At 70.3% G+C, this 41,974-nt stretch carries 41 protein-coding genes and 2 pseudogenes (1 of these 43 only partly in view); 22 read left to right on the forward strand and 21 right to left on the reverse strand.

Annotation, left to right across the window (positions count from 1 at the left end):
• The 7 genes from H4N64_RS27470 to H4N64_RS27500 all read left to right on the forward strand — a co-directional run.
• Positions 1-55, forward strand: partial view of a nitrilase-related carbon-nitrogen hydrolase gene (locus H4N64_RS27470; protein ID WP_186285111.1) — the 3' portion only. 788 nt of this gene lie to the left of the window's left edge; only the last 55 of its 843 coding nucleotides appear in the window; the start codon falls outside the window, past its left edge; the stop codon is at positions 53-55.
• Positions 55-1,341, forward strand: a complete 1,287-nt coding sequence (locus H4N64_RS27475; protein ID WP_186285112.1) for an aspartate aminotransferase family protein — start codon at positions 55-57, stop codon at positions 1,339-1,341. Before H4N64_RS27470 ends, H4N64_RS27475 begins: the two co-directional genes overlap by 1 nt.
• Positions 1,342-1,353: 12 nt before the next feature.
• On the forward strand, positions 1,354-2,904 hold the full coding sequence (locus H4N64_RS27480; protein ID WP_186285113.1) for a PucR family transcriptional regulator: 1,551 nt from the start codon (positions 1,354-1,356) through the stop codon (positions 2,902-2,904).
• A gap of 155 nt (positions 2,905-3,059) precedes the next feature.
• Positions 3,060-3,902 carry a nitrilase-related carbon-nitrogen hydrolase gene (locus tag H4N64_RS27485; protein ID WP_186285114.1) on the forward strand — a complete coding sequence of 281 codons (843 nt, stop codon included), beginning with the start codon at positions 3,060-3,062 and terminating at the stop codon, positions 3,900-3,902.
• A 40-nt stretch (positions 3,903-3,942) separates the two neighbouring features.
• Positions 3,943-5,337, forward strand: a complete 1,395-nt coding sequence (gene hydA / locus H4N64_RS27490) for a dihydropyrimidinase (protein WP_186285115.1) — start codon at positions 3,943-3,945, stop codon at positions 5,335-5,337.
• An 11-nt stretch (positions 5,338-5,348) separates the two neighbouring features.
• Positions 5,349-6,368, forward strand: coding sequence for a TIGR03842 family LLM class F420-dependent oxidoreductase (locus H4N64_RS27495; protein WP_186285116.1), 1,020 nt, complete (start codon positions 5,349-5,351; stop codon positions 6,366-6,368).
• 153 nt (positions 6,369-6,521) lie between these two features.
• Positions 6,522-8,048, forward strand: a complete 1,527-nt coding sequence (locus tag H4N64_RS27500) for an NCS1 family nucleobase:cation symporter-1 (protein WP_186285117.1) — start codon at positions 6,522-6,524, stop codon at positions 8,046-8,048.
• A 19-nt stretch (positions 8,049-8,067) separates the two neighbouring features.
• Here H4N64_RS27500 and H4N64_RS27505 read toward each other — a convergent pair whose 3' ends face one another.
• A complete protein-coding gene (locus H4N64_RS27505) occupies positions 8,068-8,736 on the reverse strand; it encodes a hypothetical protein (RefSeq protein ID WP_186285118.1) in 669 nt (222 codons plus the stop codon).
• A 148-nt stretch (positions 8,737-8,884) separates the two neighbouring features.
• Positions 8,885-9,886 carry a carboxymuconolactone decarboxylase family protein gene (locus tag H4N64_RS27510; protein WP_186285119.1) on the reverse strand — a complete coding sequence of 334 codons (1,002 nt, stop codon included), beginning with the start codon at positions 9,884-9,886 and terminating at the stop codon, positions 8,885-8,887.
• A gap of 167 nt (positions 9,887-10,053) precedes the next feature.
• Between H4N64_RS27510 and H4N64_RS27515 the strand changes: the two genes are divergently transcribed.
• Together H4N64_RS27515 and H4N64_RS27520 are read left to right on the forward strand one after the other, a co-directional pair.
• Positions 10,054-11,148 carry a sensor histidine kinase gene (locus tag H4N64_RS27515; protein WP_186285120.1) on the forward strand — a complete coding sequence of 365 codons (1,095 nt, stop codon included), beginning with the start codon at positions 10,054-10,056 and terminating at the stop codon, positions 11,146-11,148.
• Positions 11,145-11,810, forward strand: coding sequence for a response regulator (locus H4N64_RS27520; protein ID WP_186285121.1), 666 nt, complete (start codon positions 11,145-11,147; stop codon positions 11,808-11,810). The genes H4N64_RS27515 and H4N64_RS27520 overlap by 4 nt, the downstream gene beginning before the upstream one ends.
• A 34-nt stretch (positions 11,811-11,844) precedes the next feature.
• On the opposite strand, the gene H4N64_RS27525 is transcribed toward H4N64_RS27520, so the two are convergent.
• The 4 genes from H4N64_RS27525 to H4N64_RS27540 all read right to left on the reverse strand — a co-directional run bounded on the left by H4N64_RS27525 (position 11,845) and on the right by H4N64_RS27540 (position 14,480).
• Positions 11,845-12,654, reverse strand: a complete 810-nt coding sequence (locus H4N64_RS27525) for an SAM-dependent methyltransferase (protein WP_186285122.1) — start codon at positions 12,652-12,654, stop codon at positions 11,845-11,847.
• Between the two features lie 35 nt (positions 12,655-12,689).
• Entirely contained in the window at positions 12,690-13,211 is a 522-nt protein-coding gene (locus H4N64_RS27530; RefSeq protein WP_186285123.1) for a hypothetical protein, read from the reverse strand.
• Positions 13,212-13,365: 154 nt separating this feature from the next.
• Positions 13,366-13,611, reverse strand: a complete 246-nt coding sequence (locus H4N64_RS27535; protein WP_186285124.1) for a DUF397 domain-containing protein — start codon at positions 13,609-13,611, stop codon at positions 13,366-13,368.
• Between the two features lie 2 nt (positions 13,612-13,613).
• Entirely contained in the window at positions 13,614-14,480 is an 867-nt protein-coding gene (locus H4N64_RS27540) for a helix-turn-helix domain-containing protein (protein WP_336246811.1), read from the reverse strand.
• Between the two features lie 241 nt (positions 14,481-14,721).
• Here H4N64_RS27540 and H4N64_RS27545 point away from each other — a divergent pair, with 241 nt between their 5' ends.
• The 3 genes from H4N64_RS27545 (at position 14,722) to H4N64_RS27555 (ending at position 17,558) form a co-directional block, all read left to right on the forward strand.
• Positions 14,722-16,134, forward strand: coding sequence for a tetratricopeptide repeat protein (locus H4N64_RS27545; protein ID WP_186285125.1), 1,413 nt, complete (start codon positions 14,722-14,724; stop codon positions 16,132-16,134).
• 312 nt (positions 16,135-16,446) lie between these two features.
• Positions 16,447-16,860 (forward strand): ATP-binding protein, encoded by a 414-nt coding sequence (locus tag H4N64_RS27550; RefSeq protein ID WP_260860000.1) that lies wholly within the window; start codon positions 16,447-16,449, stop codon positions 16,858-16,860.
• Positions 16,857-17,558, forward strand: coding sequence for a DUF6624 domain-containing protein (locus H4N64_RS27555; protein WP_336246812.1), 702 nt, complete (start codon positions 16,857-16,859; stop codon positions 17,556-17,558). Before H4N64_RS27550 ends, H4N64_RS27555 begins: the two co-directional genes overlap by 4 nt.
• On the opposite strand, the gene H4N64_RS27560 is transcribed toward H4N64_RS27555, so the two are convergent.
• The 3 genes from H4N64_RS27560 to H4N64_RS27570 form a co-directional block, all read right to left on the reverse strand.
• Positions 17,520-18,017, reverse strand: coding sequence for a hypothetical protein (locus H4N64_RS27560; protein WP_186285127.1), 498 nt, complete (start codon positions 18,015-18,017; stop codon positions 17,520-17,522). The genes H4N64_RS27555 and H4N64_RS27560 overlap by 39 nt on opposite strands.
• A 91-nt stretch (positions 18,018-18,108) precedes the next feature.
• Positions 18,109-19,146, reverse strand: coding sequence for a helix-turn-helix domain-containing protein (locus tag H4N64_RS27565; protein ID WP_186285128.1), 1,038 nt, complete (start codon positions 19,144-19,146; stop codon positions 18,109-18,111).
• Between the two features lie 170 nt (positions 19,147-19,316).
• Entirely contained in the window at positions 19,317-19,589 is a 273-nt protein-coding gene (locus H4N64_RS27570) for a hypothetical protein (RefSeq protein ID WP_186285129.1), read from the reverse strand.
• A gap of 510 nt (positions 19,590-20,099) precedes the next feature.
• Between H4N64_RS27570 and H4N64_RS27575 the strand changes: the two genes are divergently transcribed.
• From H4N64_RS27575 to H4N64_RS27595, 5 genes are all read left to right on the forward strand, one after another.
• Positions 20,100-21,923, forward strand: coding sequence for a gamma-glutamyltransferase family protein (locus H4N64_RS27575; RefSeq protein ID WP_186285130.1), 1,824 nt, complete (start codon positions 20,100-20,102; stop codon positions 21,921-21,923).
• Between the two features lie 123 nt (positions 21,924-22,046).
• Complete coding sequence (locus H4N64_RS27580) at positions 22,047-22,895, forward strand: inositol monophosphatase family protein (RefSeq protein ID WP_186285131.1); 849 nt, start codon at positions 22,047-22,049, stop codon at positions 22,893-22,895.
• A 172-nt stretch (positions 22,896-23,067) separates the two neighbouring features.
• Entirely contained in the window at positions 23,068-24,477 is a 1,410-nt protein-coding gene (locus H4N64_RS27585) for a phytoene desaturase family protein (protein WP_186285132.1), read from the forward strand.
• Positions 24,474-24,983 carry an O-acetyl-ADP-ribose deacetylase gene (locus H4N64_RS27590; protein ID WP_186285133.1) on the forward strand — a complete coding sequence of 170 codons (510 nt, stop codon included), beginning with the start codon at positions 24,474-24,476 and terminating at the stop codon, positions 24,981-24,983. The genes H4N64_RS27585 and H4N64_RS27590 overlap by 4 nt, the downstream gene beginning before the upstream one ends.
• Positions 24,984-25,081: 98 nt before the next feature.
• Positions 25,082-26,365: a hypothetical protein gene (locus H4N64_RS27595; RefSeq protein WP_186285134.1), complete on the forward strand. Its 1,284-nt coding sequence runs from the start codon at positions 25,082-25,084 to the stop codon at positions 26,363-26,365.
• A 3-nt stretch (positions 26,366-26,368) separates the two neighbouring features.
• Here H4N64_RS27595 and H4N64_RS27600 read toward each other — a convergent pair whose 3' ends face one another.
• Positions 26,369-26,725 (reverse strand): ArsR/SmtB family transcription factor, encoded by a 357-nt coding sequence (locus tag H4N64_RS27600; protein ID WP_186285135.1) that lies wholly within the window; start codon positions 26,723-26,725, stop codon positions 26,369-26,371.
• A gap of 56 nt (positions 26,726-26,781) precedes the next feature.
• Here H4N64_RS27600 and H4N64_RS27605 point away from each other — a divergent pair, with 56 nt between their 5' ends.
• The 3 genes from H4N64_RS27605 to H4N64_RS27615 are packed head-to-tail and all read left to right on the forward strand — an operon-like array spanning position 26,782 to position 30,715.
• Positions 26,782-28,698 (forward strand): heavy metal translocating P-type ATPase, encoded by a 1,917-nt coding sequence (locus H4N64_RS27605; RefSeq protein WP_186285136.1) that lies wholly within the window; start codon positions 26,782-26,784, stop codon positions 28,696-28,698.
• Positions 28,699-28,747: 49 nt separating this feature from the next.
• Entirely contained in the window at positions 28,748-30,223 is a 1,476-nt protein-coding gene (locus H4N64_RS27610) for an AlkA N-terminal domain-containing protein (RefSeq protein WP_272491822.1), read from the forward strand.
• Between the two features lie 9 nt (positions 30,224-30,232).
• On the forward strand, positions 30,233-30,715 hold the full coding sequence (locus tag H4N64_RS27615; protein WP_186285137.1) for a methylated-DNA--[protein]-cysteine S-methyltransferase: 483 nt from the start codon (positions 30,233-30,235) through the stop codon (positions 30,713-30,715).
• A gap of 242 nt (positions 30,716-30,957) precedes the next feature.
• On the opposite strand, the pseudogene H4N64_RS27625 reads toward H4N64_RS27615, so the two are convergent.
• Together H4N64_RS27625 and H4N64_RS27630 are read right to left on the reverse strand one after the other, a co-directional pair.
• Positions 30,958-31,224: pseudogene (locus tag H4N64_RS27625) on the reverse strand (VOC family protein); the annotation flags it as partial.
• Between the two features lie 14 nt (positions 31,225-31,238).
• The gene (locus tag H4N64_RS27630) at positions 31,239-31,964 is read right to left on the reverse strand and encodes an SIR2 family NAD-dependent protein deacylase (protein WP_186285138.1); all 726 of its coding nucleotides are present in this window, start codon (positions 31,962-31,964) and stop codon (positions 31,239-31,241) included.
• Between the two features lie 82 nt (positions 31,965-32,046).
• Here H4N64_RS27630 and H4N64_RS27635 point away from each other — a divergent pair, with 82 nt between their 5' ends.
• The gene (locus H4N64_RS27635) at positions 32,047-32,247 is read left to right on the forward strand and encodes a type II toxin-antitoxin system VapB family antitoxin (protein WP_186285139.1); all 201 of its coding nucleotides are present in this window, start codon (positions 32,047-32,049) and stop codon (positions 32,245-32,247) included.
• 16 nt (positions 32,248-32,263) lie between these two features.
• Here the strand turns inward: H4N64_RS27635 and H4N64_RS27640 are convergent, their stop codons facing one another.
• Positions 32,264-32,755, reverse strand: coding sequence for an NUDIX domain-containing protein (locus H4N64_RS27640; protein WP_186285140.1), 492 nt, complete (start codon positions 32,753-32,755; stop codon positions 32,264-32,266).
• A 21-nt stretch (positions 32,756-32,776) separates the two neighbouring features.
• Entirely contained in the window at positions 32,777-33,850 is a 1,074-nt protein-coding gene (locus H4N64_RS27645) for an ADP-ribosylglycohydrolase family protein (RefSeq protein ID WP_186285141.1), read from the reverse strand.
• A 171-nt stretch (positions 33,851-34,021) separates the two neighbouring features.
• On the opposite strand from H4N64_RS27645, the gene H4N64_RS27650 reads away from it, so the two are divergent.
• Entirely contained in the window at positions 34,022-35,140 is a 1,119-nt protein-coding gene (locus H4N64_RS27650; RefSeq protein WP_186285153.1) for a glycerate kinase, read from the forward strand.
• Between the two features lie 114 nt (positions 35,141-35,254).
• Here the strand turns inward: H4N64_RS27650 and pssA are convergent, their stop codons facing one another.
• The 7 genes and pseudogenes from pssA to H4N64_RS27685 all read right to left on the reverse strand — a co-directional run.
• Positions 35,255-36,073: a CDP-diacylglycerol--serine O-phosphatidyltransferase gene (gene pssA / locus H4N64_RS27655; RefSeq protein ID WP_186285154.1), complete on the reverse strand. Its 819-nt coding sequence runs from the start codon at positions 36,071-36,073 to the stop codon at positions 35,255-35,257.
• A 22-nt stretch (positions 36,074-36,095) separates the two neighbouring features.
• Positions 36,096-36,752: a phosphatidylserine decarboxylase gene (locus H4N64_RS27660; RefSeq protein ID WP_186285142.1), complete on the reverse strand. Its 657-nt coding sequence runs from the start codon at positions 36,750-36,752 to the stop codon at positions 36,096-36,098.
• A gap of 170 nt (positions 36,753-36,922) precedes the next feature.
• On the reverse strand, positions 36,923-38,128 hold the full coding sequence (locus tag H4N64_RS27665; protein ID WP_186285143.1) for an acyl-CoA dehydrogenase family protein: 1,206 nt from the start codon (positions 38,126-38,128) through the stop codon (positions 36,923-36,925).
• 2 nt (positions 38,129-38,130) lie between these two features.
• Positions 38,131-38,643, reverse strand: coding sequence for a MaoC family dehydratase (locus H4N64_RS27670; RefSeq protein WP_186285144.1), 513 nt, complete (start codon positions 38,641-38,643; stop codon positions 38,131-38,133).
• A 4-nt stretch (positions 38,644-38,647) separates the two neighbouring features.
• On the reverse strand, positions 38,648-39,610 hold the full coding sequence (locus tag H4N64_RS27675) for an HpcH/HpaI aldolase/citrate lyase family protein (RefSeq protein ID WP_186285145.1): 963 nt from the start codon (positions 39,608-39,610) through the stop codon (positions 38,648-38,650).
• Positions 39,607-41,634 carry a protein meaA gene (locus H4N64_RS27680; RefSeq protein ID WP_186285146.1) on the reverse strand — a complete coding sequence of 676 codons (2,028 nt, stop codon included), beginning with the start codon at positions 41,632-41,634 and terminating at the stop codon, positions 39,607-39,609. The genes H4N64_RS27675 and H4N64_RS27680 overlap by 4 nt, the downstream gene beginning before the upstream one ends.
• A 10-nt stretch (positions 41,635-41,644) precedes the next feature.
• Positions 41,645-41,974, reverse strand: a pseudogene (locus H4N64_RS27685) (crotonyl-CoA carboxylase/reductase); the annotation flags it as partial.

Consider the following 41,974-nt stretch of genomic DNA (forward strand, 5'->3'; position numbering starts at 1 on the left):
GGCCTTCTACCGCGACCGCCGCCCCGACGCCTACGAAGGGCTGGTGCAGCCGTGATGGCCGACGATCTGCTGGGACGCCACCGCCGGGTGCTGCCGGACTGGCTCGCCCTCTACTACGAGGACCCGCTGGAGCTCACCCATGGCGAGGGCCGCCATGTCTGGGACTCCGAGGGCAACAAGTACCTCGACTTCTTCGGCGGCATCCTCACCACGATGACGGCGCACGCGCTGCCCGAGGTGACCAAGGCGGTCAGCGAACAGGCCGGGCGTATCATCCACTCCTCGACCTTGTATCTGAACCGCCCCATGGTCGAACTCGCCGAGCGGATCGCCCAGTTGTCCGGCATCCCGGACGCCCGCGTCTTCTTCACCACCTCCGGCACCGAGGCCAACGACACGGCCCTGCTGCTCGCGACGGCATACCGGCAGAGCAACACGATCCTCGCGATGCGCAACAGCTACCACGGCCGTTCCTTCAGCGCGGTCGGCATCACCGGCAACCGCGGCTGGTCCCCGACCTCCCTGTCCCCGCTCCAGACGCTGTACGTCCACGGCGGGGTGCGGACGCGGGGTCCGTACGCGGCGCTCAGCGACGAGGACTTCATCGCGGCCTGCGTCGAGGACCTCAAGGACCTGCTCGGCCACACCCGGGCGCCCGCGGCCCTGATCGCCGAGCCCGTCCAGGGCGTCGGCGGGTTCACCTCCCCGCCGGACGGCCTGTACGCGGCCTTCCGCGAGGTGCTCGCCGAGCGCGGCATCCTCTGGATCGCCGACGAGGTGCAGACCGGCTGGGGCCGCACCGGCGACCACTTCTGGGGCTGGCAGGCGCATGGACGCAGCGGCCCGCCGGACATCGTCACCTTCGCCAAGGGCATCGGCAACGGCATGTCCATCGGCGGGGTGATCGCCCGCGCCGAGATCATGAACTGCCTGGACGCCAACAGCATCTCGACGTTCGGCGGCACCCAGATCACCATGGCGGCCGGGCTCGCCAACCTGACGTACCTCGTGGAACACGACCTCCAGGGCAACGCCCGGCGGGTCGGCGGGCTGCTCATCGAACGGCTGCGGGCGGTCGCCGCGCACGTGCCGTACGTACGGGAGGTGCGTGGGCGCGGGCTGATGATCGGCATCGAGCTGGCCGAACCCGGGACGGACCGGGCGGCACCCGAAGCGGCGGCGGCCGTGCTGGAGGCGGCCCGCGCGGAGGGACTCCTCATCGGCAAGGGCGGCGGCCATGACACCAGCGCGCTGCGGATCGCCCCGCCGCTGTCGCTGTCCGTCGCGGAGGCCGAGGAAGGTGCCGCGATCCTCGAACGCGCTCTGAGGAGCCTTCAGTAAGGGAACACCGCCATGACCACCACCCTGGAACCCGCCCTGTCGGTCCGCCAGGTCCTCACCCTGGAGCGGGTGCTGGCCGGGGAGCCCGAGGTGGTGGCCGGCGCGGGCCAGCTCGACCGGCCGGTGCGCTGGGTGCATGTGGCCGAGGCCGCCGACGTCGGCGTGATGCTCAGCGGCGGCGAGATGGTGCTGACCACCGGGGTGCTGCTGGCCGGTGATGAGAGCGCCCAGGCCGAGTACATCCAGTCCCTGCACCGCGCGGAGGCCGCGGCCGTCGTCCTCGGACTCGGCCGCGCCTTCCCGGCCGCGCCGGATGTGATGCGCCGGGCGGCCGAGCGGTGCGGGCTGCCCATGGTGGTCCTGCACCGGCCCTTCCCCTTCGCCGAGTTGACCGAGGAGGTGCAGTCCCGGCTGGTACGGCGGAAGTTCGCCGCGGTCAGCCTCTCGGAGTCCGTGCGGACCGCCCTCACCGGCCTGATCACCGCGGGCGCCCCGCTCCAGCGCCTGCTCGACGAGATCGCCCAGCACAGCGCCTGCCCGGTCGTCGTCACCAACCTCGCCCACCGGGTGCTGGCCACCGCGGGGGAGCGCTCGGCCGTGGACGACGTGCTGCGCGACTGGGAACGCATCGCCCGGCAGGCCGGCGGCAGCGAGGGCGACGGCTGGATCCGTGCCGAACTCGGTGGCAGGGGCGAGCGCTGGGGCCGGATCGTCCTGTGCGGCCACCGCGGCGACACCGCCACCGGACGGCTGCTCGCCGACCGAGCCGCCGAGGCCCTGGTCCTGCACCGCATGCTCGGCGGCAACTCCGCCCACACCTGGGAGGAACAGTCCGCGCAGAGCCTGCTGACCGACCTGGTCAGCGGGGTCGTACCGGCCAGGCAGTTGCTGCCACGGGCGCGGGCGGCCGGACTGCCCGTCAACCGGCGCACCTTCGTGCCGCTGGTCGTGCGGGGCGGCGAACCTGCCCAACTGGACCGGGTGCTGCGGATGGTGGGCCTCCCGGGAATCGTCGCCGAGCTCGCCGACTCGGTCACCGCCGTCCTGCTGAGCCTCGCCCGGGACCAGGACGCGAGCGTGCTCGCCGCCAACTTCGCGACCCGGCTGCGCTCGGAGGCGCCCCGCACGGTCGTGGCCGCCGCCGACCCCCGCGCCGCCTGGGACGACGTACCCGCGGGCCTGCGCGAGGCGCAGCATGTCGCCGACGCCGTGGCCGATTCCGCGGCCGCCCTGGACCTGCCGGTCGTGGTGCGGCTCAGGGACGTCCATCTACGCGGACTGGTCCGGCTGTTGCGGGACGACCCGCATGTGCAGTCCTTCGCGGAACGGGAGTTGGACGGGCTGCTGTGCGGCCCGGAGGAGGATCTGCTGGCGGTGCTGCGCACCTACCTCGCCACCGGCCGCAACAAGTCCCGCACCGCCCAGCTCCACCATGTCTCCCGGCCCGCCCTCTACCGCCGCCTTGAGGCCATACAAGGCCGCCTCGGAGTGGACCTCGACGACTTCGAGCAGGCCGCCTCGGTGCACATCGCCCTGCTCGCACACGACGCGCAACAGGGTTGAAACATGCGACGACCTGGGAAAACGGCGGTGAAACATGGGCCCACGAGGGGGTGACACCGTGGCACGCCGGATGCCCGCAGACGTGACACCGTGCAACTCAAAGACCTTTTTCGGACTTCCTAGTCTTCTCGCACACCGAGCGACCGGAGGTCCCGATGAGCAGAGTGATCCGTGCCGCCCTCTTCCAGACCGCGTGGACGGGCGACAAGGAGTCGATGATCCAGGTACACGAGCAGGCGGCCCGCGACGCGGCCGCGCAGGGTGCTCAAGTCCTGTGCTTCCAGGAGCTGTTCTACGGACCGTACTTCTGCCAGGTGCAGGACAAGGCGTTCTACGAGTACGCCGAACAGATCCCCGAGGGCCCGACCGTACGCCGCTTCCAGTCGCTGGCGAAGGAGCTGGGCCTCGTCCTGGTGCTGCCGATGTACGAGGAGGAGCAGCCCGGGGTCCTCTACAACACCGCCGCCGTGATCGACGCCGACGGCTCCTACCTGGGCAAGTACCGCAAGACCCACATCCCCCAAGTGCAGGGATTCTGGGAGAAGTTCTACTTCCGCCCCGGGAACAGCGGCTGGCCCGTCTTCGAGACGGCCGTCGGCAGGATCGGCGTCTACATCTGCTACGACCGCCACTTCCCCGAGGGCTGGCGGGCACTAGGCCTCGCCGGTGCCGAGATCGTCTTCAACCCCTCGGCGACCTCGCGCGGACTGTCCCGCTATCTGTGGCAGCTGGAGCAGCCGGCGGCGGCCGTCGCCAACGAGTACTTCGTGGGCGCGATCAACCGGGTCGGCGTGGAGGACCTCGGCGACAACGACTTCTACGGCACCACGTACTTCGTGGACCCGGAGGCCCAGTTCGTCGGCGAGGTGGCGAGCGACAAGGAGACCGAACTCGTCGTCCGCGACCTGGACCTGGCCAAGCTCCGCGAGGTCCGCGACCGCTGGCAGTTCTACCGCGACCGGGAGCCGGGAGCGTACACGCCGCTGACAGCACCCTGATCGCACCGACCGCCCCGTCCACCCTGGGAGGAGAGGGACCATGAGCAGTCGTACCGTCATCCGTGGCGGTCTCGTCATCACCGCGTCCGACGAGGTCCACGCCGACGTCCTGATCGAGGACGGCCGCGTCGCCGCCCTCGCCGTGCCCGGTACGCAGAACTGGAGCGCGGACCGCACGATCGACGCCACCGGGAAGTACGTCATCCCGGGCGGCGTCGACGCCCACACCCACATGGAGCTGCCCTTCGGCGGCACCTTCGCCTCCGACACCTTCGAGACCGGCACCCGGGCCGCCGCCTGGGGCGGTACGACCACCATCGTGGACTTCGCCGTGCAGAGCGTCGGGCACAGTCTGCGCGAGGGCCTGGACGCCTGGCACGCCAAGGCCGAGGGCAACTGCGCGATCGACTACGCCTTCCACATGATCGTCTCCGATGTGAACCAGGACACGCTCAAGGAGATGGATCTTCTCGTGGAGGAAGGGGTGACCAGCTTCAAACAGTTCATGGCCTACCCCGGGGTCTTCTACAGCGACGACGGCCAGATCCTGCGCGCCATGCAGCGCTCCGCCGAGAACGGCGGCCTGATCATGATGCACGCCGAGAACGGCATCGCGATCGACGTCCTGGTGGAGCAGGCGCTGGCACGCGGGGAGACCGATCCCCGCTACCACGGCGAAGTCCGCAAGGCCCTGCTGGAGGCCGAGGCAACCCACCGCGCCATCAAGCTCGCCCAGGTCGCCGGCGCCCCGCTGTACGTCGTGCACGTCTCGGCGACGGAGGCAGTCGCCGAGCTGGCCAAGGCACGTGACGAGGGGCTGAACGTCTTCGGCGAGACCTGCCCGCAGTATCTGTTCCTGTCCACCGACAACCTCGCCGAACCCGACTTCGAGGGCGCCAAGTACGTCTGCTCCACGCCCCTGCGCCCCAAGGAGCACCAGGCCAAGCTCTGGCAGGGCCTGAGGACCAACGACCTCCAGGTCGTCTCCACCGACCACTGCCCGTTCTGCTTCGTGGGCCAGAAGGAACTCGGCCGGGGCGACTTCTCCAAGATCCCCAACGGTCTGCCGGGCGTGGAGAACCGGATGGACCTCCTCCACCAGGCCGTCGTCGACGGGCACATCTCGCGCCGCCGCTGGATCGAGATCGCCTGCGCGACCCCGGCCCGGATGTTCGGCATGTACCCGAAGAAGGGCACCATCGCGCCCGGCGCCGACGCCGACATCGTCATCTACGACCCGGGCGCCGAACAGATCATGTCGGCCGACACCCACCACATGAACGTCGACTACTCGGCCTACGAGGGCAAGCGCACCACCGGCCGGGTCGAGACGGTCCTCTCGCGCGGCGAAGTCGTCATCAGCGAGCGGGAGTACACCGGCCGCGCCGGGCACGGGGTCTACACCCCCCGCTCCACCTGTCAGTACCTCAACTAGGAGTGGCGCACATGGACTTCGGACTCGTCCTGCAGACCGACCCGCCGGCCTCGAAGGTCGTCAGCCTGATGAAGCGGGCCGAGCGCAACGGCTTCACCCACGGCTGGACCTTCGACTCCGCCGTGCTGTGGCAGGAACCGTTCGTGATCTACAGTCAGATCCTCGCCAACACCACCAGGTTGACGGTCGGGCCCATGGTCACCAACCCGGGCACCCGCACCTGGGAGGTCACCGCCTCCACCTTCGCCACCCTCAACGACATGTTCGGCAACCGCACGATCTGCGGCATCGGCCGCGGTGACTCCGCGATGCGGGTCGCCGGGCGCACCCCCAACACCCTGGCCCGCATCAGCGGGGCCATGAAGGTCATCCGCGCCCTCGGCCGCGGCGACGAGGCCGACCTCGGCGGCACGGTGATCAAGTTCCCGTGGATCAGGCCGGGCGCCGAACTCCCCGTCTGGATGGCCGCGTACGGCCCGAAGGCGCTGAAGATGACCGGCGAGGAGGCGGACGGATTCATCCTCCAGCTCGCCGATCTGTATCTCACCGAGTACATGGTCAAGGCGGTCAAGGACGCGGCCGTCGCCGCCGGACGCGACCCTGCCGAGGTGAAGATCTGCGTCGCCGCCCCGGCGTATGTCACCGAGGACGACTCGCCCGAGGCCCTCGCCCACGCGCGCGAGCAGTGCCGTTGGTTCGGCGGGATGGTCGGCAACCATGTGGCCGACCTGGTGTCCAAGTACGGCGAGCACTCCGCCGCCGTACCCGATGAACTCACCGACTACATCAAGGCGCGTGAGGGGTACGACTACTCCCACCACGGGCGCGCCGACAACCCCGACACCGCCTTCGTGCCCGACGAGATCGTCGACCGCTTCTGCATCATCGGGCCGGTGGAGAAGCACATCGAGAAGCTGAACGCGTTGCGCAAGCTGGGCGTCGACCAGTTCGCCGTCTACGACATGCACGACGCACAGGAAGCCGTCATCGACGCGTACGGGGCGCAGGTCATCCCCGCCGTCAACGGCTGAAGTCGGTAGCGGACGAAGTCCGTCACCCCTCCCGATAACTCCCCCTTCCCGCCGTCCCGGGCAGGGGGCCCAGGGCGCTCTTCCCTCAGCGCACCCCCCATCGGCGCCACCCGCACGGCCTTTCCCTTCCCACCGTCCCTGATTGGCCTGCCCATGACTGACACCGCTCCCACGGCGATACCGCCGTCCTCCCAAGTCACCCTCGCCGACGGCCGCGTGGAGCTCGCCCCGGGGTCCCCGCCGCCCAGCGGTCCGTACGCCAACGACGACCTGCTCCCGGTCCCGGTGGAGAAGCGGACCTGGACCACGTACAACTTCTCCGCGCTGTGGGTCGGCATGGCCCACAACACGGCCTCCTGGACCCTTGCCTCCGGGCTCATCGCCGTCGGCATGGACTGGAAGCAGGCGGTGCTCACCATCGCGCTGGCCAATGTGATCGTGCTGGTGCCGATGCTGCTCACCGGGCACGCGGGGCCGAAGTACGGCATCCCCTTCCCGGTGTTCGCGCGCGCCTCCTTCGGTATTCGCGGCGCCAACCTCCCCGCTGTCGTACGCGCGTTGGTGGCATGCGGCTGGTTCGGGATCCAGACCTGGATCGGCGGTGAGGCGATCTTCTTCCTGGCCGGGAAGCTGATCGGCGACGGCTGGGCGGACGCCGGCAGGATCGGCGGATACGCCTGGACCATGTGGCTGTCGTTCGCGATCTTCTGGGCGATCCAGGTCGCGATCATCTACCGCGGTATGGAGACGATCCGCCGGTTCGAGAACTGGGCGGCGCCCTTCGTACTGGTCGGCGCCTTCGTGATGCTGTGGTGGATGAGCGACAAGGCGGGCGGCTTCGGCCCGCTGCTCGACCAGCCCTCCAAGCTCGGCTGGGGCGGCGACTTCTGGAAGCTGTTCTGGCCGTCCCTCATGGGCATGATCGGCTTCTGGTCCACGCTGTCCCTGAACATCCCGGACTTCACCCGGTACGGGAAGAGCCAGAAGGCCCAGACCTGGGGTCAGGCCCTCGGTCTGCCGACGACGATGACGCTGTTCGCGTTTCTGTCGGTGATGGTCACCTCCGGTTCGGCGGCGGTGTACGGCGAGCCGATCTGGGACCCGGTGCAACTGGCCGCGAAGACGGACAACGTGGTCGGGCTGCTCTTCGCCCTGGTGACCGTGCTGGTGGCGACCCTGTCGGTGAACATCGCGGCCAACCTGGTCTCACCGGCCTTCGACTTCTCCAACATCGCGCCCCGGAAGATCAGTTTCCGTACCGGCGCCCTCGCCACCTGTGTGCTCGGCGTGCTGATCTTCCCGTGGAAGCTGTACTCCGACCCGCAGGGCTACATCTTCACCTGGCTGGGCCTGGTCGGCGGTCTGCTCGGCACGGTCGCCGGCATCCTCATCGCCGACTACTGGATCCTGCGCCGGGGCCGGCTCGACCTGACCGACCTGTACCGCACCGGAGGGCGTTACTGGTACGAGGGCGGCTGGAACTGGCGGGCCGTGGTGGCCTTCCTGGCCGGTGGGGTGCTGGCCATCGGCGGCGCGAGCTTCGATCCGCTGATCGACGGCACCCCGATTCCCGCGCTGTCGTCGCTGGCCGACTACGGCTGGGCGGTGGGCCTCGGCACCTCGATGGTGCTGTATCTCGCGCTGATGCTGCTGCGCGGCCGGGAGGAGCGAACCGTCTGACGCGCTGTCCGGAGGACGGTCAGCCCTTCTGGCCGTCCTCCAGTGCCGCGACCGCCTCCTTGGCGGCCTTGATGGCGCCCTTGTTGATCTCGTCCGAGCTGGGCGCCCCCTTCGTCTCGAAGTCGCTGCCGTTGTAGGTGACGACGATCAGCGCGTTGGAGACCTGGGCCAGCACCACGCCCTCGCGGGTCTCCTGATTGTCCTCGGTGGTCAGGTTCACCACCGAATAGCCCGCGTCACCGAGGCCCGGAACATCCCCTCCGCCGCTCTTGTCCTCCATGCGCTCTTTGTGCGACTTCTGTGCCGCTTCGTCCGAGTCCGTGATCTCGAAGGAGACGTCGAGCCAGCGGTAGTCGTACCCCTTGAGCGCGTTCCAGGAGCAGGTGCGGCGCAGCTCCGTGTCCGTTGACGGGATCTCCTTGCCGGCCGTCTTGGCGCCCGGGACAAGCGATTTGACCGTGGCCGAGGAGATGCTGTCGCAGGGCGCGGGGGCCCCGGCGTACGTCTTCGACGCGGCCGAGGTGGAGGGCGCCGAGGCGGACTTGTTCTCCGTCTTCTCCTGCGCCTGGGGTGCGGCGTCCGGTTCCGCGGCCATCGGGCCGGACGTCAGCGCCCAGCCCGCCACGGCGAGCACTACGACGGGGGACAGGCGGGCGGTGAGGGCGAGCGGCAGGGGGAAGGAACGCACGGCGCACTTTTCGTGGGGGACGGTGCGGAGGGAGTCCGCACTGCGGACGTGACGGCAGTTTCGCACGACTCCCTGTGGGGTGGAAGTGTCAACTCGCTCCGTGCATGGGCGGTGACGGAGGCCCACCGCCCATGGGTCCTATGCCCTGTTATGTCCGTGCGGTGGGTCGGCTCAGCGCGGACTCGATCCTGTCGACCGCCGTGAACGCCCCGTACGCCACGAGGTGCACCAGACAGTGGTCGGTGTGCTCGGGCCGCCGCCAGGCCGCCACGTCCTCGTCCGTGATCCGGTACGGCGCGAGGGCCGCCAGCAGCGCCAGACGCGCCCCCGGCCTCTCCCGACGGTCCGGGAACCCCTCAAGCCCGAGTCCCGGGTGCCGCCCGTCCCAGTGCCACAGCTTCTCCAGTACGACGGCCTGGTCGTCGGCGTCGAGCAGATCGGCGCCCGCCATGGCCGCCCGGAGCAGCGCCGCGTACGCGGGTCCCACGGCGGTGCCGCCCGCCCACGCGGGGGCCTCGCCGGGCTCGGCGTGGTCGAGCAGGGCGAGTGCCGTGCCCGGCCTGGCGGGGCGGCGCACGGTCCGGGAGAGCGAACGGCCGGCCAGGCTGCGTACCACCCTCAGTCGCTGGGCGTTCGCGGGCATCAGGTTCTCGGTCAGCAGCGCCGACACAATCCGGTTGATGAAGTGGAAGGCGAGCGCGGTGCCGATGTAGCCGGGGGCGTGCTCGCGCGGGAAGGGGTACGGCTTCGACGCCGGGCTCGGCACGCAGGTGCGCCTGCCCCACTCCAGCACGCGTGCGTGCCCTTCGTTCTCCGGGCGCTCTCCCCGCGCGAGGCGCTCGGCGAGGGCGTGGTCGCCGGTGGCGTGCAGCAGCACGGTGTGGGCGTCCACGCAGAACGGGCACTGGTTGGCCTGGGACACCCCGAACGCCGCGAGCTCCTTGCCGGTACGGCTGCCGGGTCCCGCGATCAGTGACTCGCGCATCAACGCCCAGGTGGCGGCGAGGAGTTCCGGCGCGGAGGAGAGCACCACGAAGGTGGGTGGTTCGTCGATGCCGAAGTCGAGGGCGAGCTGGTTGTAGACCTCGGCGACACGTCCGGTGGCCGCCTTGCGCGGCAGGGGCTGGGTGTAGCGGAAGGGTGTGGTCATGGGCAGCAGCGTGCGGTGCCTGGGGGTTCCGGGTCGTCGTACGGCCGAAGGGAGTTGACGCTGCGTCGGCCGGGTGGCCCGGGACCGGAAACTACTGCGTGGGGAGTAGTGCCGGAGTTGTCCACAGGGCTGACGTCGCTGTCCGTGCGGGCGTCTACTGTGCCGTCATGAGCGGGATCCCGGTCTCACGCAGACACCTCGCCGACGCGGCCCTGGCGGTCGTGGTCGGCGCCCTTGTGCTGACCACGACCGCCGGCGCGACCTTGGTGGACTACGCGCTCATGGTGGTGGGCTGTGTGGCGCTCGGGTTCCACCGGGCGGCGCCGCGGGCGGTGCTGGCGGTGGCGACCGTGAGCGGCGCCGCCTACGTGCTGCACGCCGAGCCGGGAACCCTGGCCGCCCTGCCCGTCATCGGCGCCGTGCACACGGCGGCCCGGGTCGGACACCGGGCGCTGGCGGGGGCGGCGGCCGGAGCGTTCCTGGCGGCGTACATCGCGACCGGGCCCGGCACCCAGGAGGTGCTGGAGAAGTCCGCGCTGCTCGCGGGCTGGTTCCTGTGCGCGGTGGTGACCGGGCTCGCCGACCGCAACTGGCAGGCCTATCTGCGCCAGACCGAGCAGCGTGCCCTGGAGGCGGAGCGCACCCGGGAGGAGGCCGCCCTGCGCCGGGCCGGTGAGGAACGTCTGCGCATAGCCCGGGAGTTGCACGACTCGCTCACCCACAGCATCTCCATCGTGAAGCTCCAGGCGGGCGTCGCCGTCCATCTCGCCCGCAAGCGGGGCGAGGAGGTGCCGCCCGCGCTGCTCGCCATCCAGGAGGCGAGCGGGGAGGCGATGCGCGAACTGCGGGCCACGCTGGAGGTGCTGCGCACCGACGAGCCGAGCGGCACCCCGGCGCTGCTGGTGGAGCGGGCGCGGGCGGCGGGCCTCGCGGCCGAGCTGGCGGTGACCGGGGACGAACGCCCGCTGCCCGCCACCGTGGACCGGGCCGTGTACCGCATCGTCCAGGAGGCGCTCACGAACGCGGCACGGCATGCGGGGCAGGCGAAGGTCAGCGTGGAACTCGCCTACGGTCATGAGGAGTTGACGATCCGGGTGGACGACGACGGAAACGCAGCCCCGGACCGCCCGCCCGTGCCCGGCATCGGGCTCACCGGCATGCGGGAACGCGTCACGGCCCTCGGCGGCACCCTGCACGCGGGCCCGCGCACGGAGGGCGGCTTCTCGGTGCGGGCGCAACTGCCGCTGGGGGAGGCGGGATGATCAGGGTGGCGCTGGTCGACGACCAGGCCCTGATGCGAGCCGGGTTCCGGGCCCTGCTGGACGCCGAGGACGGCATCGAGGTGGTCGGTGAGGCGGCCGACGGGGAGCGGGGCGTGGCGCTCGTGCGCGCCGAGGTGCCGGACATCGCGCTGATCGACGTACAGATGCCGGTGATGACGGGCATCGAGGCGACCCGCCGGATCGCCGCCGACCCCGCGCTCGCGGACGTCCGCGTGGTGATCCTCACCAACTACGGCCACGACGAGTATGTCTTCGAGGCGCTGCGCGCGGGCGCGAGCGGCTTTCTGCTGAAGGACACCGAACCGGCCGACCTGCTCCAGGCGATCGAGGTCGTGGCCCGCGGCGAGGCACTGCTGTCCCCGTCGGTCACCCGCACGCTCATCGGCGAGTTCGTCGCCCGCCCTCCGGACCGGGCCACCGCCCCCGGCCTGGAGTGCCTCACCCGCCGCGAACGCGAGGTGACGGCCCTGGCCGCCCGTGGCCTGAGCAACGAGGAGATCGCCGAGCACATGGTCATCAGCCCCTTCACGGCCAAGACCCACATCAGCCGCGCCATGACCAAGCTGGGCGCCCGGGACCGCGCCCAACTGGTGGTGTTCGCCTACGAGTCGGGTCTGGTGACGGCGCGCGGCGGGAGCTGACCCGCGTACGATCGCACGACCCGACGGCCGCGTCTCAGGGCTTGCGCGCCACGCCGCCGTAGACGTCCGTGGGCTCGGGTGTGGTACCGGGTTCGGGGCGCCACAGGGGGCAGGAGACGATGCCTGGTTCGAGCAGCTCCAGGTCCTCGTAATAGGCAGCAAGCTGTTGCGGGCTGCGCAGGACGTACGGGACGGCACCGGTGTCGTCGTAGCCTTGCTGGGCGCGCTTGAGTTCCTGGTCGGTGTCGGTGCTGTCGTAGTGGACGAAGTAGCTGCCGGACGGCAGCACGGCCTGGAGGCGACGGACGATGGATGTGGCCTCTTCGTAGTCCTGGATGTGGCCGAGGATGCCCATGAGCATCAGGGCGACCGGCTTGTCGAAGTCCAGGATCCGGCGTGCCGCCTCGATGATCTTCTCTGGGTCGTGCAGATCGGCGTCGATGTACTCGGTGACGCCCTCGGTGGTGCTGGTGAGCAGGGCCTCGGCGTGGCGCAACACCAGGGGGTCGTTGTCGACGTAGACGATGCGGGACTCGGGTGCCACGCGCTGGGCGACCTGGTGGGTGTTGTCGTAGGTGGGCAGGCCGGTGCCGATGTCGAGGAACTGGCGGATGCCGAGTTCGCCGGCCACGAAGGACACGGTGCGGATCAGGTACTGCCGGGAGGCACGGGCCATGGTCTCGATGTTCGGCGCGATCTCGCGGTAGGCGTCGCCCGCGTCCCGGTCGACGTCGTAGTTGTCCTTGCCCCCCATCCAGTAGTTCCAGATGCGGGCCGAGTGGGGCACCGTGGTGTCGATCTTGGACAGGGCTTCCTGGTCGGGGGAGGGCTGGCCGTCTGCCATGGGAATTCTCCTGCCATGCGTCACGCGGTCGGTCACTAACCTACCGTCAACTTCGTCTTGTTCCCCGCGACTTCGCGATGAGCGGGGCCATGCGCGGGGGATGGGCGGTCGAGGTCTCCCGCGTCGAGAGTGACGACGGGTACATGCTGAGAGAGAGAACGGAACACCCGTGTGTAGGCGTCGGTCGCCTCGCTGAAGGCCGTGGGGGCGATCCGAGGAGGATGCCGGGGCGCCGTCAGGTGGATGAGAGCCCCGTCGCGTTCAGCCACGGACTCGGCGAAGTCGAGCGCCTGGATCCAGGACACGCGGGACTCGCCGCGCAGCAGCGGTCCGTACACGAGTTCGTGGATGATGCTGCCGCTGAGCACCAACCGGCCCGGTTCGGCGAAGAGTTCGCGATACGGCCGGGTCGGGTCCACATGGTGCAGGCGATCCGCATCGCATCTGATCAGGAAGCCGTGTTCGGCCAGTTCGGTGATCAGATCGCTCCTGCCGATGCCGTCGGCGCTCTCGATGACGAGAGTGCTGCATCGGGTGAGGGCCTCCTGCAGGTTCATGCAGTGTGGCCGGGTCGAGGCGACGTGTGCATACCACTTCCTTCAGGACACCGGGCTTGCTCAGTGTGAACGGGGAACCCGCACAGCAGGAGGGCGCGTGCGGGTTGTCCGGTGGTGCGGGCGTAGTGGTGTACCGGGTGGAGTGGGGCGGTGCTCAGGCGACCAGGAAGTCTGCCTGGCCTGCCTTGGCCGCTTCGAGGAACACGATCATCTCGTCGCGGGAGTAGACCAGCGCGGGACCATCGGGGTCCGTGGACTGGCGGAAGGCGACGCTCCCGTCGGGCAGCTGCTTTGCCTCGACGCAGCTGCCGCCGTTGGTGCCGCTCCACGGCTTGTGCCAGCCCTCGGTTCCCAGATCGGTCGCCGGCATGCCGCTGTAGATCGGGTCCATGGATGCCATGGTCACAACTCCTTACGCAGTTCAGCCAGGATTGCCCTGGTTCGTGCGACCGGCTCCGCCTGGACGGACATCCGGTCCAGTACCTCGAGATAGTTGACGACGTCCGCGGGCCGGTCGACGTAGACCGCGCCGGCCAGGCTCTCCGTGTAGATGACGTCAGGGAGTTCGGAGAATCCGAAGCGGAAGTGGTGGAAGGGGCCGAAGGCGCCCGGGTGGGCGCCGGCCGAGAATCGCATGATCTGGATCCGGACCTTGGGCAGGTCCAACGCTTCGTTGATCCGGTCGATCTGAGCCCGCATCACTTCGGGACCGCCGACCGGCCGGCGCAGCACCGTCTCGTCCAGGACGGCCCAGACGGCTGGTGCCTCCGGCTTGGTGAGCAGGTCCTGGCGCTTGAGCCGCAGATCGACGCGGCGGGATATGTCCTCCTTCGACTCGTTGGGAAAGCCGATACGCATGAGCGCGGTGACGTAGTCGGGTATCTGCAACAGGCCGGGGACGTAGTGAGGTTCGTAGAGACGGATGACGGTGGCTTCGCTTTCCAGGCTCACGTATGCCTGGAACCACTCCGGGAGTACGTCGCGGTACTGGTACCACCACCCGGGTTCGTTTGCCTTCCTGGCCAGGTCGAGGAACCCCTCGGTCTCCGCTGCCGGGACCCCGTAGGTGCGCAGCAGTTCCTTCACGTACGGGATGCGGAGCTTGACCTCGGCCTTCTCGATCCGGCGGACCGTGAGAGGAGTGACCTCGATGGCCCGCGCGGCGTCCTCGAAGGACACACCGGCCTGCACCCGCAGCTGCTTCAGCCGCTTGCCGAGGACCATCCGCAGGACAGTGGGTGCGCTGCCGCCCGAGCGGTTCTCGCTCACGTTCCACCTCCCTAAGCGGCCGTCACAGCGTGAAGTGTGCCACGCAGCCGACGACAGAGACAGAGCGATGAGGATCGATTCGAAATTATCAGAACGCCAGTTGCGAATCGAGTGTGTAGACAACCATAGTGACCGTGGGACCTGTCGCACAGGTCGGCGCGCCGAAGTCAACTGGGCGCGGTCTGGGCCGACTTGAGGTACCGGCAAGGGTGTATCCGCACACGAGCGAGGCGAGACCTGGATGGCCACCGTGACCGAGGGACACGCAAGGAGCCAGGGCAAGGGGGCCGCCGGAGCCAACAAGGCTCTGGCGTCCGCGCTGAAGGAGTCCGGCTGCTCCTATGCCTCTCTCGCCCTCCGGGTCAACGACCTCGGACACCGGCAGGGCATTGACTCCAACTACGACAAGACGTCGGTCACCCGCTGGCTCCAGGGACAGCAACCGCGCGGCGAGACACCGGGGTTGATCGCCACGGTGCTGTCCGAGCGGCTCGGCCGCGCCGTGTCACCCGCGGACCTCGGCTTCCAACGTGATCAGCAACGCCCGGTCGAGGGCCGTGCGTTGGTCTACGACGAAGACGTGGCCGAAGCCCTCCACACGCTCGCCGAACTGGGATCGACCGACATCTCCCGCCGCAGCCTGCTCGGACCCGCCCCCTTCGTCGCCGGCGCCCTGGCCAATCCTCAGCGCGAGTGGCTGCTGTGGCTGCTGGAGAACCAGAACAGCGACCGTCCCATGCGGGTGTCCGACGGGGGACCGGTCGAGCAGGTGCACGCGATGATCGCCCTGTTCGACCAGATGGACAACCACTACGGGGGCGCCGGTGTCCGCACCAGCATCGTGCACTACCTGGCCACCGAAGTCGTCCCCATGCTCCAGCGGCGCAGCACACCCCCGCCCGAGCAGCGCCTGCTGTACGCGGCCGCGGCCAGGCTCGCCGCGATGGCCGGCTGGAGTTCGTACGACGCAGCGGAGTACGGGCTGGCCCAGCGCTACATGACCCAGGCACTGAGGCTGTGCGCCGAGAGCCGCGACCGGGTGCTGGGCGGGCAGATCCTCGCCGGCCTGTCCCATCTGGCCACCAACCTCGGCCGCCCGGACGAGGGAGTGTCCCTGGCCCGGGCGGGCATTGCCACCGCCAAGGGAGCGGGCAGCCCGTTGGGGTTGATGCGCCTGCACGCCATGTCGGCCCGGGGGCACGCGGCCCAGGGCAACGCCGCCCGGGCGAGCGAGGCCCTGCGTCAGGCCGAGCGGCAACTGGACGCCAGCCGGGGGGCTGACCAGGAATCGCCCTGGGTGCGTTTCCTCGACGACCACTATCTGCAAGCCGAGGCCGCGCTCTGTTTTCGCGATCTGGGGCTCGCCGCCCAGGCTGAGCGCACGGCGAGCGACTCGGTGAAAGCCAACGCCGACCGGCGCAGGCGCCAGGCCATCAGCCGCTCCGTGCTGGCCACGGCCCACCTTCAGCAGAACCGGCTGGACGAGGCCATCGGCACCGCGACCGAGGCACTCGACACACTCGCCACCGTGCACAGCGAACGATCCGTCCAGGCCCTGCGCGATTTCCGCAGGCGCCTGGACTCCCGCCGCCACGAGCCCCTTGTGCATGAGTTCGTGCGCCGGTCCCAGGCGGTACTGGGAGCCGTAGCGTGATCCGGCTGCCGCGATGAAGCGGGCGAACACCTCGGGAACCTTCCCGCGCATGTTCCGCACGCGTTCGAACGCACCGGCCGGACCACTACGCGCCCGCAACCGGACAACCCGCACACCCCCTGGTCCGATTCAGTCACGGGGCGGTTGGCTGCATATGCAGCCCTTGCCCTTCCGACCGCGCTGCAGCCATCAGGAGGACCAATGACGGCATCCGGAGCACAGCGCCGCACGCCGTTACCCTCGCGAGCGACCGGACCCCATGCACCGGGCGATCGTGCCACCATTCGCCAGGCGGGGCATGCCGTGATCTCCATGAGCAGACCTCCACGCCTGCACGCCGCGATCCCTGCCAGCCCCTCTCAGGCCGCACGCGTGCGGCGCCTGGTCACCGAGCACCTCCGCCGTGTCACGCCGGCGACCAGTCACCTGGACGATGTCGTACTGGCCACGGACGAGTTGTTCACGAACGCGGTCCGGCACGCGAGCACCAGCCCCGATGACACGATCACCCTCACCATCGACTGCAGCGGCTCCGAGCTGCGGGTGACGATCGCCGACCGCTCATCCGCCCTGCCGCGGCTGCATGCGTCGGACGGAGCCGCAGAGTCGGGACGTGGACTGGCCATCGTGGCCGCGCTGACCGACGAATGGGGCATCGCACCCTCGGATCCCGGCAGCCCGGGCAAGCGAGTGTGGTTCGCGCTACAGCTTGGAGCAGCGCCGTGAAGCCCACGTCGGGCAGCCTGTCGAAGAGCGCGCATGGGACAACGGACGGCGGGGAAGAGGGCCGCCCCGTCCTGACGTCCGTACGCACCGGTCACGGCAGGGACAGCACCGGCGCCGACCCCACTCGTCCGGAGCCCGCGGCTGCATGGATGCTCCCGGCTCTGGCAGCCGCCCTCGCCACCGAGTTGCGGCGCCGCGCGGACCAGGAGCAGGACCTGATGCGACGGGCCCAGGCCGAACCCACCCCACAGCGCCGACACGACATCGCCGCGTGCCGCCACGCCAACACCGAAGCGCTCAAGACCATCGTCCGCAACCATGGCTGGCCGACCACCGACCAGGTGGGCGACCCCGCCTCGACCGCAGCGCTGATGATCCTGCTGCACGCCTCGGATCTGGACTTCCAACTCGTCTGCCGCGACCTGATCGCCGAGGCCGTCCTGGAGGGACGCTGCTCCGCCGTCCACCTCGCGTACATCGCCGACCACTGCGCCGTCGAACAAGGCCAACCCCAGTTCTACGGCACGCGAGTCAGCCCCGAGACTCTTCGCCCCTATCCGATCCGGCAACCGCAAACCCTTGACGAGCGCAGACACGATGTGGGCCTGAAGCCGCTTGCCGAGCAGACGAAGGCGCTGCGCCTGGTGGCTGGAACAAGGTCATGTTCGGTCGGACCACGCGAGTGCGGCGGCGCGTGACCGCGCCTCCAGCAGCTGTTCGTGGGGGTGTTCTGCGTGCTGCGTGAACGGCTGCGGGCGGGCCTTCCGGTTGTTCCAGGCGTGCAGCAGGTAGCGGATCTTGCTGGGGTGCTGACCGGTGGTGTCGGCGGTGACGGGGATGGAGCAACCGGCGATGAGGTGCAGGACGACGGCTTGATACTCAAGGGTGCGGTTGGTGTTCAGGGGCAGAGGTGGAGTGCGGGCGTCGATACAGCGGGTGAAGTGCTCCCAGGCGCGGGCCGTGGGGTTGGGGTGGCTGACTATGGCGGACCAGTGGGCGACGACATGGCCGAAGGCTTCGCGGACAGCGGCATGTGCATCCTCGGGTTGCAGGTGGGCGCCGGCGTAGGCGAGGTAGTGGGGGTGGTGGAGGGCGTGGAATGCAAGGAAGGCAGGGGGCAGGTCGACTGCGGGGGGCTCGGGATGGGTGAGGCGCACGGGTTCCTCCCCGATGGCGGCAGCGGGTTGACGGGTGGTGGTCGGCGCGTGGGTGTGATCCGGTGGTTGTCCGTTTCGCGCTCGGAGACCGTCACCGGGAGTGCGCGGTGGCGGCTTGCCACAGGCGCTCGGTGTCGGCGAGATCGCCGTTCAGGGCGAACACGATGCGGCCGGTGGTGTCCCAGTCGGGGACATACGGGTCGGTGAGGCTGTGGGCCATGGTGCCCACACTCGGAGCGCCGGCGGTCGCGTCCCGGAGGCTCCACGGATCAGGCGGGCTCGCAGACAGGTACAGCGAGCGCAGGACGCTGTTCAGGCGCAAGGCCGCTGATTCCGGATCGGTGGCGGGCGGGGGATCCGGCTCGGGCCGTACGGATGCCTCCCACACGGGGCGCAGATACCCGGGGTCGACCTGGTATGCCTCAGCGAGGCGCTCGGTGACGTGCCAGGACGGGCGCCGCGTCCCTGCGGCGATTTTCGAGAGGTAGGACGGGGAGATCAGAGCGTAGTCGGCGATCTCCCGCATCGTCTGTCCGCTGTGGCGCTGCAGTTGCGAAATCATGATGGCCAACCGATTGCCGGTGGCGCCCGCTTGCGGCACGGGACCCGGCGGCGCTTCGCTGGTTCCCGGCGCGGTATCGGTGGACCACAGGGCGGCGTGCGGTTTCGCCATGTGGGCATGCGTGGCCACCGCCGCGCGTGCGTCTCGGTTCTTTTCCCAGCGCTTGAGCGCTTCAGCAGTCCACCGCTTGCGCAGCCGGGAAGAGCTGATCTTCAGGGCGTCCCCCATGGCCTCCCAGGTTTCGCCACGGGCCCGGCCGCGACGCACCAGCGCCGCCTCAAGGTCTTCGATCTGGCGCACGAGGCCGGAGTGCTTGTGCAGCAGGTGTGCGGAGGAGGATTCCTCACCGGCGTCGGAGATCAGGTCTCTGGCCTGGGCCCGCAGTGCGTGCGCGATCTCGACGACAGCGGCGTCGAGGGAGGGATCGGGGGGCGGTGCCGGTTTCCGGCGTAGTGCGGCACCGCAGGCGGCGCTGCAGTACTTGGAGGGGCGGCCACGGCTCACCTTCTTCTTGAACTTCCTGCCGCAGTTGGCGCAGACCCTGGTGCGCGTGGCGGATGCTGTCATCGTCCTTGATGACCCTTTCGGGGATGAACGGGCACGTATTTTGGGGAATCAGCGGGCCGTTGGCGGCCCTTTTCGCGGCAAAGCGCGGTGCCCGTGCGGTGAATGAGGGGTGAAGTGGCGGTGGCGGCCAGCACGGGACACACCACCGCCGCACGGATGCTCGCGACCTCTCAGATGGCGCGAACTCGCCGGTAGACGGCTTGAGTTCCCCTGGCGACAGCAGCCACGGAGATGACCAGCGCCGTCACCTGCCACCCCCCGGTCGTCCCCGCGATCGCGATGAGGGGCCCCACCACCAGCGCGATGAAGAAGCTTCCCCGCACGGTGACAGCCAAGTCATCGGCCTGCCTGCAACCTGGGAGCGAAAACGGAGACATGATAATTTCAAGCTTCGTCGCCGCCGGTCCCTCAGGGTCGGGGAGGCGATAGCGATTCAAGGGCATCGAACTTCCTTTCGCGGAATGGTGCTGCGGGTCGTGAATCTGATGTGACCGGCAGGCCCTGGCTCGGATTGGACCCCCGCCAGGGCCTGCGGCTTTTCCCGGATTCAAACGCCGGTTCCCGGACACTACTTCGACGCCGGACTGTCGCGCCATCGCCACGGAAAGTTATGGCCAGAGACAGCCATAGCGAGTCGACAAATCCCCGCAGCCCTCCGTGATACTGCTGCATAACGCACCTATAACCACTTGCTCCAATTACGAAGGAAATCAATCAGCAAGCGAACAGCAGTGATCAGTGGATCGACTAATGCCACGGATCGTGGCGATCGGCCACGGTCCTGATGGCCAGGACGGCCCGCGCAAGCCCAGGAGCCAGGTCGCACCTGATCTCCGTGTGCCAGTCAACTCCCCCATCTCCGGAAGCGGGGGAGAAGAGACGCGGGGCGATCGATAGCCTGCTCGGTGATCAGGGTCGGACCGATGTGCGCGAACAGCGAGGTGAGAGGCCGTATGTTCACCACCCGCCCCATGCTCCAGGGCACCTTCGGCATGGTGTCGTCGACCCACTGGCTGGCCTCCCAGTCGGCGATGGCCGTCCTGGAGGACGGCGGCAACGCCTACGACGCGGCAGTCGCGGGGGCGTTCGTGCTGCATGTCGTCGAGCCGCACCTCAACGGACCGGCCGGTGAGGTCCCGATCCTGCTCGCCCCGGCGGGCGGTGAGGTGCAAGTGCTGTGCGGACAGGGCGTCACCCCGGCCGGCGCGACCGTCGCGCACTACCGAGGGCTCGGCCTGGAGCTGGTCCCCGGCACCGGACCCCTCGCCGCCGCCGTACCCGGAGCCTTCGACGCCTGGATGCTGCTGCTCCGGGACCACGGCACCAAGTCCCTCGCCGACGTGCTCAAGTACGCCGTCGGGTACGCGGAACACGGGCACGCGCCCGTGGAGAACGTCGGCGCCACCGTCGAGGCCGTACGCGAGCTGTTCGAGACGGAGTGGACGTCTTCGGCGCAGGTGTATCTGCCGGACGGTCGGGCGCCGCGCCCTGGACGGCTCTTGCGCAACCCCGCCCTCGCCGCCACCTGGAAGCGGCTGCTGGCAGAGGTGGCCGGGGCGGGTGACCGGGAGGCGCAGATCGAGGCGGCCCGGGAGGTGTGGCGCACCGGGTTCATCGCCGAGGCGCTCGTCCGGCAGGCCGAGCGGCCCACGCTGGACACCAGCGGCGAGCACCACACCGGCACCCTCACCGCCGACGACCTCGCCGGCTGGTCCGCGACGTACGAGGCGCCGGTGACGTACGACTGGAACGGCTGGACCCTGTGCAAGCCCGGCCCCTGGAGCCAGGGCCCGGTGCTGCTCCAGCAGCTCGCACTGCTCCCCGCCGAGCTGCCGCGCTACGGCTCCGCCGCATACGTCCACCTGCTGGTCGAGGGCTGCAAGCTCGCCATGGCCGACCGCGAGGCCTGGTACGGGGACGCGGCCGAGGTCCCGGTCGCGGACCTTCTGTCCGCCCAGTACAACGCGGGGCGGCGGGCGCTCGTGGGCGACAAGGCCTCCCATGAGCTGCGGCCCGGCAGCCCCGGGGGCCGCAGTGCCCGTCTGAGCGCGCACGCGCGCGTGGTGGTCGACGACGCGTCCTTCCGGGCGCCGGGCGCCGGTGAGCCCACGGTCGCGCGGCACTCCGCCGCACCCGTGCCCGGCGAGCCGGAGGTGGGCGGTGACGGGGCCACCCGCGGCGACACCTGCCACCTGGACGTCGTCGACCGCTGGGGCAACATGATCTCGGCCACGCCCAGCGGCGGCTGGCTCCAGTCCAACCCGGTCGCGCCCGAGCTGGGCTTCCCGCTCGGCACCCGGCTCCAGATGACCTGGCTGGAGGAGGGACTGCCGGCCTCACTGACGCCCGGGCGCCGCCCCCGCACCACGCTCACGCCCTCGCTCGCCCTGCGCGACGGGGAGCCGGTCCTGGCGTTCGGCACGCCCGGCGGCGACCAGCAGGACCAGTGGCAACTGCACTTCTTCCTGGCCGTGGCGCTGCGCGAGCCGGTGCGCGGCGGCCTCGACCTCCAGGGCGCGATCGACGCCCCGAACTGGCACAACGACAGCTTCCCCGCCTCCTTCCACCCGCGCGGAACGCGGCCGGGGAGCGTGACGGTGGAATCCCGCATGGGCGCCGAGGTGATCGAGGAGCTGGTCAGGCGGGGGCACCGGGTGACGGTCGGCGAGCCCTGGTCGGAAGGGCGGCTGTGCGCGGTCGCACGGGATCCGCGGACCGGGGTGCTGTCGGCGGGGGCCAATCCGCGGGGGATGCAGGGGTACGCGGTGGGACGGTGAGGGGCGGGGGCGCTTGTCGAGGGCCGTGGGGGCGCCCGTCGCGAACCCGCCTGTTCACGCCGATTCCACCCGGCATACACCGGACGGGCGGGGATTGTCAGTGCGGCGTGCTCTCATGGAGACATGATCGTAGACACGGAAACCATCGACGAGTTTCTCGCTCGGCACGCCTCAGACGTGGAGGAAGCCGTCCGCCAGGCCGCCGCTCAGGAGATCATGCCGCGCTGGCGCACGCTCGCCGCGCACGAGGTCGACCAGAAGAACGGACCGCACGACCTGGTGACGGACGCGGACCGCAGGGCCGAGCAGTACCTCACCGAAGTGCTCGGCGCGCTCCTGCCCGGCTCCGTCGTGGTCGGCGAGGAGGCGGTGCACGCCGACCCCGCGACCTACGGGGCGATCCAGGGCACGGCACCCGTCTGGATCGTCGACCCCGTCGACGGCACCCGCCAGTTCGTGCACGGCGTCCCCGGGTTCTGCACCCTGGTCGCGCTGGTGCAGGGCGGCGAACTGCTCGCCTCCTGGACCTACGCCCCGGCCCGCGACCAACTCGCCACCGCGATACGCGGCCAGGGCGCCTACCTCGACGGCGAGCGGCTGCACACCGGCGTGCCGGAACCCGGCCGGGACCTCCGCGTGGCCACCTCCCACCCGGACTACACCACCGACGAGCAGAAGCACGCCCTGCGCGGCGTGTGGGCGGACGGCGTCGCGCCGCGCGCCTGTGGCTCGGCGGGCCTGGAGTATCTCGCCATCGCCCGGGGCGAGTTGGACGCCGTCGCGTTCAGCTGGGAGGCGGCATGGGATCACGCGGCGGGCCTGCTGCTGGTCGAGGAGGCGGGCGGCGCCCACCTGACCCTGACCGGCGAGCCGTTCCGCGTGACCGGCGGCAACGCCCTGCCGTTCACGGCGGCCCGCGACGCGGCCACCGCGAGTCGGGTTCGGGAACTTCTGCGGCGAGGGCCGGCCTGAACCGACCCGGGGGCGCGGGGCTGTATCGATATGCGGCTCCGCCGCGTGGGCGCGATCAACCCCCACCCTCCCGCGCCCGCGAACAACTGATCGGCCCGAGCTCTCAGGCGTACCCGTCATATGCTGACAGTGAGTGGCCATCGGCTGACGAAGGGGTCCGAAGGTGCCGTCGATGCTCGATGCGGTCGTGGTGGGTGCGGGGCCGAACGGACTGACCGCTGCCGTGGAGCTGGCCCGGCGCGGCTTCTCCGTGGCCCTGTTCGAGGCGCGTGACACCGTCGGCGGGGGAGCCCGTACCGAGGAGCTCACCCTCCCCGGGTTCCGCCACGACCCGTGTTCGGCGGCGCATCCGCTCGGCGTCAACTCCCCGGCGTTCCGCGCCCTCCCGCTGGAGCGGTACGGCCTGGAGTGGCTGCACGCCGAACTGCCCATGGCACACCCGTTCCCCGACGGCACCGCCGCCGTGCTCTCCCGCTCGGTCGGTGAGACGGCCGCCTCGTTCGGGGCACGGGACGCGGGGGCGTACCGCAGGCTGGTCCAGCCCTTCCTGCCCCACTGGGACAACCTGGCCCGGGACTTCATGTCCCTGCCGCTGACCGCGCTGCCCCGCGACCCGGTCACCCTCGCCCGCTTCGGCCTGGTCGGACTGCCTCCGTCGACCTGGCTGACGCGCCGCTTCCAGGGGGAGCGCGCCAAGACCCTGTTCGCCGGTCTCGTGGCCCATGTGATGGCCCCGCTGAACGGCTTCGCCACCGGCGCCGTCGGACTGGTCTTCGCCCTGGCCGCGCACGCCCGGGGCTGGCCGGTGGCCCGGGGCGGCTCCCAGTCGATCTCGGACGCGCTCGCCGCGTATCTGAAGGACCTCGGCGGCTCGATCCACACCGACTACGAAGTCAAACGCCTCGACGACCTGCCACCCGCGCGCGCGTACGTCTTCGACACCTCACCCACGGCCCTGGCCCGGATCGCCGACCTCGGCCGCTACTACGAGCGGTACCGGTACGGCGCGGGCGTCTTCAAGATCGACTACGCGCTGGACGGGCCGGTCCCATGGACCGCGCCGGAGGCCCGCCGTGCGGGGACGGTGCAGATCGGCGCCGACAGCGCGGAGATCGGCACCGCCCTGCGCGCCGCGTCCCGGGAGGGCCGGGCGCCCGACCGGCCGTTCATGATCACGGTCCAGCCCAGTGTCGTCGACCCGGGCCGGGCCCCCGCCGGCAAACACGTCTTCTGGGCGTACGCCCATGTGCCCAACGGCTGGACCGGCGACCTCACCGACGCGATCGAACGCCAACTGGAGCGCTACGCCCCGGGTTTCCGCGACCGTGTCCTCGCCCGTGCCACGGCGGGCCCGCCCGAACTCGCCGCCCGCAACGCCAACTACGTCGGCGGCGACATCGGCTCCGGCGCGGCCTCCGGACTCCAGCTCCTGCTCCGCCCCAGACTGTCCCTGTTCCCGTACAGCACCCCGCATCCGGCGGTCTTCATCTGCTCCTCCGCCACCCCGCCCGGACCCGGCGTGCACGGGATGTCGGGGCACAACGCGGCGAAGGCCGTCTGGAGAAGACTGAGGCAGACATGACCACCATCACGCTCGTCCAGGGCGACATCACACGGCAGACCGCCGACGCCATCGTCAACGCCGCCAACTCCTCGCTGCTCGGCGGAGGCGGTGTGGACGGCGCCATCCACCGCCGGGGCGGTCCCGCGATCCTGGAGGAGTGCCGCAAGCTGCGCGCCTCCCACTACGGCAAGGGCCTGCCGACGGGCAAGGCGGTCGCCACGACGGCCGGCGAACTGGACGCCCGCTGGGTGATCCACACCGTCGGCCCCGTCTTCAGCCAGAGCGAGGACCGCTCCGACCTCCTCGCCTCCTGCTACCGAGAATCCCTGCGCGTCGCCGACGAGCTGGGCGCCCGCACGGTCGCCTTCCCGGCCGTCTCCACCGGCGTCTACCGCTGGCCGATGGACGACGCGGCGCGTATCGCGGTGGAAACGGTACGCACGGCGCAGACGTCGGTCGAGGAGATCACGTTCGTCCTCTTCGACGAACAGGCATACGACGCCTTCGACCGACAGCTCCACTAGACGACACCGCTTCCCCTCACCCGGACGGCCCGCCCACGGTCGCCTCCCTCCAGCCCACGGGGTCTGCTGACCACAGTGGAGCAGGAGGGAGCACGGGCATGGCGGGTGACGGGGACCCCTCGGGCGCCGAGCAGTCGGAACTCGATGGGCTGCGGGCCCGCGTCGCGGCCCTGGAGGCCGAGCGTGCCGCGCGTCCGGAACGGCACCGGGTCAAGTCGCTGCTCGCCGCCGTGCTGATCGTCCTCGGCTGCATCCTCGCCCCGCTGGGCGCCGTCGCCGCGTGGACCGCTGACATCGCGGGCGACACCGACCGTTACGTCGACACGGTCGAGCCGCTCGCCCGTGACCGGGACATCCAGAACGCCGTCGCGAACCGGGTCACCGACGCCGTGATGAGCCGCCTCGACCTGACCGCGCTGCTCTCCCAGACCCCGGCCGCGGACCGGCCGCTGGTGGAGAAGGCACTCGGCAGACTGGGCCCCTCGCTGGAGGCCGCGGTCGCCAGCTTCGTGCACGACAAGGCGCAGGCGGTCGTCGCCTCGGACGCCTTCGACAGGATCTGGACCGAGGCGAACCGCCTGGCCCACGACACCGTCGTGAAGGCACTGACCGGCGAAGGCGGCGGCGCCGTGAAGGTCGAGGGCGACGCGGTGACCCTGGACCTCGGTCCGGTCGTCGAACGGGTCAAGGAGCGCCTCGTCGACGAGGGCATGACCGTGGCCGGGAACATCCCCGAGATCCATACCGAGATCACGGTCGTGCACTCGGAGGACATCGGCCGGGCCCGTACGGGGTTCCGGCTGCTCCAACTCATCGGATTCTGGCTCCCCGTCATCTCGGTCGCTCTGATCGCGGGCGGCGTACTGCTCGCCGCGCACCGCCGCAAGGCGCTCATCGCCGGCGCGCTCGGCTTCGCCTTCGCCGTGGGCCTGCTCGGCATCGCCCTGACCGTCTTCCGCGCGGTGTACCTGGACGCCCTGCCCTCCGGCGTCTCCCAGCCCGCCGCCGAGTCGGTGTACGACATCCTGATCCGCTTCCTGCGTACCAGCGTGCGGGTGGCGGTCGTCCTCGGTGTGGTGGTCGCCCTCGCCGCCTGGCTCACCGGACCCGGCCGCCGGGCCCGGTTCGTACGGCAGATGTGGCACTCGGGCATCGGCGCCGTCCGCTCGACAGCCGAACGGGCGGGAATGCGCACCGGCCGGGTGGGACACTTCGTCCACCGCCACCGCACCTGGATCTCCTGGCTGCTGGTGGCCGCGGTCGTCCTGACGTTCGCCCTGTGGCCGTACCCGACCGGCTGGGTCGTCGTCGGCCTGGCCCTCACCCTGCTCTTCGCCCTCGCGGTCGTCGACTTCGTGGCCGAGGACGAGGCTACGACGTAGCCCTCACTCCGTTACGTCGCTGATCCCCAGCCGCAGATGCTCCACGTGATAGACGGCCTGGTCGAGGAGTTCGGCGACATGGTGGTCGTGCAACGCGTACACCACCGACCGGCCGCGCCGCTCGCCCAGCACCAGGCCCAGATTGCGCAGCAGCCGCAGCTGGTGCGAGCAGGCGGACTGCTCCATGCCCACCTCGGCGGCCAACTCGGTGGCCGGCAGCGGGCCTTCGCGCAGCCGCGCGAGGATCAGCAGCCGGGAGGGGGTGGACAGGGCCTGGAGGGTGGTCGCCACCTTCGCGACATTGTCCGCGTCCAGGCGCACGCGCTCTTCGTCGGTGGTGGTGACGGCTCCATGACCCATGGGCGTATCCTACTCATCACACATGAACAGATGAATGGGTCTTCATGTGTTCCTGTATGGTGGCCCGCGTGTCCACCACACTCGTCCCCACCTACGCCCCCGCACCCGCCCCGACGGCCCCCCGCCGCCGCACCCGGATCCTCGCCCTGCCCGAGGCCCGCTGGGCGCTCGCCGCGACCGTCGCCTTTCTGCTGGGCCTCGCCCTCGACCTGACCGGCGCGCCCGCCTGGGCCTTCGGTCCGCTGTATGCCGTCGCCTATGCCGCGGGCGGCTGGGAGCCCGCCCTCGAAGGGCTGCGGGCGCTGCGCGAGAAGACCCTCGACGTCGACCTGCTGATGATCGTCGCGGCGCTCGGCGCGGCCGCGATCGGCCAGGTCCTCGACGGTGCCCTGCTGATCGTCATCTTCGCCACCTCCGGCGCCCTGGAGGCCCTGGCCACCGCCCGCACCGCCGACTCCGTGCGCGGCCTGCTCGACCTCGCGCCCACCACCGCCACCCGGGTCACCGACGCTGGCGAGGAGACCGTACCGGCCGCCGAACTCGCCGTCGGCGACGTGCTGTTGATCCGCCCCGGTGAGCGCATCGGCGCCGACGGCCGGGTCCTGGACGGCACCAGCGAGGCCGACGAGGCCACCATCACCGGCGAGCCCCTCCCGGTCGTCAAGCGCCCCGGCGACGAGGTCTTCGCGGGCACCCTCAACGGCGCCGGCGCCCTGAGCGTCAGCGTCGAGCGCGACCCCGCCGACTCGGTGATCGCCCGCATCGTCACCCTGGTCGAGGAGGCGTCCCGCACCAAGGCGCCGACGCAGCTGTTCATCGAGAAGATCGAGCAGCGCTATGCCGTGGGCATCGTGATCGCCACCCTCACGGTCTTCGGCGTGCCGCTCGCGTTCGGCGCCGATCTCACCGGCGCCCTGCTGCGGGCCATGACCTTCATGATCGTCGCCTCCCCGTGCGCGGTGGTCCTCGCGACCATGCCGCCGCTGCTGTCCGCCATCGCCAACGCCGGCCGGCACGGCGTCCTGGTCAAGTCGGCCGTCGCCATGGAACGCCTCGGCGAGATCGACACCGCCGCCCTCGACAAGACAGGCACCCTCACCGAAGGCGCCCCCGAGGTGACCGCCGTGCACCCGCTGGCGGAGTCCGGTCTCGACGAGGACGCCCTGCTGGCGCTGGCCGCATCCGCCGAACACCCCAGCGAGCACCCGCTGGCCCGGGCGATCGTCGCCGCCGCCCGCACCCGTGGCCTCGCCCTGGCGCCCGCCGAGGAATTCACCGCCACCCCGGGACAGGGCGTCACCGCCACCGTCGAGGGGCGCGTGGTGAGCGTGGGCCGTGCCGACGTCGACAGCGACGCCACCGCCGTGGAAGTGACCCGGGACGGCAAGCCCCTCGGCACCCTCACCCTCACCGACCGCCTGCGCGCCGAGGCCCCCGCCACCACGGCCGCCCTCACCTCCCTGACCGGCACCGCCCCCGTCCTGCTCACCGGCGACAACGCCGGCGCCGCCGCCCGGGTCGCCGAGGCCACGGGGCTCACCGACGTCCGCGCGGGCCTGCTCCCCGAGGACAAGGTCGACGCCGTACGCGCCCTTCAGGGCCAGGGCCGCAAGGTGCTCTTCGTCGGCGACGGCGTCAACGACGCCCCCGCCCTCGCCGCCGCCCACTCCGGCATCGCCATGGGCCGCGCGGGCTCCGACCTGGCCCTGGAGACGGCGGCCGCGGTGATCGTGCGGGACGAGCTGACGACCGTGCCCGCGGTGGTACGGCTGTCCCGGGCCGCCCGCAGGCTGGTCGTGCAGAATCTGGTGATCGCGGGCGTCTTCATCACCGGCCTCGTGCTGTGGGACCTGATCGGACACCTTCCGCTGCCGCTCGGCGTGGCGGGTCACGAGGGCTCGACCGTGCTGGTCGGCCTCAACGGACTGCGCCTTCTGCGCGAATCGGCATGGGCGCAGGACCGCCGAGGTTGATGTCGGATTCTCGCCAGCCCTCCCTCGGTGCGTGGTCGATGCTGGACGCATGCAGAAGGGGATGCACACCGAGACCGAGCACTGCGTGCGGGCCGTCCAGGCCAAGGACGCGCGCTTCGACGGATGGTTCTACACGGCCGTCCTGACCACCGGGATCTACTGCCGGCCCAGCTGTCCGGTGGTCGCGCCCAAGCCGGAGAACATGGTGTTCCACCCGAGCGCGGCCGCCTGTCAGCAGGCCGGATTCCGGGCCTGCAAGCGGTGCCGTCCGGACGCCAGCCCGGGCTCCCCGGAGTGGAACCAGCGCGCCGATCTCGTGGCCCGCGCCATGCGGCTGATCGCCGACGGTGTCGTGGACCGCGAGGGCGTGCCCGGCCTCGCCGCCCGGCTCGGCTACAGCACCCGGCAGGTCGAACGCCAACTCCTCGCCGAGCTCGGCGCGGGCCCGCTCGCGCTGGCCCGTGCCCAACGCGCCCAGACCGCCCGCCTGTTGATCGAGACGACCCCGCTGCCGATGGCGGAGATCGCCTTCGCCGCCGGGTTCTCCTCCATCCGTACCTTCAACGACACCGTGCGCGAGGTCTTCGCCCTGGCGCCGAGCGAGCTACGGGCCCGCGCACCCCGCCCGGGGCAGACGCCCGGAGCGCTCGTCCTCCGCCTGCCGTTCCGCGCCCCCCTCAACCCCGACAACCTCTTCGGCCACCTCGCCGCGACCGCCGTACCCGGCGTGGAGGAGTGGCGGGACGGCGCGTACCGCCGCACACTCCGGCTGCCGTACGGCCAAGGCATCGTGTCCCTGGCTCCGCGGCCCGACCACATCGCGTGCCGCCTCACGCTCAGCGACCTGCGCGACCTGGCCGTCGCCATCAGCCGCTGCCGCCGCATGCTCGACCTGGACGCCGACCCGGTCGCCATCGACGAGCAGCTCAGCACGGACGAACTGCTCGCACCCCTGGTCGCCAAGGCGCCCGGCCGGCGCGTCCCGCGCACGGTCGACGAGGCGGAGTTCGCCGTACGGGCCGTGCTCGGCCAGCAGGTCTCCACGGCCGCCGCCCGCACCCACGCGGCCCGCCTGGTCACCGCACACGGTCAGCCGGTCGACGACCCCGAGGGCGGCCTCACCCACCTCTTCCCGGCGCCCGAGGCACTGGCGGCGGTGGACCCGGAGTCACTGGCGATGCCCCGCACCCGCCGTACGACCTTCACCACCCTGGTCGGCCAACTCGCCGACGGAAGCCTCCACTTGGGTGTGGACAGCGACTGGGAGGAAACCCGGGGCCGACTGCTCGCCCTCCCCGGCTTCGGCCCCTGGACGGTCGGCGCCATCGCGATGCGCGCCCTCGGTGACCCCGACGCCTTCCTCCCCACCGACCTCGGAATCCGCCGCGCGGCAGGGGAGTTGGGCCTGCCCTCCACTCCCGCCGCCCTCACGGCCCGCGCCGCGGCCTGGCGGCCCTGGCGGGCGTACGCCGTCCAGTACCTGTGGGCGACCGACAGCCACCCGATCAACTTCCTCCCGGTCTAAGGACGTTCCATGCACCAGCACACCATGATCGACAGCCCGTACGGCCCCCTCACCCTGGTCGCCGACGACGGCGTCCTGTGCGGCCTCTACATGACCGAACAGCGCCACCGACCACCGGAGGAGACCTTCGGCGACCGAGACGACACCCTGTTCGCGGAGGCCGAGGAACAACTGGAGGCCTATTTCGCGGGCGAGTTGAAGGAGTTCACCCTCGACCTGCGCCTGAAGGGCACACCGTTCCAGCGCGGCGTCTGGAACCAGCTCCGCAAGATCCCCTACGGCGAGACCCGCTCGTACGGCGACCTGGCCGACGCCCTCGGCAACCCCGGCGCCTCCCGCGCCGTCGGCCTCGCCAACGGCAAGAACCCGATCGGCATCATCGTCCCCTGCCACCGCGTCGTAGGCGCCAACGGCAGCCTCACCGGCTACGGCGGCGGCCTGGACCGCAAGAAGAGACTGCTGGACTTCGAGAGCGGCACGGCGCTGTTCTAGGTGTACTCGGCCGACACGTTGGTGACACGTAGGCGTCGGTAGTTGATCAAAGCAGGACCTCCGGGCGTAGTGGAGATTGCCGTCTTTCACTCACCTCGGAGGTCCTGGTGGCCCACGCTAATGCCCGGCTGACCTTTCACGGCAGATGCCTGCTGGTGCGCCGTGTCGTACTGGACCGGCGTCCGGTCGCTCACGTCGCGAAAGAGCTCGGTGTCTCCCGCCAGTGCGCCCACCGCTGGGTGAACCGCTATCGCGCCGAGGGCGAGGACCCGCTCGACCTCCTCGTCCCGGGTGCGGTCCTGCGGCTCAAGGTCCAGGTGCACCCGGTTCTTGACGGTCTTGGGCTCGGGGACGGTGACGAACAGCAGTCCCGCCCCCTCGATCAGCGCGTACTCGTCCCCGGGCTTGTCGTCCTCGTGCAGGGGCAGGTCCAGCACTCGGGACCAGAACTCGCCGAGGCGGTAGGCGTCGGCGGAGTCGATCGTCACGTGGCGGATCCGAGAAGTCATGATCGCATCCTGGGCTACCAGCCGATCCCGCGCAGCAGTTCGGGCAGTGCCGTGCCGATCGGCTCGTGGATCACCTCGTCGGCGAGTTCGTCGTACGGTGTCGGCTCGGCGTTGACGATGACGAGCCGTGCGCCGTGGTCGGCGGCGATGCCGGCGAGGCCCGCCGCGGGCTGGACCTGGAGGCTGGTGCCGACCGCGATGAACACCTGGCAGGCCTTGGTGATCGCGACCGCCTCACCGAGCACGACCGGGTCGAGGCGCTCGCCGAACATCACCGTGGCCGACTTCAGGATCCCGCCGCACTCCAGGCACGGCGGATCCTCCTCACCGGCCTCGACCCGGGCGATCGCGTCCTCCATCGGGCCCCGCGCATGACAGCCGGTGCACACCACGCCGCGTGCGCTGCCGTGCAGTTCGAGCACCTTGCGGGCCGGCATCCCGGCGAGCTGGTGCAGCCCGTCCACGTTCTGCGTGATCACCCTCACCGGCACCCCGGACCGCTCCAGCTCGGCGACCGCGTGGTGCGCGGCGTTCGGCTCGGCCTTCAGCGTGCGGTTCTTGCGCCGCATCTGCCACGAGCGACGGCGGATCTCCGGATCGCCCATGTAGTACTCGTACGTCACCAGCTTCTCGGCGTCCGGGTCCCGCCGCCACAGACCGTTCGGCCCGCGGTAGTCGGGGATCCCGGAGTCCGTGCTGATACCGGCGCCGCTGAGGATGGCGACGAGGGGCTTGGTCATGCCACCGAGAGTAGGCCGGGGCCAGGGGTGCGGCGATCGGATATTCGGGTCGTGGGGCGGCGGCCGGTGGTGGCGTCCGCGCATGGCCAAGGTCACCGTCTCGCTCGACGCCGAACTCGTCGTCGAAGCCATGGTCCTCGCGGGCGTGGGCAGTCCCCAGGATGCCGTCGAACTCGTCGTCCGCGACTACATCGCACGCGGTCACCGCACCGAGGCCCGCCTCGCCGCACGCGACGACGCGCCGCGCGAGGTGGACGCAAGGCCCAAGGACGTCGAGGGCTGACCCCGCCCGAGCCGGATCAGCCGACCCGGCGCCCGTTCTCCAACTCCGCCGCGCCCCCGCCGTCCGCGAGCACGTCCAGCGCGACCAGCACCCGGCGGCCCAGGGCACCCGGCAGATACTCGGTGAGCTCCTCGCGCGGGACCAGACGCCAGGACAGCAACTCCTCCTCCTGCAGCCGGATCGCCTTGAAGTCGTCCTCGCCGAGGACACCACCGTCGTACAGATAGGCGACCAGCGGCGGTCGGCCCGTGCCGTGCACCCAGTCCACCGCGAGCAGCGGGCCGAGCGGGACGTCGAGCCCGATCTCCTCGGCCGTCTCCCGGCGCGCGCCCCGGCGCGGGGTCTCGCCCTCGTCGGACTCGACCGTACCGCCCGGAAGCGCCCAGCCCTCACGGTAGTTGGGCTCGACGAGCAGCACCCGGCCCTCCGTGTCCCGGAACAGGGCGGCGGCACCGGCGAGGACGCGGGGGAGCCCCGCGATGTACGTGGCGAAGTCCTGAGTGGTCATCCAGGAAGGGTAACCACCGCGTCACTCGCTCCCGACCAACCGCAGTGTCCGCTCCGCCAGCTCACTGATCCGCACCCCGTCGAACCCGAACACCGCACTGCGCACCGTGTCCTCCAACGGGTCCCGCCACTGCGCCGGGATCGCCTGCGCCCCGGTCAGCACCCCGGCCACCGAACCGGCGGTGGCCCCGTTGGAGTCGGTGTCCAGGCCGCCGCGGACGGTGAGGGTGATGGTGCGGGTGAAGTCGCCGTCGCCGTACAGCAGGCCCGCGGTGAGGACGGCGGCGTTCGGGACGGTGTGGATCCAGCCGAGGCCCGCGGTCTCCTCGGACACCGTGGTGAGCGTGTCCTCCCAGGTCATCCGGGTGTCATGGAGCGAGATCACCCGGCGCACGGTGCGCGCGAGGCGGCTGCTCGCCGGGATCACGGTGAGCGCCTCGTTGAGGGCGTGCCGGACGGTGGGCGCGTCGAACGCCGCCGAGACCAGCGCCGCCGCCCACATCGCCCCGTACACGCCGTTGCCGGTGTGCGACAGCACGGCGTCCCGGCGGGCCAGGGAGGCGGCGCGGCGCGGGTCGGCGGGGCAGGTCCAGCCGTAGATGTCGGCCCGGATCAGGGCGCCGATCCACTCCTGGTACGGGTTGTCGAAGGTGGCGGTCAGCGGCGGCTTGAGCCCGTTGGCGAGATTCCGGTACGCCGCCCGCTCGGCCGTGAAGGTCTGCAGGTACGGCAGCCGCAGCAGCCACAGATCGCCGACCTGCTCGGTGCTGAAGCCGAAGCCATGGGTCTCCAGCAGGTCCAGGCCGAGGATCGCGTAGTCGACGTCGTCGTCCCGGCAGCTGCCGTGGATCCGGCCGCGCACGCACTGGCGCCACTCGGGGCGCAGTTCGAAGGCGTCGTCGTCGCCGGGCGGCGGCTCGGGCAGATAGTCGGTGAGCGGCAGGGAGGCTGCCCGCCGCAGATAGCGGTCGATACGGTCCCGCGTCCACAGGTCGCCCTGCTCGACCGGTTTGCCCAGCATGTTGCCGGCGATCCGGCCCAGCCAGCCCCCGAGGACGCGGTCGGTGAGCTCTGGCTCGGTGCCCACAGGGGTCATAGCACCGGTCTACCCGATTCCGCGGGGCCCGGACAGCGGGGCGTCCGGCCCGGTCCAGGGACCGGTCGGGGCATGACGGCGAGGGCGTCCTGCGGTTAAGGTCGCAGCGGCGCGACTGGCCTTGACATGCGCGAGGCCCGGAGAGCAAGGGGATCACAGGTGACACAGCGCGTGCTCATCGCCGCGGACAAGTTCAAGGGCTCGCTCACGGCCGTACAGGTCGCCGAACGGGTGACGGCCGGGCTGCGGCAGGTCGTGCCCGACGTGGACGTCGAGGCGCTGCCCGTGGCCGACGGCGGCGACGGCACCGTGGACGCCGCGGTCGCGGCCGGGTTCTCGCGGCATGAGGTACGGGTCGCGGGGCCCCTCGGTGACGAGGTCACGGCGGCGTTCGCGCTGCGCGGTGACACGGCCGTCGTCGAGATGGCGGAGGCCAGTGGGCTCCAGCGGCTTCCGGCGGGTGTCTTCGCGCCCCTGACCGCCTCCACGTACGGCTCCGGGGAACTGCTGCGGGCCGCCCTCGACGCGGGCGCCCGGACCATCGTCTTCGGCGTCGGCGGCAGCGCCACGACCGACGGCGGCGCCGGGATGCTCTCCGCGCTGGGTGCGCGGTTCCTGGACGCGGACGGTGAGCCGGTGGCGCCGGGCGGTGGGGGGCTCGGGGAACTGGCCTCGGCGGACCTCTCCGGTCTGGACCCGCGTCTGGCCTCGGTCGAGCTGGTCCTCGCGAGCGATGTCGACAACCCCTTGACGGGGCCCAAGGGCGCCCCGGCGGTCTACGGGCCGCAGAAGGGGGCCTCGCCGGACGACGTGGCCACGCTGGACGCGGCGCTCGCGCACTTCGCGAAGGTGCTGGAGGGCTCGATCGGCTCCAAGGCCGCCGAGTACGCCGCCTCGCCGGGCGCGGGCGCTGCGGGCGGCATCGGCTACGGCGCCCTGCTCCTCGGCGCCCGGTTCCGCCCCGGAATCGAGGTGATGCTCGATGTGCTGGGCTTCGGGCCGGCGCTGGAGCGGGCGGATCTGGTGATCACCGGGGAGGGCTCCCTGGACGAGCAGACGCTGCACGGCAAGGCCCCGGCGGGGGTCGCGGCGGCGGCGCGGGCGGCCGGCAAGGAGGTCGTAGCGGTCTGCGGCCGCCTGGCCCTCCCCCCGCAGGCCCTGGGCCGGGCAGGCATGCGGCGCGCGTACCCCCTGACGGAGATCGAGCCGGACGTGGCGAAGTGCATCGCGGACGCGGGCCCCATCCTGGAGCGCTCGGCGTCCCGCATCGCGGAGGACTTCCTGCGCTGACGCAGGCCTCGTCCTCAAGCGCCCTACGGGCTGTAGGGGCGGCGGGGCGAAGAAAACCCAAAGGCCCCGGAGTCCGTCGTAGAAGACGGATCCGGGGCCTTCGAAGTACCGGCGCTACGGAAGCTGTGCGGCTCGCGCCTCGCGGCGGTTGTCGCGGAAGTTGTTCACCCGGCGCGCCGTGGCGAACAGCGGGATCACCGCGCCTGTGACCAGCTGGAGGGCGCAGCCGGTCTGGAGGAGCAGCTGGCCGCTCGGGGCGTCGAAGGCCCAGGCCGCCAGCAGACCCATCGACACGACGATCCAGGACAGCATCGCCACCGCGAGCCGGCCCCGCGGCTTCGGGTACTCCACGCGGCTCACCATCAGCCACGCCGTACCCAGGATCGCCAGCAGCGTCGCCACGAAGGGCAGCTCCAGCAGCACGATCGAGACCACCGTCAGCGCCCCGAACGGGGAAGGCATGCCTTGGAACATGCCGTTCGGGACCGTCACGCACGAGAAGCGCGCAAGCCGCAGCACCACCGCCAGCAGCACCACGATCGCGCCGACCGCGGCCACTCTCTGGTGCGCGTCGTCCGCGACCATGCCGTAGACCAGCACGAAGTACGCCGGCGCCAGGCCGAAGCTGATCAGATCGGAGAGGTTGTCCAGCTCGGCGCCCATGGGGGAGGAGCGGAGCTTGCGCGCCACCAGGCCGTCGAACAGGTCGAAGACCGCGGCGCAGAGCATCAGGATCACGGCGGTCGCCGCGCTGTGCCGGGCCATGCCCGTCTCCTGGCTGCCGGTGAGGTGCGGGATCAAGATCCCCGTGGTGGTGAAGTACACCGCCATGAAGCCGCACGTGGCGTTGCCGAGGGTGAGGGTGTCCGCTATCGAGAGGCGGAGAGAGAGGGGCATCTCCTCCTCTTCGTCCACCTCGTCCGCCTCGGGCACCCAGCCCGCCTGAGTTTCCGGATCAATCACGGTCAATGCGAGTCACCCCAGCCACGGTCTTCTGCCCGACCTCGACCGCGACCTCCACGCCCTCGGGCAGGTAGATGTCGACACGCGAGCCGAAGCGGATCAGACCGATCCGGTCACCCTGCTCGACCTTCGTCCCCTGAGGGATGTACGGCACGATGCGGCGGGCGACCGCGCCTGCGATCTGGATCATCTCGATGTCCCCGAGTTCGGTGTCGAAATGCCAGACTACGCGCTCGTTGTTCTCGCTCTCCTTGTTGAACGCCGGAACGAACCCACCTGGGATGTGCTCGACCGAGGCCACCGTGCCGGAGAGGGGGGCGCGGTTGACGTGGACGTTGAGCGGGCTCATGAAGATCGCGACGCGGGTGCGACCGTCCTTCCACGGCATGATGCTCTGCACCACACCGTCGGCGGGCGAGATGACCCGGCCCTGGGCGATCTCGCGCTCGGGGTCGCGGAAGAACCACAGCATGCCCGCCGCGAGGGCGGTGGCGGGCACGGCCACGGCCCGGGCGGCGCCGGAGCGGCGGGCCTTGGCCAGGCTGAGGGCTGCGGTGGCGACGGTCGGGAGAAGCCACGGCGATGCTCCGCGCGCGAGGCGTACGCCGGCCCGGCTGTCGCGAGGTGCAGAGGTTTGGCTGTGGGGCATGGATGACCTTCGTAGCGGATGATGCCGCGCAGTGAGGGGGGACGGCGGCTTTCCCGGGATCGTACCGGTCGCGGGCCACAACTGGGCAAGCCAGGAAGCCGAGTAGGCGGCTGAAGAGTGTTGACGGGGTGTGATCTTCTTCTCCAAGAAAACACCCCGTATCCGGACAATCAGCCCTGGAATCGATACTCTTCGAGCAGCCGACGACCGATGATCATTTTCTGGATCTCGGCGGTACCTTCGCCGATCAGCAGCATCGGAGCCTCACGGTAGAGGCGCTCGATCTCGTACTCCTTGGAGAAGCCGTAGCCGCCGTGGATCCGGAAGGCGTCCTCAACGACCTCCTTGCAGTACTCGGAGGCGAGGTACTTCGCCATCCCAGCCTCAAGGTCGTTTCGTTCCCCGGAGTCCTTTTTGCGTGCCGCGTTCACCATCATCGCATGCGCGGCCTCGACCTTGGTAGCCATCTCGGCGAGCTTGAACTGGATCGCCTGGTGCTGGGCGATCGGCTTGCCGAAAGTGTGACGCTGCTGGGCGTACTGGACACCGAGTTCGAACGCACGCTGAGCGACACCGCAACCACGCGCCGCCACGTTGACGCGGCCGACCTCCACGCCGTCCATCATTTGGTAAAAACCTCGGCCGGTGACCCCGCCGAGCACGCGATCCACCGGAACGCGCAGGCCGTCCATGATGAGTTCGGTCGTGTCGACCCCCTTGTACCCCATCTTGTCGATCTTGCCCGGAATGGTCAGGCCGGGGCGGACCTCACCGAAGCCGGGCTCCTTCTCGACGAGAAAGGTCGTCATCGACTTGTGCGGCGCCGTGCCCTCGGGGTGTCCTTCGTCACTTCGCACCAGAACGGCGACCAGAGACGACGTTCCGCCGTTCGTCAGCCACATCTTCTGGCCGTTCAGGACGTACTCGTCGCCGTCCCTGACCGCCTTGGATGTGATCGCCGACACATCCGAACCCAGACCGGGCTCCGACATCGAGAAGGCACCGCGGATGTCGCCGGCCGCCATGCGCGGCAGGAAGTGGTCCTTCTGCTCCTGTGTGCCGTGCTGCTTGAGCATGTACGCCACGATGAAGTGGGTGTTGATGATGCCGGACACCGACATCCAGCCGCGCGCGATCTCCTCCACACAGAGGGCGTACGTCAGCAGCGACTCGCCCAGACCCCCGTACTCCTCGGGGATCATCAGACCGAACAGGCCCAACTCCTTGAGGCCGTCGACGATCTGCTGCGGATACTCGTCGCGGTGCTCCAGCTCGGTCGCGACCGGAATGATCTCCTTGTCCACGAAGTCCCGAACGGTGGACAGGATCTCCTGCTGGATATCGGTCAGACCGGCGGTCTGGGCGAGTCGCGCCATGGCTACTTCTCCTGCTCCTTGAGCTCGGGGCGGCCGGGCTGCTCGCCGCCGCGCTCCTTGATGTACGTCTCGGTCGGCACCATCACCTTGCGGCGGAACACGCAGACCAGCGTGCCGTCCTGCTTGTAGCCCTTGGTCTCGACGTAGACGATGCCGCGGTCGCTCTTCGACTTCGACGGCCACTTGTCGAGCACGGTCGTCTGCCCGTAGATGGTGTCGCCGTGGAAGGTCGGCGCCACGTGCTTGAGCGACTCGATCTCCAGGTTGGCGATCGCCTTGCCGGAGATGTCCGGCACGCTCATGCCGAGCAGCAGCGAGTAGATGTAGTTCCCGACGACGACGTTCTTGCCGAAGTCCGTCGTCTTCTCCGCATAGTTGACGTCCATGTGGAGCGGGTGGTGGTTCATGGTGAGGAGACAGAACAGGTGGTCGTCGTACTCCGTGACCGTCTTTCCCGGCCAGTGCTTGTACGTCGCCCCGACCTCGAACTCCTCGTAGGTGCGTCCGAACTGCATGGCCTTACGCCTCCGGGATCTCGAACTTGCTGGTGCGCTGCATGCCGGCGGCGCGGCCCTTGCCGGAGATGACCAGGGCCATCTTGCGGCTGGCCTCGTCGATCATCTCGTCGCCGAGCATCGCGGAGCCCTTCTTGCCGCCCGCCTCGGACGTGTAGTAGTCGTACGCGTCCAGGATCAGCTCGGCGTGGTCGAAGTCCTCCTGCGAGGGCGAGAAGATCTCGTTGGACGCCTCGACCTGGCCCGGGTGCAGCACCCACTTGCCGTCGAAGCCGAGCGCGGCGGCGCGCTGGGCGACCTCGCGGTAGCCGTCGATGTTGCGGATCTGGAGGTAGGGGCCGTCGATCGCCTGGAGGTTGTTGGCGCGGGCGGCCATCAGGATCTTCATCAGGATGTAGTGGTAGGCGTCCGCCGGGTAGCCGGGCGGCTGCTCACCCACGACCAGCGACTTCATGTTGATGGACGCCATGAAGTCGGCCGGGCCGAAGATGATCGTCTCGACGCGCTGGGAGGCCGTCGCGATCTCGTTGACGTTGTTCAGGCCCTGGGCGTTCTCGATCTGCGCCTCGATGCCGATCTTGCCGACCTCGAAGCCCATCGTCTTCTCGATCTGCGTCAGCAGCAGGTCCAGGGCGACGATCTGCTGGGGGGTCTGCACCTTCGGCAGCATGATGCAGTCGAGGTTCTGGCCGGCGCCCTCGACGACGGTCACGACATCGCGGTACGTCCACTCGGTCGTCCAGTCGTTGACGCGCACGACCCGCGTCTTGCCCGTCCAGTCGCCCTCGTTGAGGAACTTCACGATGGTGTGCCGCGCCTCGGGCTTGGCGAGCGGCGCGCACGCGTCCTCCAGGTCCAGGAAGACCTGGTCGGCGGGGAGGCCCTGAGCCTTCTCCAGGAAGCGCGGGTTCGAGCCCGGTACCGCCAGGCAGGAACGCCGGGGGCGAAGGCGGTTGACCGTGGTCATGCGGGGACCTCCAGGGGGTCGAGCTTGTTCGCTTTGCGGATCTCATCGACGATGCGGCCGATGATTCCGGTGATGTCGAAGTCCTTCGGGGTGAAGACCGCGGCCACTCCGGCGGCCCGGAGCTGTTCGGCGTCACCATTCGGGATGATGCCACCGGCGATCACCGGGATATCTGTGGCACCGGCCACACGGAGGCGCTCCAGCACGTCCGGCACCAGCTGGGCGTGCGAGCCGGAGAGGATGGACAGACCGACCGCGTGCACGTCCTCGGCGAGGGCCGCGTCGACGATCTGCTCCGGGGTGAGCCGGATGCCCTGGTAGACCACCTCGAAACCGGCGTCACGCGCGCGTACGGCGATCTGCTCGGCGCCGTTGGAGTGCCCGTCCAGGCCCGGCTTGCCGACCAGGAAGCGCAGCTTGCCGACGCCCATGTCCTTGGCCGTGAGATCCACCCTGCGGCGGACGTCGGCCATCGCCGTGCCCTCCTCGGCGGTCACCGCGACGGGCGCGGAGGAGACCCCGGTGGGCGCCCGGAACTCGCCGAACACCTCGCGCAGGGCCCCGGCCCACTCACCGGTCGTGACGCCGGCGCGGGCGCACTCCAGGGTGGCCTCCATGAGGTTGGCGGTGCCCTTGGCGGCCTCCTTCAGCTTCTCCAGCGCCTTGCAGGGGCGCGGGTGGTTGAAGGGCGGCTGATAGCGGGTGTCGCGCCAGTTCTGCATGGCGGCGATCACCCGGGCCTCGACCGCCGGGTCGACCGTCTGGATGGCCGTGTCGAGGTCCGCGGTGAGCGGGTTGGGCTCGGTCGTCTCGAAGATGTTGACGCCGACGATCTTCTCCTGGCCGGACTCGATCCGAGCGCGGCGCTCGGCGTGGGACGCCACCAGCTGCGACTTGAGGTAGCCGGACTCGACGGCGGCCATCGCGCCGCCCATCTCCTGGATCCGCTCGATCTCGGCGAGGGATTCCTCGACCAGCGCCTCGACCTTGGACTCGATCACCTTCGAGCCCTCGAAGATGTCCTCGTACTCCAGCAGATCGCTCTCATGGGCGAGAACCTGCTGGATCCGCAGCGACCACTGCTGGTCCCACGGCCGGGGCAGACCCAACGCCTCGTTCCAGGCCGGGAGTTGGACGGCACGCGCGCGGGCGTCCTTGGAGAGGGTGACGGCCAGCATCTCCAGCACGATCCGCTGGACGTTGTTCTCCGGCTGCGCCTCCGTCAGACCCAGGGAGTTGACCTGGACGCCGTAGCGGAAGCGGCGCTGCTTGGCGTCCTGGATGCCGTAGCGCTGAAGGGTGATCCTCTCCCAGATGCGGCCGAAGGCGCGCATCTTGCACATCTCCTCGACGAAGCGGACGCCCGCGTTCACGAAGAAGGAGATACGGGCGACGACATCGCCCATGCGCTCCTCGGGGACCTGGCCGCTGTCGCGCACCGCGTCGAGGACCGCGATCGCCGTGGACATCGCGTACGCGATCTCCTGGACCGGCGTGGCGCCCGCCTCCTGCAGGTGGTAGCTGCAGATGTTGATCGGGTTCCACTTCGGGATGTGGGAGACCGTGTACGCGATCATGTCCGTCGTCAGGCGGAGCGAGGGCCCGGGCGGGAACACATGCGTGCCGCGGGACAGGTACTCCTTGACGATGTCGTTCTGGGTCGTGCCCTGGAGCTTGGTGATGTCCGCACCCTGCTCCTCCGCGACGACCTGGTAGAGCGCCAGCAGCCACATGGCGGTGGCGTTGATGGTCATCGAGGTGTTCATCTGCTCCAGGGGGATGTCCTGGAACAGTCGGCGCATGTCACCGAGGTGCGAGACGGGCACCCCGACCCGGCCGACCTCGCCGCGGGCGAGGACGTGGTCCGGGTCGTAGCCGGTCTGCGTCGGCAGGTCGAAGGCGACGGACAGACCCGTCTGGCCCTTGGCGAGGTTGCGCCGGTACAGCTCGTTGGACGCCTCGGCCGTGGAGTGACCGGCGTACGTGCGCATCAGCCACGGCCGGTCCTTCTGACGCTCAGTCATGCATCGGCCCTCAGATGTTGCGGAAGCGGTTGATGGCGTCGATGTGCTGGGCGCGCAGCTCCTCGTCGCGCACACCCAGGCCCTCCTCGGGGGCCAGGCACAGCACGCCGACCTTGCCCTGGTGGAGGTTGCGGTGCACGTCGAACGCGGCCTGGCCGGTGTCCTCCAGGGAGTAGACCTTCGACAGCGTCGGGTGGATCTTGCCCTTCGCGATCAGCCGGTTGGCCTCCCAGGCCTCGCGGTAGTTGGCGAAGTGCGAGCCGATGATCCGCTTCAGCGACATCCACAGGTAGCGGTTGTCGTACTCGTGCATGTAGCCCGAGGTCGAGGCGCAGGTGGT

Source organism: Streptomyces cupreus (assembly GCF_014257025.1).
In the GTDB taxonomy this organism is placed as follows: domain Bacteria; phylum Actinomycetota; class Actinomycetes; order Streptomycetales; family Streptomycetaceae; genus Streptomyces; species Streptomyces cupreus.

Bases quoted from the DNA above. Each gene is read 5' to 3' on its own strand.
- H4N64_RS27595 (WP_186285134.1), top strand. From the start codon at position 25,082: ATGGCGGGTGACGGGGACCCCTCGGGCGCCGAGCAGTCGGAACTCGAT.
- H4N64_RS27665 (WP_186285143.1), bottom strand. From the start codon at position 38,128: ATGGCGCGACTCGCCCAGACCGCCGGTCTGACCGATATCCAGCAGGAG.
- H4N64_RS27615 (WP_186285137.1), top strand. From the start codon at position 30,233: ATGCACCAGCACACCATGATCGACAGCCCGTACGGCCCCCTCACCCTG.
- H4N64_RS27535 (WP_186285124.1), bottom strand. From the start codon at position 13,611: ATGGCATCCATGGACCCGATCTACAGCGGCATGCCGGCGACCGATCTG.
- H4N64_RS27530 (WP_186285123.1), bottom strand. From the start codon at position 13,211: ATGAACCTGCAGGAGGCCCTCACCCGATGCAGCACTCTCGTCATCGAG.
- H4N64_RS27545 (WP_186285125.1), top strand. From the start codon at position 14,722: ATGGCCACCGTGACCGAGGGACACGCAAGGAGCCAGGGCAAGGGGGCC.
- H4N64_RS27515 (WP_186285120.1), top strand. From the start codon at position 10,054: ATGAGCGGGATCCCGGTCTCACGCAGACACCTCGCCGACGCGGCCCTG.
- H4N64_RS27575 (WP_186285130.1), top strand. From the start codon at position 20,100: ATGTTCACCACCCGCCCCATGCTCCAGGGCACCTTCGGCATGGTGTCG.
- H4N64_RS27475 (WP_186285112.1), top strand. From the start codon at position 55: ATGGCCGACGATCTGCTGGGACGCCACCGCCGGGTGCTGCCGGACTGG.
- H4N64_RS27605 (WP_186285136.1), top strand. From the start codon at position 26,782: ATGGTGGCCCGCGTGTCCACCACACTCGTCCCCACCTACGCCCCCGCA.
- H4N64_RS27570 (WP_186285129.1), bottom strand. From the start codon at position 19,589: ATGCCCTTGAATCGCTATCGCCTCCCCGACCCTGAGGGACCGGCGGCG.
- H4N64_RS27480 (WP_186285113.1), top strand. From the start codon at position 1,354: ATGACCACCACCCTGGAACCCGCCCTGTCGGTCCGCCAGGTCCTCACC.
- H4N64_RS27525 (WP_186285122.1), bottom strand. From the start codon at position 12,654: ATGGCAGACGGCCAGCCCTCCCCCGACCAGGAAGCCCTGTCCAAGATC.
- H4N64_RS27635 (WP_186285139.1), top strand. From the start codon at position 32,047: ATGGCCAAGGTCACCGTCTCGCTCGACGCCGAACTCGTCGTCGAAGCC.
- H4N64_RS27590 (WP_186285133.1), top strand. From the start codon at position 24,474: ATGACCACCATCACGCTCGTCCAGGGCGACATCACACGGCAGACCGCC.
- H4N64_RS27680 (WP_186285146.1), bottom strand. From the start codon at position 41,634: ATGACTGAGCGTCAGAAGGACCGGCCGTGGCTGATGCGCACGTACGCC.
- H4N64_RS27485 (WP_186285114.1), top strand. From the start codon at position 3,060: ATGAGCAGAGTGATCCGTGCCGCCCTCTTCCAGACCGCGTGGACGGGC.
- H4N64_RS27585 (WP_186285132.1), top strand. From the start codon at position 23,068: ATGCTCGATGCGGTCGTGGTGGGTGCGGGGCCGAACGGACTGACCGCT.
- H4N64_RS27610 (WP_272491822.1), top strand. From the start codon at position 28,748: ATGCAGAAGGGGATGCACACCGAGACCGAGCACTGCGTGCGGGCCGTC.
- H4N64_RS27500 (WP_186285117.1), top strand. From the start codon at position 6,522: ATGACTGACACCGCTCCCACGGCGATACCGCCGTCCTCCCAAGTCACC.
- H4N64_RS27565 (WP_186285128.1), bottom strand. From the start codon at position 19,146: ATGACAGCATCCGCCACGCGCACCAGGGTCTGCGCCAACTGCGGCAGG.
- H4N64_RS27600 (WP_186285135.1), bottom strand. From the start codon at position 26,725: ATGGGTCATGGAGCCGTCACCACCACCGACGAAGAGCGCGTGCGCCTG.
- H4N64_RS27640 (WP_186285140.1), bottom strand. From the start codon at position 32,755: ATGACCACTCAGGACTTCGCCACGTACATCGCGGGGCTCCCCCGCGTC.
- hydA (WP_186285115.1), top strand. From the start codon at position 3,943: ATGAGCAGTCGTACCGTCATCCGTGGCGGTCTCGTCATCACCGCGTCC.
- H4N64_RS27675 (WP_186285145.1), bottom strand. From the start codon at position 39,610: ATGACCACGGTCAACCGCCTTCGCCCCCGGCGTTCCTGCCTGGCGGTA.
- H4N64_RS27550 (WP_260860000.1), top strand. From the start codon at position 16,447: ATGAGCAGACCTCCACGCCTGCACGCCGCGATCCCTGCCAGCCCCTCT.
- H4N64_RS27645 (WP_186285141.1), bottom strand. From the start codon at position 33,850: ATGACCCCTGTGGGCACCGAGCCAGAGCTCACCGACCGCGTCCTCGGG.
- H4N64_RS27495 (WP_186285116.1), top strand. From the start codon at position 5,349: ATGGACTTCGGACTCGTCCTGCAGACCGACCCGCCGGCCTCGAAGGTC.
- H4N64_RS27510 (WP_186285119.1), bottom strand. From the start codon at position 9,886: ATGACCACACCCTTCCGCTACACCCAGCCCCTGCCGCGCAAGGCGGCC.
- H4N64_RS27520 (WP_186285121.1), top strand. From the start codon at position 11,145: ATGATCAGGGTGGCGCTGGTCGACGACCAGGCCCTGATGCGAGCCGGG.
- H4N64_RS27580 (WP_186285131.1), top strand. From the start codon at position 22,047: ATGATCGTAGACACGGAAACCATCGACGAGTTTCTCGCTCGGCACGCC.
- H4N64_RS27670 (WP_186285144.1), bottom strand. From the start codon at position 38,643: ATGCAGTTCGGACGCACCTACGAGGAGTTCGAGGTCGGGGCGACGTAC.
- H4N64_RS27660 (WP_186285142.1), bottom strand. From the start codon at position 36,752: ATGCCCCACAGCCAAACCTCTGCACCTCGCGACAGCCGGGCCGGCGTA.
- H4N64_RS27630 (WP_186285138.1), bottom strand. From the start codon at position 31,964: ATGACCAAGCCCCTCGTCGCCATCCTCAGCGGCGCCGGTATCAGCACG.